54 protein-coding genes and 3 pseudogenes (2 of these 57 cut by a window edge) are annotated in these 57,297 nt (G+C 67.2%); 25 read left to right on the forward strand and 32 right to left on the reverse strand.

From position 1 onward, the window contains the following. Positions 1-1,088: 1,088 nt before the first annotated feature. Both HFP48_RS28035 and HFP48_RS28040 read right to left on the reverse strand, forming a co-directional pair. Entirely contained in the window at positions 1,089-1,670 is a 582-nt protein-coding gene (locus tag HFP48_RS28035) for an AAA family ATPase (protein WP_168580684.1), read from the reverse strand. Next, positions 1,670-2,029 (reverse strand): hypothetical protein, encoded by a 360-nt coding sequence (locus tag HFP48_RS28040; RefSeq protein WP_168580685.1) that lies wholly within the window; start codon positions 2,027-2,029, stop codon positions 1,670-1,672. The genes HFP48_RS28035 and HFP48_RS28040 overlap by 1 nt, the downstream gene beginning before the upstream one ends. A 323-nt stretch (positions 2,030-2,352) precedes the next feature. Between HFP48_RS28040 and HFP48_RS31775 the strand changes: the two are divergent. From HFP48_RS31775 to HFP48_RS28065, 5 genes and pseudogenes are all read left to right on the forward strand, one after another. Next, positions 2,353-2,478, forward strand: a pseudogene (locus HFP48_RS31775) (excalibur calcium-binding domain-containing protein); the annotation flags it as partial. 49 nt (positions 2,479-2,527) lie between these two features. Further along, positions 2,528-2,878 (forward strand): hypothetical protein, encoded by a 351-nt coding sequence (locus tag HFP48_RS31780; protein ID WP_246872590.1) that lies wholly within the window; start codon positions 2,528-2,530, stop codon positions 2,876-2,878. Between the two features lie 723 nt (positions 2,879-3,601). Then, positions 3,602-5,053 (forward strand): plasmid pRiA4b ORF-3 family protein, encoded by a 1,452-nt coding sequence (locus HFP48_RS28055; RefSeq protein ID WP_246872591.1) that lies wholly within the window; start codon positions 3,602-3,604, stop codon positions 5,051-5,053. A 178-nt stretch (positions 5,054-5,231) separates the two neighbouring features. Then, positions 5,232-6,227, forward strand: coding sequence for a hypothetical protein (locus HFP48_RS28060; protein ID WP_168580686.1), 996 nt, complete (start codon positions 5,232-5,234; stop codon positions 6,225-6,227). 50 nt (positions 6,228-6,277) lie between these two features. Further along, the gene (locus HFP48_RS28065; protein ID WP_168580687.1) at positions 6,278-7,033 is read left to right on the forward strand and encodes a hypothetical protein; all 756 of its coding nucleotides are present in this window, start codon (positions 6,278-6,280) and stop codon (positions 7,031-7,033) included. A gap of 433 nt (positions 7,034-7,466) precedes the next feature. Here HFP48_RS28065 and HFP48_RS31785 read toward each other — a convergent pair whose 3' ends face one another. The 4 genes from HFP48_RS31785 to HFP48_RS28080 all read right to left on the reverse strand — a co-directional run bounded on the left by HFP48_RS31785 (position 7,467) and on the right by HFP48_RS28080 (position 10,682). Next, the gene (locus tag HFP48_RS31785; RefSeq protein ID WP_246872592.1) at positions 7,467-8,009 is read right to left on the reverse strand and encodes a hypothetical protein; all 543 of its coding nucleotides are present in this window, start codon (positions 8,007-8,009) and stop codon (positions 7,467-7,469) included. A 4-nt stretch (positions 8,010-8,013) separates the two neighbouring features. Next, positions 8,014-8,382, reverse strand: a complete 369-nt coding sequence (locus tag HFP48_RS31790) for a hypothetical protein (RefSeq protein WP_246872593.1) — start codon at positions 8,380-8,382, stop codon at positions 8,014-8,016. Between the two features lie 154 nt (positions 8,383-8,536). Continuing rightward, positions 8,537-9,007, reverse strand: coding sequence for a DUF1772 domain-containing protein (locus tag HFP48_RS28075; protein ID WP_168580688.1), 471 nt, complete (start codon positions 9,005-9,007; stop codon positions 8,537-8,539). Positions 9,008-9,662: 655 nt separating this feature from the next. Further along, positions 9,663-10,682 carry an alpha/beta fold hydrolase gene (locus tag HFP48_RS28080; RefSeq protein ID WP_168580689.1) on the reverse strand — a complete coding sequence of 340 codons (1,020 nt, stop codon included), beginning with the start codon at positions 10,680-10,682 and terminating at the stop codon, positions 9,663-9,665. 347 nt (positions 10,683-11,029) lie between these two features. Between HFP48_RS28080 and HFP48_RS28085 the strand changes: the two are divergent. Beyond that, a pseudogene (locus HFP48_RS28085) lies at positions 11,030-11,983 on the forward strand (IS1595 family transposase). 651 nt (positions 11,984-12,634) lie between these two features. Here HFP48_RS28085 and HFP48_RS28090 read toward each other — a convergent pair. Together HFP48_RS28090 and HFP48_RS31795 are read right to left on the reverse strand one after the other, a co-directional pair. Next, a complete protein-coding gene (locus HFP48_RS28090; RefSeq protein ID WP_168580690.1) occupies positions 12,635-13,222 on the reverse strand; it encodes a TetR/AcrR family transcriptional regulator in 588 nt (195 codons plus the stop codon). Between the two features lie 135 nt (positions 13,223-13,357). Next, positions 13,358-13,705, reverse strand: a complete 348-nt coding sequence (locus HFP48_RS31795) for a limonene-1,2-epoxide hydrolase family protein (RefSeq protein WP_246872594.1) — start codon at positions 13,703-13,705, stop codon at positions 13,358-13,360. Between the two features lie 284 nt (positions 13,706-13,989). Between HFP48_RS31795 and HFP48_RS28100 the strand changes: the two genes are divergently transcribed. From HFP48_RS28100 to HFP48_RS28115, 4 genes are all read left to right on the forward strand, one after another. Continuing rightward, positions 13,990-14,328, forward strand: a complete 339-nt coding sequence (locus tag HFP48_RS28100) for a hypothetical protein (RefSeq protein WP_168580691.1) — start codon at positions 13,990-13,992, stop codon at positions 14,326-14,328. Then, positions 14,325-15,086 (forward strand): SDR family NAD(P)-dependent oxidoreductase, encoded by a 762-nt coding sequence (locus HFP48_RS28105; RefSeq protein WP_168580692.1) that lies wholly within the window; start codon positions 14,325-14,327, stop codon positions 15,084-15,086. Before HFP48_RS28100 ends, HFP48_RS28105 begins: the two co-directional genes overlap by 4 nt. Then, positions 15,083-15,829, forward strand: a complete 747-nt coding sequence (locus HFP48_RS28110; protein ID WP_168580693.1) for an SDR family oxidoreductase — start codon at positions 15,083-15,085, stop codon at positions 15,827-15,829. Before HFP48_RS28105 ends, HFP48_RS28110 begins: the two co-directional genes overlap by 4 nt. Positions 15,830-15,898: 69 nt before the next feature. Next, the gene (locus HFP48_RS28115; protein WP_168580694.1) at positions 15,899-17,083 is read left to right on the forward strand and encodes a thiolase family protein; all 1,185 of its coding nucleotides are present in this window, start codon (positions 15,899-15,901) and stop codon (positions 17,081-17,083) included. Positions 17,084-17,143: 60 nt separating this feature from the next. Here HFP48_RS28115 and HFP48_RS28120 read toward each other — a convergent pair whose 3' ends face one another. Genes HFP48_RS28120 through HFP48_RS28135 form a run of 4 tightly spaced genes read right to left on the reverse strand, consistent with a single transcriptional unit; the run spans position 17,144 to position 20,465 of the window. Then, the gene (locus HFP48_RS28120; RefSeq protein WP_168580695.1) at positions 17,144-17,626 is read right to left on the reverse strand and encodes a Zn-ribbon domain-containing OB-fold protein; all 483 of its coding nucleotides are present in this window, start codon (positions 17,624-17,626) and stop codon (positions 17,144-17,146) included. Next, positions 17,623-18,810: a thiolase family protein gene (locus HFP48_RS28125; protein WP_168580696.1), complete on the reverse strand. Its 1,188-nt coding sequence runs from the start codon at positions 18,808-18,810 to the stop codon at positions 17,623-17,625. The genes HFP48_RS28120 and HFP48_RS28125 overlap by 4 nt, the downstream gene beginning before the upstream one ends. 1 nt (position 18,811) lies before the next feature. Beyond that, the gene (locus HFP48_RS28130; RefSeq protein WP_168580697.1) at positions 18,812-19,951 is read right to left on the reverse strand and encodes a hypothetical protein; all 1,140 of its coding nucleotides are present in this window, start codon (positions 19,949-19,951) and stop codon (positions 18,812-18,814) included. Between the two features lie 49 nt (positions 19,952-20,000). Beyond that, positions 20,001-20,465 (reverse strand): MaoC family dehydratase, encoded by a 465-nt coding sequence (locus HFP48_RS28135; protein WP_168580698.1) that lies wholly within the window; start codon positions 20,463-20,465, stop codon positions 20,001-20,003. A gap of 167 nt (positions 20,466-20,632) precedes the next feature. On the opposite strand from HFP48_RS28135, the gene HFP48_RS28140 reads away from it, so the two are divergent. The 4 genes from HFP48_RS28140 to HFP48_RS28155 are packed head-to-tail and all read left to right on the forward strand — an operon-like array spanning position 20,633 to position 24,505. Beyond that, positions 20,633-21,856 carry an acyl-CoA dehydrogenase family protein gene (locus HFP48_RS28140; RefSeq protein ID WP_168580699.1) on the forward strand — a complete coding sequence of 408 codons (1,224 nt, stop codon included), beginning with the start codon at positions 20,633-20,635 and terminating at the stop codon, positions 21,854-21,856. Next, positions 21,853-22,989, forward strand: coding sequence for an acyl-CoA dehydrogenase family protein (locus HFP48_RS28145; protein WP_168580700.1), 1,137 nt, complete (start codon positions 21,853-21,855; stop codon positions 22,987-22,989). Before HFP48_RS28140 ends, HFP48_RS28145 begins: the two co-directional genes overlap by 4 nt. Continuing rightward, positions 22,986-23,741, forward strand: a complete 756-nt coding sequence (locus tag HFP48_RS28150; RefSeq protein WP_168580701.1) for an SDR family NAD(P)-dependent oxidoreductase — start codon at positions 22,986-22,988, stop codon at positions 23,739-23,741. The genes HFP48_RS28145 and HFP48_RS28150 overlap by 4 nt, the downstream gene beginning before the upstream one ends. A gap of 23 nt (positions 23,742-23,764) precedes the next feature. Then, positions 23,765-24,505: an SDR family oxidoreductase gene (locus tag HFP48_RS28155; RefSeq protein WP_168580702.1), complete on the forward strand. Its 741-nt coding sequence runs from the start codon at positions 23,765-23,767 to the stop codon at positions 24,503-24,505. A 91-nt stretch (positions 24,506-24,596) separates the two neighbouring features. Here the strand turns inward: HFP48_RS28155 and HFP48_RS28160 are convergent, their stop codons facing one another. Together HFP48_RS28160 and HFP48_RS28165 are read right to left on the reverse strand one after the other, a co-directional pair. Beyond that, complete coding sequence (locus tag HFP48_RS28160; protein ID WP_168581126.1) at positions 24,597-25,847, reverse strand: bifunctional 3,4-dihydroxy-2-butanone-4-phosphate synthase/GTP cyclohydrolase II; 1,251 nt, start codon at positions 25,845-25,847, stop codon at positions 24,597-24,599. 18 nt (positions 25,848-25,865) lie between these two features. Next, the gene (locus HFP48_RS28165) at positions 25,866-26,363 is read right to left on the reverse strand and encodes a flavin reductase family protein (RefSeq protein ID WP_168580703.1); all 498 of its coding nucleotides are present in this window, start codon (positions 26,361-26,363) and stop codon (positions 25,866-25,868) included. 279 nt (positions 26,364-26,642) lie between these two features. On the opposite strand from HFP48_RS28165, the gene HFP48_RS28170 reads away from it, so the two are divergent. The 4 genes from HFP48_RS28170 to HFP48_RS28185 all read left to right on the forward strand — a co-directional run bounded on the left by HFP48_RS28170 (position 26,643) and on the right by HFP48_RS28185 (position 30,588). Beyond that, complete coding sequence (locus tag HFP48_RS28170; RefSeq protein WP_168580704.1) at positions 26,643-28,412, forward strand: helix-turn-helix domain-containing protein; 1,770 nt, start codon at positions 26,643-26,645, stop codon at positions 28,410-28,412. Positions 28,413-28,489: 77 nt separating this feature from the next. After that, entirely contained in the window at positions 28,490-29,686 is a 1,197-nt protein-coding gene (locus HFP48_RS28175; protein WP_168580705.1) for an acyl-CoA dehydrogenase family protein, read from the forward strand. Positions 29,687-29,707: 21 nt separating this feature from the next. Further along, the gene (locus tag HFP48_RS28180; RefSeq protein ID WP_168580706.1) at positions 29,708-30,166 is read left to right on the forward strand and encodes a hypothetical protein; all 459 of its coding nucleotides are present in this window, start codon (positions 29,708-29,710) and stop codon (positions 30,164-30,166) included. Beyond that, positions 30,166-30,588, forward strand: coding sequence for a MaoC family dehydratase (locus HFP48_RS28185; protein ID WP_168580707.1), 423 nt, complete (start codon positions 30,166-30,168; stop codon positions 30,586-30,588). The genes HFP48_RS28180 and HFP48_RS28185 overlap by 1 nt, the downstream gene beginning before the upstream one ends. Before the next feature lie 90 nt (positions 30,589-30,678). Here HFP48_RS28185 and HFP48_RS28190 read toward each other — a convergent pair whose 3' ends face one another. Continuing rightward, a complete protein-coding gene (locus tag HFP48_RS28190) occupies positions 30,679-32,214 on the reverse strand; it encodes a class I adenylate-forming enzyme family protein (protein ID WP_168580708.1) in 1,536 nt (511 codons plus the stop codon). 211 nt (positions 32,215-32,425) lie between these two features. Here HFP48_RS28190 and HFP48_RS28195 point away from each other — a divergent pair, with 211 nt between their 5' ends. Together HFP48_RS28195 and HFP48_RS28200 are read left to right on the forward strand one after the other, a co-directional pair. Continuing rightward, a complete protein-coding gene (locus HFP48_RS28195; RefSeq protein WP_282597493.1) occupies positions 32,426-33,262 on the forward strand; it encodes a mycofactocin-coupled SDR family oxidoreductase in 837 nt (278 codons plus the stop codon). Further along, a pseudogene (locus HFP48_RS28200) lies at positions 33,247-34,331 on the forward strand (CaiB/BaiF CoA-transferase family protein). Before HFP48_RS28195 ends, HFP48_RS28200 begins: the two are co-directional and overlap by 16 nt. An 88-nt stretch (positions 34,332-34,419) precedes the next feature. Here HFP48_RS28200 and HFP48_RS28205 read toward each other — a convergent pair. The 9 genes from HFP48_RS28205 to HFP48_RS28245 all read right to left on the reverse strand — a co-directional run bounded on the left by HFP48_RS28205 (position 34,420) and on the right by HFP48_RS28245 (position 44,252). Beyond that, a complete protein-coding gene (locus tag HFP48_RS28205; RefSeq protein ID WP_246872595.1) occupies positions 34,420-35,736 on the reverse strand; it encodes an MFS transporter in 1,317 nt (438 codons plus the stop codon). Positions 35,737-35,768: 32 nt separating this feature from the next. Further along, complete coding sequence (locus tag HFP48_RS28210; protein WP_168580710.1) at positions 35,769-36,614, reverse strand: mycofactocin-coupled SDR family oxidoreductase; 846 nt, start codon at positions 36,612-36,614, stop codon at positions 35,769-35,771. Positions 36,615-36,779: 165 nt separating this feature from the next. Further along, positions 36,780-37,943 carry an LLM class flavin-dependent oxidoreductase gene (locus tag HFP48_RS28215; protein WP_168580711.1) on the reverse strand — a complete coding sequence of 388 codons (1,164 nt, stop codon included), beginning with the start codon at positions 37,941-37,943 and terminating at the stop codon, positions 36,780-36,782. Positions 37,944-38,565: 622 nt separating this feature from the next. After that, positions 38,566-38,748, reverse strand: coding sequence for a hypothetical protein (locus HFP48_RS28220; protein WP_168580712.1), 183 nt, complete (start codon positions 38,746-38,748; stop codon positions 38,566-38,568). A gap of 95 nt (positions 38,749-38,843) precedes the next feature. Next, on the reverse strand, positions 38,844-39,308 hold the full coding sequence (locus HFP48_RS28225) for a hypothetical protein (RefSeq protein ID WP_168580713.1): 465 nt from the start codon (positions 39,306-39,308) through the stop codon (positions 38,844-38,846). A gap of 457 nt (positions 39,309-39,765) precedes the next feature. Then, positions 39,766-40,518: a dienelactone hydrolase family protein gene (locus HFP48_RS28230; RefSeq protein WP_168580714.1), complete on the reverse strand. Its 753-nt coding sequence runs from the start codon at positions 40,516-40,518 to the stop codon at positions 39,766-39,768. Positions 40,519-41,445: 927 nt separating this feature from the next. Next, entirely contained in the window at positions 41,446-41,841 is a 396-nt protein-coding gene (locus HFP48_RS32205; RefSeq protein WP_348983377.1) for a DUF202 domain-containing protein, read from the reverse strand. A gap of 9 nt (positions 41,842-41,850) precedes the next feature. Continuing rightward, positions 41,851-43,182: an MFS transporter gene (locus HFP48_RS28240; RefSeq protein WP_168580715.1), complete on the reverse strand. Its 1,332-nt coding sequence runs from the start codon at positions 43,180-43,182 to the stop codon at positions 41,851-41,853. Further along, positions 43,179-44,252: an MBL fold metallo-hydrolase gene (locus tag HFP48_RS28245; protein ID WP_168580716.1), complete on the reverse strand. Its 1,074-nt coding sequence runs from the start codon at positions 44,250-44,252 to the stop codon at positions 43,179-43,181. The genes HFP48_RS28240 and HFP48_RS28245 overlap by 4 nt, the downstream gene beginning before the upstream one ends. Positions 44,253-44,348: 96 nt before the next feature. Here HFP48_RS28245 and HFP48_RS28250 point away from each other — a divergent pair, with 96 nt between their 5' ends. Further along, positions 44,349-45,263, forward strand: a complete 915-nt coding sequence (locus HFP48_RS28250; RefSeq protein WP_168580717.1) for a LysR family transcriptional regulator — start codon at positions 44,349-44,351, stop codon at positions 45,261-45,263. A gap of 279 nt (positions 45,264-45,542) precedes the next feature. Here HFP48_RS28250 and HFP48_RS28255 read toward each other — a convergent pair whose 3' ends face one another. Next, positions 45,543-45,857 carry a hypothetical protein gene (locus HFP48_RS28255; protein WP_246872596.1) on the reverse strand — a complete coding sequence of 105 codons (315 nt, stop codon included), beginning with the start codon at positions 45,855-45,857 and terminating at the stop codon, positions 45,543-45,545. A gap of 523 nt (positions 45,858-46,380) precedes the next feature. On the opposite strand from HFP48_RS28255, the gene HFP48_RS28260 reads away from it, so the two are divergent. Further along, complete coding sequence (locus HFP48_RS28260) at positions 46,381-46,947, forward strand: TetR/AcrR family transcriptional regulator (RefSeq protein ID WP_168580718.1); 567 nt, start codon at positions 46,381-46,383, stop codon at positions 46,945-46,947. Between the two features lie 47 nt (positions 46,948-46,994). On the opposite strand, the gene HFP48_RS28265 is transcribed toward HFP48_RS28260, so the two are convergent. The 4 genes from HFP48_RS28265 to HFP48_RS28280 all read right to left on the reverse strand — a co-directional run bounded on the left by HFP48_RS28265 (position 46,995) and on the right by HFP48_RS28280 (position 52,351). Then, entirely contained in the window at positions 46,995-48,320 is a 1,326-nt protein-coding gene (locus HFP48_RS28265) for an MFS transporter (RefSeq protein ID WP_168580719.1), read from the reverse strand. Positions 48,321-48,355: 35 nt separating this feature from the next. Continuing rightward, on the reverse strand, positions 48,356-50,287 hold the full coding sequence (locus tag HFP48_RS28270; RefSeq protein ID WP_246872597.1) for an NAD(P)/FAD-dependent oxidoreductase: 1,932 nt from the start codon (positions 50,285-50,287) through the stop codon (positions 48,356-48,358). Between the two features lie 54 nt (positions 50,288-50,341). Further along, positions 50,342-51,490, reverse strand: a complete 1,149-nt coding sequence (locus tag HFP48_RS28275; protein WP_168580721.1) for an alpha/beta hydrolase — start codon at positions 51,488-51,490, stop codon at positions 50,342-50,344. A gap of 84 nt (positions 51,491-51,574) precedes the next feature. Then, entirely contained in the window at positions 51,575-52,351 is a 777-nt protein-coding gene (locus tag HFP48_RS28280) for an SDR family oxidoreductase (protein WP_168580722.1), read from the reverse strand. A 262-nt stretch (positions 52,352-52,613) separates the two neighbouring features. On the opposite strand from HFP48_RS28280, the gene HFP48_RS28285 reads away from it, so the two are divergent. The 3 genes from HFP48_RS28285 to HFP48_RS28295 all read left to right on the forward strand — a co-directional run bounded on the left by HFP48_RS28285 (position 52,614) and on the right by HFP48_RS28295 (position 54,230). Beyond that, a complete protein-coding gene (locus HFP48_RS28285) occupies positions 52,614-52,943 on the forward strand; it encodes a DUF202 domain-containing protein (protein WP_246872598.1) in 330 nt (109 codons plus the stop codon). After that, on the forward strand, positions 52,940-53,257 hold the full coding sequence (locus HFP48_RS28290) for a DUF202 domain-containing protein (protein ID WP_168580724.1): 318 nt from the start codon (positions 52,940-52,942) through the stop codon (positions 53,255-53,257). The genes HFP48_RS28285 and HFP48_RS28290 overlap by 4 nt, the downstream gene beginning before the upstream one ends. Positions 53,258-53,495: 238 nt before the next feature. After that, a complete protein-coding gene (locus tag HFP48_RS28295) occupies positions 53,496-54,230 on the forward strand; it encodes a TSUP family transporter (protein WP_168580725.1) in 735 nt (244 codons plus the stop codon). A gap of 531 nt (positions 54,231-54,761) precedes the next feature. Here HFP48_RS28295 and HFP48_RS28300 read toward each other — a convergent pair. Then, a complete protein-coding gene (locus HFP48_RS28300) occupies positions 54,762-55,895 on the reverse strand; it encodes an IS630 family transposase (RefSeq protein ID WP_168580726.1) in 1,134 nt (377 codons plus the stop codon). Between the two features lie 282 nt (positions 55,896-56,177). Continuing rightward, a protein-coding gene (locus HFP48_RS28305; RefSeq protein WP_168580727.1) for an acyl-CoA dehydrogenase family protein crosses the window boundary here: on the reverse strand, positions 56,178-57,297 show its 3' portion. It continues 80 nt past the right edge of the window; the window shows 1,120 of its 1,200 coding nt (coding positions 81-1,200); its start codon lies off the right edge, out of view — the gene reads right to left on this strand; the stop codon is at positions 56,178-56,180. After that, a protein-coding gene (locus HFP48_RS28310; protein WP_168580728.1) for a class I adenylate-forming enzyme family protein crosses the window boundary here: on the reverse strand, positions 57,278-57,297 show its 3' end. It continues 1,498 nt past the right edge of the window; the window shows 20 of its 1,518 coding nt (coding positions 1,499-1,518); its start codon lies beyond the right edge, outside the window — the gene reads right to left on this strand; its stop codon occupies positions 57,278-57,280. The genes HFP48_RS28305 and HFP48_RS28310 overlap by 100 nt, the downstream gene beginning before the upstream one ends.

The raw sequence follows: 57,297 nt of genomic DNA on the forward strand, positions 1-57,297 counted from the left end.
CTGCGCTCCCCGCCAGGGAGCCGCTACGCGGCTCGACGGGGGTCCAGCTCACGTTGCCGTCGCCCGCGTCGCTGCGCTCCGCTCGACAACGAGTTTTCATGTTCACCAATATTTTTCGTCGTCAAATCGGGCAGCACATCAGCAAGCATCGGGAGTCCGGGACGCGCTGCGCGCGTCGTACCCGCCCACGTCCCGCTGCCCCGCGCCCGTGTCGATGTCATGCACCCATCATACCGCATCGCCACACCGAGCACCAGACGCAAATCGACCCTCCAACAACGAAATCTAATGTATTTCAACAACATACAAAACAACAACTACATACCGTGTGCGAACTTCCTCTAATAGAGCTATCGACAATAGAATTCGTAATAGTGTTACTGCACAACATAATTCACAAAACTGCACAAAACCGGCACCGAACCGCGAGATGCACCCCCACCGGACCGCAGCAGCACACACGCCGGCTTCAGACCGGGACGCCGCATGTCAGCAACACACCACGGTCAGCACACCAGGTCGAGCCAGCCGGTCTCGAACCGGTCGACAGACCGATGAACGTCGATGCCGGTGGGCAGTGGCGCCGCCACGCCGTCGAGTGCCCATTCGAGGCGACAGCACTCACCAGTAAAATCATTCGGTCAGTTCGGGAAGAGCGGTCCCTGCGTACTTCAACCACAATGTGCGCCGCTCGACGTCGACCAGGTACCAGATCCGACCGCCGGCAGTGACCTCGTACTGCCACTGCTCCACCTCGACCCCGGTAGCGCACCCCCACGATCAACTCGTACATCCGACGAAGGGCTTCCCGTCCCGATACCGGGAGCCTGCATCACCATCGACGCCATCCCCGTACTCACCCCCATCTCCCTGCGCACCCGACAGGCACAATCGAGTCCGGCCCCGAAACGGACATGTATGTCAGGTGCCCACGACGCCCTACACCCGCAAAAACAGCCCTCCCCAGCACACTCGCCCATCCCGGAAAGGGATGATTCTCGTCAGGAAGACCCGCCGACACCGAGTGCCAGCACGGCCCGACGTCCAGACCTTCCGCACGCGGCCTCGGTTGTCGGCACGGTGGGTCTTCATCGGCCGCTCCCGGTCTCCCGCAGCGCGGGTGGCGTCCAGGCCGGCCAGTTCGCGGAGCCGATGAGCGTGCCGTGCTCGAACGAGGCGCACGTGCGGAACGGGGCGCGTGCGCTGCTGTTGTCGAGCACCTCCGTCACGTCGGCGAGCCGGATCGCCGCGCCGATGTGATCCCACAGGCGTGCGTAGCGGTCGCGGATCTTCTGCTCCGGCACGGCATGGCCGCCGCGGCGGACGCGCTCGGTGACGCGCTGCACGGTGAGTTCGATGGGGACGATGATCACGTGCAGGTGCACGAGGTAGCCAGCGTCCACGGCGTCGGAGACGAGCTGGACCTTGCTGGGGTGCGAGAACACTGTCTCGGAGATAAAGGACTCGCCGGCGGCGATCCGGTCCCGGCGCTGGACCTCGGCGATCTGCGCGGCCTTGTAGGCGTGCTCGGCCTGGGCGTCCGGCCATCGTTCGGCAGCGATCTCGTCGGCGTTGATGAACGGCAGGCCGGTCGCCGGTGTGAGGACGTCACGGACGTACGTGGACTTTCCCGTACCGTTCGGGCCGGCGAGCAGATGCAGCAGCGGCATCAGCCGCGGGCCGGGTGAACGATCAGGTTGCCGTTCTCGTCGGCCTCGGAGTACGACTCGCCGGCGGCCGTGAACTGCGCGGCGTAGTCAAGCCGGTCCCGCAACGCCGTCATCCGATCGGCCCATTCCTCACGGACGATCGCCTGCTCCTGCTCGCCGAGCGAATCGTAGGATCCCGTGCCGGCGAGGACCTTCGCGATTTGACGATGATTCACGCGCGGCGACATCTCCAGTTCGCGCCCGATTCGCGCCCAGTGCGCTATCTGTTGAGGCACCGTGCGCGACGTCACTCGCGTCGCTGCGAGGGCGGACTCGTACACGTCTGCGGGAAGCCGCGTCGGCTGGCTGGTCCTGGTCATATCGGAATTGTAGCACGGTACTACGCCAGTTTCGGATCGCTGACCGTCCCGGGCCCGGAGGCCGGCCGTCGCAGGTCACCGCGGTGTCCAGGTCGAGGAGACCGTGCCGGATCGCGTGGACTCGGAAGGCGGTCCGCAGGGTCGCCGACTCGACATCGCCGGGCACGACGAACCATCCGGTGATCGCGCCGCTGCCGACCACGACGGTCGCCCCCGCGCCGGTGTACACCACACCCGCACCGGTCTACACGCCGCCGGCCTACACCCCGTCGGCCCCGGTGTACACCCCGCCGCCGGCCTACACATCCCCCGCGGTGCAGGCCTCGGCGAGCGTCTACTACAAGAACTGCGACGCCGCCCGGGCCGCCGGTGCGGCGCCGATCTACGCCGGTAAGCCCGGGTACGCCTCCAAGCTCGATCGCGACAACGACGGAGTCGCCTGCGAATAGATCCCCCGCCCGGACGGCGCTGTGACCAGGACGATCCTGGCCACAGCCCGTGCGCAACGCGCCATACGACGTTCCCCCGGCGGGCGCTGTCGTCCTGGCCGACCCCGCCGTCGCTCAGGCAACTACGAAAGAAGAAGTACGCGGATGCGGTGCCGTTCCGGTTCGACGTGCACGCGGTGTTCTTCGCCGACGACGCCGTCACCGTGGACACACGCTGCATCAGGCATTCCCCGAACACCGGGTCAACAAGGTCAACCCCCGGCGGGAATTCTTCTACGCCACCCCCGAGGAGGTGCTCGACGTGCTGCGCCAACACGTCGGGGAAGTACTCTCCTACACCGCCGAACCCGAGGCGGAGGAATACCGGATCAGCATCGGCAGAAAAGACGCCTCGTTCTGACGCCGGTGGCTGCCCCGTGGCCCGGCGACCCCTGCAGTCCGTGCCGGGGGTCGAGAATCTCCCTGGTCGGCGTTCGCTCTCCCCCTATTCACCCTATGGGCCACGGACACCATACGGAAGGACGACGACCGGGCAGGTAACACTCACGATCCTGTCGGTGGGTGAGGATGCTTGCTCGGCATGCGGCGCGACAAGACCACCTTCAGTCGATCGAGCCTTGTCGTTCCTCCTAGAAAACCTCGGAGACGGCACCGGAACCCCGGCCCACGCCTCCACCAGACACCGCTCTGTCAGACATATCTGACGCGTGGTGCGAGCGTCGCCGAGGGGAAACCGGGCTGTTCCCCCACCCAACGCGGAGGGTGCGATCCATCCTGTCATGAGGAGGCGGCGGCAGATGAGCCCGGCGAAGCTGTGACCGCGCTGCGGGAACTGCTCGGCGCCCGGCTCCTACCTGGCCCCTCGGAAGGCTGTCGGGGCATGCGCTCCTCGACCGGCAGGGACACTCGCGATACGAGCGGTCCCTGGCGATCGGTGACGCGCTGCGGGGCGGGCCCGAGAAGGAGGCACTGCCGCGCGCCACGACCGATCCGGCGAAGGGCACGGCACTTCCTTTCCCGGCGACGGGCACGGCACTTCCTTTCCCGGCGACGGGCACGGCACTTCCTTCCGGCGACCGGTCGCCTCGACAAGCCGCTCACGATCGGTGGTTCACTGGTGATCGTGGCGACCGCAGACGATGCACGACAGCGCGCCGAACAGCTGATGGCCGCGGTGACCCCGCAGCAGAAACAGGCGATGGTGGATGCGATCCGCGCCGACGGCGCGACCGCGTGGCTCGACGACATGCTGCGCACCCCGGAACCGGTGGTCGGTGCGGTACCGGACCGCCTTCGCGGCTTCCGGGTCCGGCTCGACCTGATCGGCGCCACACCGCCGGTGTGGCGGCGCCTCGAGCTGCCCGGCGACCTGACCCTCGACCGAGTGCACGTGGTCATCCAGGCCGCGATGGGATGGCTTAACGGCCACCTGCACCGCTTCCGCACCGGGAGCGATCCCCGCTCCCCGCACTTCGTCACCGCGTTCGACGTCGAGGAAGGCGACGACGGCGTGCTCGAATCCACGGTCCGGCTCGATCAGCTGCTGACCGGCACCGGGGATCGCCTCTGGTACGAATACGACTTCGGTGACGGCTGGGACCACATGCTCGCGGTGGAGGCGGTCCTCGACGAACCGCCCACCGCAATACGCTGCACCGCCGGTCGGATGGCCTGTCCGCCCGAGGATTGCGGGGGCATGTGGGGGTACGCGGAGCTGGCGGCGTGGGTGCGGGGCGGGTGCGACCCGTCGTCGGTCCCGCCGCCGTTCGACAACGTCGAGCACGCCCGCGGCTGGCTGCCACTCGACTGGCATCCCGACCGGTTCGATCCCACCGACGCCACCGCCGCCGTCGCGGCGGCGCTGGCCGCACCGGTCCCGGTGGCCGAGGAGCTGGCGGCGCTGCGCGCCCACCTCGAACGCCACGGCAACCGGGCGCTGACGCAGCTGCTGGCACTCTCGGCCGCGCACCCGGTGGCCGAGGTGGACGAGGCCGACGCCGCCGCCCTGCTCGAGCCGTATCTCGAGCTGCTCGACCTGATCGGCGACGGGGTGCGGCTGACCAGCGCCGGCTACCTGCCGCCGACACTGGTCGAGCACCTCGCCGACCGGACCGGTCTGACCCGATGGTGGATCGGCACGGCGAACCGCGAGGACCTGACCTGGCCGCTCGCCCAGCTGCGCACCAGCGCGCGAGCACTCGGTCTGCTCCGTGTGCGACACGGCCGGCTGACACCGACCACGCTCGCCCGCCGACACCGTGACCGGCCCCTGGCGCTGTGGCAGCACCTCGTGTCCCGGCTGCCGGTCGGCAGGACCGAGTTCGACCGGCACGCCGGCTGGTCGGCCCTGACCGTCGTCGCCAGCGGCCTCCCGGCCGAACACTGGCACACCGAGATCCGCACCCTACTGCTGGCACTGGGGTGGCGCGTCGACGCCCGCCCGTCACTCGCTCCCGCCGTCACCAGCCCCACCCTCGACGTCCTCGAACTTCTCGCCGGCACCACCCGCCACGGCCGACTCACCGGTCCCCGTCCCGCGGTCGCTGCCACCGCCCGCACCGTGCTCGGCCCCTGACCCCACGACACCACCCACGAAGGGGCCGATCGGTACGGCCGGGTCACGCGTGCCGCAGGAGCTCGCACCAGTGTCGTCCCCGTGGTGAGCAGTGGCCGCCACCCTTCCCTGCACAAGCTAAAACATTGATTGCCGTATATGCTTGTATGTGCTGGTAGACGACGAAAGGGCGTACGAGATGGACGCGGCATCCCATGCTCTCTCGGATGCCCTGCACCTGCTGCGGCGCACCGATGCCCGCATCGTGGCGGGCTCGTTGGACGGTCTGGACCTGGTCCTGCCCGACGGCCGTGAGGTGGCCGCGCACGTCACGGTGCAGCCGCGACCCCCCACCCCGCACCTCCTCGCGAAGCTCCGCAGCAAGCATCCCGAGTCCCGCCTGCTGGTGGTGACCCCCCGCACCACCGCGCACCTGCGGGCTCTCGCCCACGGCGGCGCGGTCGATGTGATCGCACCCGACGAAGAGCTGCTCGTCGTCCTCGGCACCCGCTACGACGTACCTGCCCCCGCACCGGCGCCGACCCCGCCCGTCCGCCCCGGCCGCGGCCGCAAACCGTGGATCCGGTGGGCGACCGAGCGGGCGCTGCTGCTGGCCGAGCATCCGATAACCCAGCCGAACCTGGCCGCCGCCCTCGAGGTCACCCAGCAGGCCGTCTCCCTGGCGGTGCGGCAGAGCCGGCACGTGCACCGCAGATCCGGCGGATGGATCGCCGAGCCCCGGAGCGAACTGCTCGACGAGCACCTGACCGAATATCCCGGCCCCGGCGGCGCCTCGACGTACTGGTACGGGCTCGATCCGGTGATCCGGCAGGCCACGGACGCGGCCCGATTCTGTTCGGAGAAAGGCGTTCCCGTGCTGCAGAGCGGCGACGTGGCCGCCGATGTGTATGCGCCGTGGCGGCTGCCGACCCGGGCCGTGCTCTACGTCCCGCAGTTCCTCGACTTCACCGCGGCCGGGTTCACTCCCACGACCGCCGGTGCACACACCCTCGAGGTGATCGTCCCCGCCGATCCGACGCTGTGGCGCACCGCCCGTATGGTGTCCGACGCACCGGTGATCCTGGTCGATCCGGTGATCGCGACGCACGATGTGCTGCGCAGCCCCGGACCCGACGCCCGCGAGGCCGCCGGGCACCTGCGCCGGACGATCGAGGAGGGCACCTTCCGTGGCTGAGGTGCACCTCCTCGCGGCGTCGAACGCCGCCGATCGGGGCCTATAGGGCCTTGGCGGATCTCGCCGCCGCCGCCCACGGCAGCAACTACCGGGTCATCGGCGGGCACAGGGTGCACCTTCTCGGCCGGGTCTACCCCACCGCCGAACAGAGTGCCCGCGTCACCGCCGACGCCGATGCCGGCATGGACCCCGTGGTCGCCGCCGGCTCCGACCTGCACGAAGCACTCGTGCAACGCGGATACCGCCGCGGGCGGGGCAACCACTACGAAGCATCCTCGGGCTCCGAGGGAACCCTGGCCGTCGACCTGCTGGTGCCCAGCACCAGCGGCCGACGATGGGAGAGGGTCGAGCACAACGGTCGCGGTTTCGATGCCATACCCGGGCTGCAGTTGGCCCTGTCGTCCGAGCCACTCGAGGTGCGGGTCCATGCGCGCTTGACCACCGACGACACGGTGGTCTTCGACGTGCCGGTCCCCGACCTCGAGGCGGCCGTCGTCCTCAAGGCGCTCGCCTGGCGCTCTCGCCTCGCCGCGAAGGACGTCGGGGACCGGTGTGCGCTGATGACGATCGTGTTCGAGCACCGCAACGACCTGGCCGGGTGGAAGCTCGACACCGTCCGGAAAGGCTCGCGAGGCGACGCCGCTCGGGCGCTCTACGATCTCGTCGCGATGATCGACCGGCACCAGCAGATCGAGGGACTGACGATGGTGCCGGCCCGGCTCGCCGCCCTGATCCGGCGCTACGTCGCCGACCCGGCCACACCACCGGCGCCCGGCCCCCTCGGCCCATACGGATCGAACACCTAAGCTGTCCATCAGGATTCGAGCACACCCGCAGGACTGCACGAGCTCCTCGGGAAGCACCTGACCGTCGAGTCACCGAACCCGGTTGCGAAGTCCGCCGGCATCGTCGCGGGCATGCTTGCCGGCGCCGACAGCATCGATGACCTCGATGTTCTCCGGCACGGGACGATGCCCAGGTTGTTCGCCGGGGTGCGGGCGCCGTCAACGCTCGGCACCTACCTGCGCTCGTTCACCCTCCCCCGCACGCGGGCGGTACCCCCAGGGCACGTTCAGCAGCTCGACGCGGTCGCGACGCGGCTGTTGGCCGGCCTGACCACCGCGGTGCCTGGCCTGCTCGACGGGGCGGATCAGCTGGTGTTCGTCGATGTCGACGCTCCCCCGAGCACTTCGTGCAGGGCGGTACCCCTACGATCCGTGAAGTGCACGGCTACGGCAATCAGGCCGCCGCGTTCGGATACTCCCGGGTCCGGGGCTTGAACGCGCAGCTGGCGGTCGTGTCGGCCCCGGTCGCAGCGCCGGTGATCGCTCGGGCCGGCTGCGGCGCGGGAACGTAGCCTCCCACACCGGCGCCGGTCGACTGCTCGCGCAGGCCGTCGCGACCGCCCGCGGCGCCGGAGTCGGCGGGCAGGTCCTCGCCCGAGCCGATTCGGCCTACTTCGGGCACGCGTTCGTCGCGTCTGCGCAACGCGCCGGAGCCTGGTTTTCGGTGACCACGAGAATGAACCCACAGATCAAGGCGGCGATCGCCTCGATCGACGAGACGGCGTGGACGGCGATCGAGTACCCGAACGCCGTCTACGACGAGGACGAGCGGCGGTGGGTCTCCGATGCCGAGCTCGCAGAAACCGAGGTCACGATCTTCACCTCCCGCCGCAAGAGCGAGCATGTGACCTGCCGCCTGGTCGTCCGGCGGGTGCGACGGTTGAACCCGACCGACGGCGACGGGCAGCGCGAACTGTTCGCAATGCATCGCCATCACGCGTTCACCCGCCAACTCGAACCTGCCCCTGGTCGAGGCCGACGCCCGGCACCGGGACCACGCGCTCGTCGAGCAGACCATCGCCGAACTCGAGGACGGACCGCTCGCCCACCTGCCGTCGGGGAAGTACGCGGCGAACGCCGCGCGGCTGGCGCACGCGGTGATCGCCTTCAACCTCGCCCGCGCCGCCGGTCGCCGCCTCACCCCGGCATGCCCGCGCCCGCTGGGCGACGCTGCGCACCCACCTGATCAACATCCCGGCCCGGATCGCGTCGTCCGCCCGGAGATTGACGCTGCACCTACCGACCCGTTGGCCCTGGGAACAGGCGTGGCGCAACTTGTCCGACACCGCGACCGGCCCGCCGACAGCCACGACCAGCTGACGACCCGCCCCACCAGGGCACGACCGGAGACCGAAGTGGAAAGCCGGACAGACCGGCGGACGACCCCTGCCCGAACACCGTCACCCGCCACGATCCGGCGAAAAATCAGATCCGAATCAGCGACGGTGGATCAGGGTTCAGCCGTCACCGTACGAGTTGCGGCCACACTGCCCCCATCGCAAGGCACGCGAACGAACCGACGGCCAGCGGTGTCCGCACGGTGTGGCCGAAATGCCACTGGTCGCGCAGCGCCTCCCAATCCTCCGGCGGCGAGGCCGGATCCCAGTCTGCGGCCAACTTGTTGACTGGGACGTTGTAGCGGAGGGTCACCCCGATCACCGCAATCCACAGCAGCAGGGCAAGCGCGGACAGGACGAGCACTGGGCCGCGGCGGTTCGTCGCCACCAGAACGACCACCAAGGCGATCGACACCCCCGATCCGATGACGAGCACCGGCATGACGCCGCCAATCGCAACCTCGAAACCGTGCTTGACCAAGGTGAAGTCCCTTGCGTCGAGAGCGTTCTGCACCCTGACCTGACCCAGTTGTGTGCCCACGAACGAACCGGCCACCACGCCGACCAGGATCAAGCTGAGAAACTGAGCCCCCGCCATGAATCGCTCCACTAGGCCATCCCATCACTCGGCTCACATCGAGCCTGACAGCCTGGAGTGCTAATCCACAGTGGAATTTTTCGATAGATCGCCGCTTGCCGGCGATCGCACTCAACGCGCCACGAATCCGGCTCGAAGGGCGCACACTGCACCCATCAATCTTCGGCGGACTAATTGCTCGTCGCCGATAGATATATGTCGTGGTAGCTATTCCGCCGTCATCGAGGATGACCATCTCAGGGGCGATCGCACGCATGCCTACTGGCTGTGCTGGGCCGCGCCGCTTCTCGCCGTGTTCGGGGTGGGCATGGTCGTGCTCATAGTGGGTCGGCGTGCCCGGTTGGCCCTCGCAAGCTTTCTCGTTGCCTTCCTGCTGACGGGCCTGGGTAGGGGCCTGTTCGGCTATTCGGTCGACCTGGTCACCGACCTGCGGCGCATCGGTGGCAGTGCACAAACAAACAATAAGGTGCAGGTTCCACCGCTCAGGGCCACGCCTCGGAGCTTCCGGCGGGCAGATTCTCCACGGTGTGCCGATGCCTGATCCTTGCGAACTCGTCGGCACCTTCAGCGCGGCAGCTCTCGCGTAAGCCGACCGCGAAACCGTGCGGAACTGACCCCCGGGGTGCCGTTCTGCTGGAGTCGGGGAGACACCCGCCTACGTCGGAGGTCCGGGAAGCTCGAGACTGTCGGCGAGCCACTGACCGACTACCTGCGTGTAGAGGTCGGGTGCCTCGACGGAAAGCAGGTGGCCGACGTCGTCGACGGGTCGGGGTGTCCAGCCCGGCCGTCGGGCGTGCTGGACGAGCGAGGTGGGGTCGACAAGGTGATCGTTGTTTCCCCACAGCACGAGTACGGGCGCCCGCACGGAGTCGAGGGCCTCGTTCGTCCGCCTCTGCGTGATGAACATGGCTTCGACGATCGACGCGAACGCCGTAGCCGTGCCCGCGGGCCGTTCCGGGTGCTCGCGGGCCGCCGCGAGGCCCTCGAGCCACAGGTCGACTTGCGCTCGTGAGACACGGCTCGGGTCTCCACCGAGGAGGTCGGTCTGGGCACCCGCGACCGAGACCGCGTCTTCGATCGCGGTTCGTTTGGCGGCCAGTATGCGCCGGCCTGCCAGCCGCAGCACCAGGCGTGTCGTGGGCGGGCCGGCCGCGACGAGGAGACGTCCCTGCGTCTGCCACCCGAGCGCCTCTACTGGTGAGGTCCGGCGCCAGGGCAGCGCCGGGGCCGCCAAGACGACTCCCCGAGTCTTCTCGGGCATCATCGTGGCGGCCAGCGCCGCCACCAGGCCACCTGTCGACCAGCCGTGCAGCACCGCCGGGCTCTCGAGGCGGAGCTGCCGGGCGAAGGCCGCCACGAAGCGAGCGTCGAGGTCCGCGCGTGGCCCGTGCCGATACGGATTGCCGGTGTGGCCGACAATCGTCCCCGGGAGATCGACAGAGATCACCGGCCCGAGCCGGCGCAGCGATGGCACGAGATCGAGCCACATGCTCGCGCTACCGGTCATCGAGGGCACCAGCAGGTGCGCGGGTGCGTCGGGCGGCGCGGTCGCCGCGGGCCCTGCTCGGACATAGTGCACGGGCACGCCGCACACGCTCGTCGACACACTGTGCAACCCCGACCACTGCTGCGACCGGACGCCCCAGTCGTCGTACCGCACGGAGAGCCCTCCCACCTGCCCCAGGGTATTCGGAGGACGGACGGGGGCGACGATGGTCGAAGCGATCCGTCACCGCACCTACACAGGGACCCCGCTCGGGCGCCACGCCCTCCGGATCGCGGAAACCGGTGGAGAGGAGGATCCCACCGGTAGCAATGTTGTGTTCGGAGCAGTTGCCCACGATCGCCCGTGCCTCACGACCCCGGAACGGCGACAGCGCTACCGATCCGGTCTTCCAGGTCCAGGCCGACGAGTAGCACGGAGCAGGAATACGTGGCGAAATGTCTCACCTACGAACTCCGGTCGCCCGTGATGGATAAGCACGATCATGCTTATCCGGTTAGATCAGGTAGCCTGGGCAAATGCCGCGTCCTGACTTCCCGCGCACGATCGTGGAGTTCCAGCGGCGCTTCCCTGATGACGACGCCTGTATGGAGTACCTGTTCGCGTCGCGTTGGCCCGAGGGGTTCGCCTGTCCGCGCTGTGGCCACGGGCAGGCATGGCCGGTGGCCAAGCGTCGGCCGGTGTAGGAGTGCGCGGCCTGTCGCCGGCAGACGTCGGTCACCGCGGGCACTGTGCTGCACAAGACGCACACCCCGCTGCATCTGTGGTTCTGGGCGGCCTACCTGATGAGCACGCCGACACCCGGGGTCTCCGCGGTGCAGCTGCAGCGCCAGCTGGGCCTGGGGCGCTACGAGACGGCGTGGACGATGCTGCACAAGCTGCGCCGGGCGATGGTCAACCCGGAACGGCAGCATCTGCTCGACGAGGTCGAGGTCGATGAGTGCTTCGTCGGCGGGCACGAAGCCGGCTTGCGCGGCGGGCGGGCTCGTGGCACGAAAGTCCTTGTGGCAGTGGGGGTAGAGGTCCGCGGCGCGGGCAGCGGACGGGCCCGCATGACGGTCATCGACGACGCGTCCGCCGCCGCACTCACCGGCTTTGTCCGCGACAACGTCGCCGCCGGCGCCACCGTGCACACCGACGCCTGGCGCGGCTACCGGACACTGACCGGGCTCGGCTACGATCACCGGCCCCGCAGCCGGCGGGCAGCCCGCGCCGGCGGCGAAGACCTCGACGAGATACTGCCCCGCGTGCACCGGGTGATCTCCAACCTCAAGAGCTGGCTGCAAGGCACCCACCGCGGAGTGTCCGGCGAGCACCTGCAGGTCTATCTCGACGAGTACACCTTCCGATTCAACCGCCGCCACACCCCGATGGCCGCCTTCCAGACCCTGCTCGGCCTGCAGTCCCAGCAGCAGCCCACGACCTACCGGCAGATCATCGCGACCGGACCGGGCGCAGCCAAACTCACCTGACCTAACCGGATAAGCACGAGCACGATTATCCATCACTCATGTTGTGCGAAAACGAGTTCCAGTTTGGAAGCCCGCCGTGACCCATCACCCGACCGCGTAGTCCCTGCCGGAAGCGCCCTACGAACGCCTACCGCTCGGCCGACAGACATCGCGACGGACCCTGAGCCCGGCAGGGCCGCGTCTAGGCCGGCGGCGCAGGTACCGGGGCCGGTGTGGCCGAGGACAGTGGCCGGAGGCGGCAAAAGCGGGAGCCGTATCCACGCAGGTCGTGCACTGCTCGCACTGCATGCGTGCTTCGTGCCCAACGGGTCGAAGTTGAGGCCTTGCCGGGAGTTCTCGCATCTGCTTCAACTCCCGACAGAAAGCGCCGACAAAATTGAATTCTATGTCAAGTGAATCCCTGCATATTGCATCCCATACATCGATCGGCGTTCCCTGTGGCGCCGCTTCAGCACCTCAATTGCCGTGTGTAGACCGGGGCAGGAGGCGCACGCGGCCGCCCACCGGAAACGGTGGTTGAGCCGGCCCGGACAGGGATCTTCCGGCGTTTCAGCGCTCCGATTACGAACAGCATCGGTTCGTGTACTGTCTGATTCGGCGACGGTCGCCTCGATGTCGATTCCGGCCCTGGTGCGTTGCCGATCCAGTGGATCAATCGGCGAGCGCGACGAGGCCGCGAACGAGGAGTTCGAGAACTTCGTCCTTGGACAGTGTGCCGTGTTCGAGCCATTCCGATGTCGCGTTGCTGATCATTCCCTGAAATGCGCGGATGCGGGCACGGGAGGCTTCAGAGGGGGGCATCTTCGTGACGGCAAGGATGCGGTCCTCCCAAGAGGTGAGGCTGCCTCTGAGCAAGGCTGCGATCTCCTCATCGGCGGAGCGTTGCGCTCGCATCAATGCGATGAACGTCGCACGGTTCTCCTCGACGAGGTTTAGCCAGCGAGTGAACAGTGTCCGAGCGGCGTCCGCGGGACAGACATCAGGGCGTGTCGTCCCGTGTGGAAGGCGTGACGGCAGGGCGGCGAATCGGCGTAGAACCTCGAGGTAGAGGTTGCGCTTGTTGCCGAAGTGGTAGTTGAGATTTGTGCGCGTGGTGCCTGCGGCGCGGGCCAACTCTTCGGTCGAGACCGAATCGTACGGGCGAGCGGCGAAGATGACCTGTGCAGACTCGATCATCCGCTCTCGACGGTCGTCGGCCTCAAGCCGAACCCGTCGATCGGGAGCTTGATTGATCGTCATAGAAACACCGTAGCTGTCTGGTTCTCCGGACACGGTGCTCGGCTCGGATCGGTGGGGATCCAGTCGAGCGCGTCGACGGGATCGCCGCCGGTAGCCCGCCCCGGAATCAGGGCGACGGATCCGTGAGGGCCGGGCCTATCCACCGATAGCGTGAAGTCGACGGCATACTCGAAGCTGCGCAGGTCGAAGTAGTCCCGCCGTCCAGTGATCTTGCCGTCCGAGATGTGGAAGATGCGTGACGGGCAGCTCGAACGATTTGCCGGTCGGAAGTGCCGTCAGCAGGTCGACCCGCTCGGTGAACACGACCCCATCCCGCGACGCGAGGTGGAAGGTATCGATCTTTTCGATACCTTCCACCTCGAAATGACCGGTGAGGGTTGCGTGGACGGCGGCACGTCCGTACGCGGCAGGCAACGGCATGTTCTGATACATCGTCTCGTCGGCGAGGTAGTCGATCAGAAGATCGGCGTCCGTGCTGCTCAAGGCATCCCTGAACGCGAGTATCAACGCTTCGTCCGCGCGACGGCACGCGCCGCTTCGGACGACCGGTCTGCCCACCGCGGGCGTTGAATCCACTGTGTCACTTCACCCTCGTGTTCGTGGGAGATCTTCGAACCGACCCATACCCATGTGTCGGCAGTCACATGGAGATGTCGCAGATCGACACACTCGGTCCTGCTCAGCGGTGACTGCGTATCGAAATGCGACGACCGCAGGCCTGCGTCCGGTGTGAGGCTCGAAGCACCAGCTCACAACCGGGAGACAAGATGTACATAGAGGTGACGCCCACCGGAGCCCCCACGGTCCAGGAACCCGGGGATTTCAGCCGCCTGTCGATCGTGGCGAACGCCGGCTCGGCACCGGCCGCGGTCGTCGACGTCCTGCTGGCCTCTGGCCTCGCTGTCATCGGGTCCACGCCCGATGCGATCAAGCTCGACGTCGCCGCGTTCCGTGACACCGCCCGGGCCGCTCTTGCCGCCGATCCCACGCCGGAATGGGAACGCGGTTTCGATGCCATGCTCGACTACGCACAGCGTAAGGGCTGGTATCACCCGGACACCGGAGCCGTTGCCGCGCACCTCGAATGGACGGAAACAACCCGATGATCCTCACCCCTGACACTGTTGCGCTCGTCACCGGCGGCGCCTCCGGCCTTGGCTTGGCCACCACCGGGGAACTCGTCGCCGCCGGCGCCCGCGTGGTGGCCCTCGACCTACCCTCGGCTGATCTACGCGGTCTGCATGAATTCGACGGCGCGGTCAGATTCGTCGGTGCGGACGTGCGCGAAACCGACCAGGTGGGAGCCGCCGTCGACGTCGCCGCGGGCTGGGGCGATCTGCGGATCGTCGTCAACTGCGCCGGGATCGGGGACCCCGCCAAAACGGTGAGTTCGATGGGCCCGCTCGACCTGGAACGGTTTCGCCGTGTCGTCGAAGTCAACCTGATCGGAAGCTTCAACGTCCTTCGCCTCGCCGCGGCCGCCATCGCGGCCACCGAGCCGGTCGACGGGGAACGAGGTGTAATCGTCAACACCGCCTCGGTCGCCGCCTACGACGGTCAGATCGGTCAGGCGTCCTACTCCGCATCCAAGGGTGGCATCGTCGGTATGACGCTCCCGATCGCCCGCGACTTGGCGGACCGGCTGGTCCGGGTCATGACGATCGCGCCCGGAATGTTCGAAACCCCGATCCTCGAGGGACTTACGGGCAGCGCCCGCGCATCGCTCGAAGCCCAGGTTCCACACCCCTCCCGCCTCGGCCGGCCGGCCGAGTACGCCGGCCTGGTCCGCCACATCGTGGAGAACCCCATGCTCAACGGTGAGACGATCCGCCTCGACGGTGCGATCCGGATGGCACCGCGATGACCGTCGAGAACACCCGGGTCGCGCTCGTCACCGGGGCGAGCCGCGGCATCGGTGCCCTGATCGCTCGCACCCTCGCCGAGCGGGGCTGGGATCTGACCGTCAGCGCTCGTCAGCCGGAGGCATTGCAGGGCTTCGCCGAAGCTCTCGCCGGCGACACGGGGCGCCGGATCGTCGCGGTGCCGGCCGACATGTCGGATGAGGCGGCGGTCCATCGGCTCGCTCGCGAGCACGTCGACGCGTTCGGCCGCCTCGATGCGCTCGTCCTCAACGCTGGGATGGGGGCGATCGGGCCGTTCGCGGACTTCCCGCTGCGGCGACTCGACAAGCTCTTCGCCGTCAACGTGCGGTCCGCGTACCAGCTGGTCCAGCAACTGCTGCCGACATTGCGCGCCACCGGGCAGGTGTCGCCGAGGGGGGCTCGTGTGATCGCGATGGCCTCGATGACCGGGATCAGCGCCGAACCCCTCAACTCCGCGTACGGCGCGACCAAGGCCGCCCTGATCTCGCTGTGCGAGACCTTGACCGTCGAGGAGTACACGCACGGCGTCTCCGGCGTTGCCGTGTGCCCGGGCTACGTGGCGACCGACATGACCTCGGCGCTGGCAGACAAGATCGCCCCGGCCGAGATGATCACCGCCGGCGACGTGGCCGACCAGACCGTCGCGATGACCGATCTGGCGCGCACCGTGGTCATTCCGCGGCTGCTGCTGACCAGGCCGGGCCCGAACCTCTGGCACGCATGACAACCAGCGCCGAAGCCTCGGCCTGATCCGGCAAGTCAGAACGACAACCCACCAACAAGGAGATCTCTCGTGACCATCGATGCTGTCATCGTCGACGCCGTCCGGACCGGTGCCGGACGCGGAAAGCAGGGCGGGGCGCTGTCGAGCGTGCATCCCGCCGACCTGCTCTCGCAGACCCTCACCGCCTTGCTCGCCCGCAACGACTTCGATCCGGCCCTGATCGACGATGTGATCGCCGGCTGCGTGTCGCAGACCGGTGAGCAGGCCCTCAACATCGCTCGCACCGCGTCGCTGCGCGCCGGGCTCCCCGAGTCCGTTCCGGGCACCTCTGTCGACCGGCAGTGCGGGAGCAGCCAGCAGGCCGCGCACTTCGCCGCGCAGGGCGTCATCGCCGGTGCGTACGACATCGTCGTCGCGTGCGGCGTCGAGTCGATGAGCCGCATCCCGATGGGGGCGAGCTCCCAGGGGCAGGATCCCACCGTGGGCCCGCTGTCCGACCGATACCCGGACGGGCTGGTCAACCAGGGCGTCTCCGCGGAGCTGATCGCGGCCAAGTGGGGACTCGACCGCGCCACCCTCGACGAGTACTCCGCGCGTTCGCACCGCCTCGCTCATGAAGCGCACCTCGCCGGCCGGTTCGAACGCGAGCTGATCCCGATCACGCTTCCCGACGGCTCGATCCACCACACCGACGAGACCCTGCGCGCAAGCACCACCGCAGAAGGTCTCGCCGGCCTCGAGCCGTCCTTCGCGCGACCGGAGTTCGAGGAACGGTTCCCCCAGATCAACTGGTCGATCACGCCGGGCAACTCGTCACCGCTCACCGACGCCGCGTCCGCGGTCCTGATCATGTCGGAGACGAAGGCGGCCGAGCTCGGACTGACCCCCCGTGCCCGTTTCCATTCCTTCGCGGTCACGGGCAGCGATCCCCTCTACATGCTCACCGGGGTCATTCCGGCCACGCGTAAGGTCCTCGAACGTAGCGGCCTGGGCATCGACGACATCGACACCTACGAGGTCAACGAAGCGTTCGCGCCGGTTCCGTTGTGCTGGGAAAAGGATCTCGGCAGCGATCCGAAGAAGCTCAATCCGAGCGGCGGAGCGATCGCGCTCGGCCACGCCCTCGGCGCCTCGGGCGCCCGGTTGTTGACCACGATGGTCGGAAACCTCGAACACACCGGTGGACGTTACGGCCTGCAGACGATGTGCGAGGGTGGCGGCATGGCCAACGCCACGATCATCGAACGTCTCTGACCCCCTGGACATGACTGTGGGCCCCTCCCGTCGGAGGGGCCCACAGTCATGTGCAGGGGGTCAGACCGCCGGCTCGAAATGCGAGATGTCGAGGATCTGTCCGGTGCGCTCCTCAGCCCATACTGCCCGCACGCGTGAGCCGGACGGCAGCTGCGCCCGGATGCCCGCGGGATCGGAGAAGTCCAGTCCGACGATGTAGTGCATCAGCAGGGTGTCGGCGCCGTCGAGGCGGATGCCTCCGATGGCGTACGGAGCCTTCGGGCCCCCGCGAAAACCCTGCCACACCACGGTGTACACCTCGAGGTCGCCCTCGCCGCTGAGTTCGACCCACTGGTCGTTGCGTTCGAACGAGTCCTCGCAGTATGCCTGGGGCGGGACGTACACCTTGGTCGACTTCGCTCCGGTGTTGGCGAGGATCTTCTTCTCGCGCAGCCCCTGCATGAACCGGCCCCAGGTGGCGCCGAGGTGGATGTCGTAGTCGAGGTCCCAGTGCACGGGAGTCGTGGTCACGGCCTGGTCGATGGTGCTGGTGGTCTCGCTCATGATGCGCGCTCCTCGGTGGATCGTTCGAATACTGCCAAGTTCTCGAATTGGAAGAAGGTTCCTCCGGTGCCGTGGGCCAGTCCGGTGCGGGCGCCGTCGACGCGGATCTCCTCCGGTGCGTCACCCATCACCTGCCAGGCCACGTAGACGTACGGTGCGAGCTCGCCCGCCACGCCGGCGTTGGTGCACTTCGGCCCACCGGAAAGATTGATCGGCAGGCTGCCACCGCGACGGCTCTCCGGCGACTTGATGAGATCGATGCCCGTTCCGGGAGCGCACAACTGAAGAGCCTCGAGCTGCATCGGCTGCATGTGCGCGTAGGGAGCGAAGACCTCGACCACGTCGAACTCGCGATACGGATCGCGGATGCCGGCCTTCGCGTACACCCGTCGAGCGAGCATCGCGAGGTTTTCCATCGCACCGAAGTCGCCCTTGCCGCCGCCGAGGTACGGATCCCCCGAGGTACCCATCGCCCGGATCACCGCGGGTGTGGTCTTGAGCGAGCGCGCGGATTCGTCGGAGGTCACCAGCATCGCGCACGCCGAGGTCGACACCGGGCACACCATCGGCTGGGTGAGCGGCGACGACAGCGGTGTACCGCCGACGACGTCATCGATCGTCAGGGTGTAGCGCAGGTGAGCGTAGGGATTGCGGGAGGCCTTTTGGTGGTCGGCGACCGCGACGGCCGCGAGATCGGCGGTGGTGATGCCGTGCCGCGCCTGGTATGCGCTGGCGGCGAACGCACCCATGTGGAACCCGCCCATCCCGAGGGGCTGCTCGACGACCATCGGGGAGTTGGTGTTGATCGCGGACTGCAGGTCCTGCACGCCGTAGAACGTCGGGCCTCCGAGCACCAGTACCCGCGCGTGGGTACCGGCACCGACCATGCGCGCTGCGACCTGCATCAGGTTTCCGCCGGTGGTGCCGCCGGTGTTGACCACGGTCAGCGGGATGTTCGCGCCGAGACCGAGGAACTTCGAGCGGTGCTTGCCGCCGAGTACGGTGCCCTCGAACCCGTCGATGTTGCCGACCACGATGGCGTCGATGCTGTCCGGTGTTGCGCCGGCGTGTTCGAGGGTCCGCCACGCAGCCTGCTGGCACAACTCGATGTACGAGAATTGTTGTTTGCGTGGTGATGTGGCCTCGGTGATACCTACACCGGCCACTACTGCATGTCGAGCCATCTCATACTCCCTGTACGACGAGGACGGTGCTGTCGAGGGCGACAGCACCGGTGACGGTGTCGACCGAATGCACCACCGCGGTCGTGTCGGCGGGCGCGTCGTCGAGTCGGTCGAGCGCGTCCGCGAGTCGCGCGGCGCCGTTGGCCAGGCCGGGATACACACCGGCCGCAGCACCCCAGGCGTTGATTCGGTCGGCAGCCAGCCCGCCGAGGCTCAGGGCTTCGAGCAGAGGTTGGTACATGCTGGCGGTGGGGGCCGTGAATTCGACGAGATCGACCTGCTCGGCGGCGTTGGTGATGCCCGCGTTGCGGTACGCCGTCGCGGCTGCGTGGCGAGTCGAGGCGCCGACGTCGGTCAGCCACTGCGTGCCGCTCAGGTAGCTGCCGGTGCCACGCCCGAAACCGGTGAGGAGGGCGTTGCGGCCGGGCAGACGCGCCGCGCGCGCGGGCGAAGCGAGGACGATGGCGACCGCGCCGGTGCTGTGCGCGGGCAGCATGAGTTCGGTGAGGGCGCCGTTCGCGCGCGGTGCGGCAAGGACATCGGTGCCGGTGACGTGCTCGTGGCGGGCCGACCGGATGTGACCGACCGACTTGTTGATCTCGGCTGCGGCGAGGTCGGCCAGCTCGGCGAGGGTGGCGTTGTTCTTGAGCGCCCATGCGGTGTGCAGCGCGTACGTCGCTTCTGTGGTCAGACCCACCGGGCGGGCGAAGTGCGGGTCGAACGCCAGGTTCGAGATCTGTTCGATGAACGCACGCCGCTCGACCCCGCGGCTGGCGGTCTCCGGATTGTAGACGCCGACGGCGACAGCCACCTCCACCTCACCCGAGGCGATCGCCTCCGCTGCTGCGATGATCGCTGTTCCCGAGTCGGATTCGAGACGGTACGCGTCGGACAGGTAGCCGCCGGAGGCGGAATTGGTCATGCCGGCGGAGATGCTGCGGCCGTCGAAGATGTCCATGGATGCGGTCACCGAGAGGCCGATGTCCTGCTTGCGCAGGGCCGCCTCGCCGAGAGCTCGCGAGACCACGTCGTAGACGAGTTCGTCGAGGACGGCATCGTGTTCAGGGAGGAACGGCGTCGCGGCCAGGCCCACCACGGCTACTGGTGTCGCGCGCCCACCCTCTGATCCGGTCACTGTCATGGGTAGTCGATCCTTCCGAGAGTCAATGAGTGAGAGGTTGCGAACCGGATCAGTCGAGGAACCGATAGACCACGATCGCCACGCACGCCGGCTTCGGTGCTCCCTCGCGTTCGACCACTGCCTCGATCGTGACCTGGACGCCACCGGCAACCTTGTTCGCCGAGGTGATGGTGGAGGACAACCTGATCCGCGAATCCACCGGCACGGGTGCCGGGAATCGAACCTTCTCGAGCCCGTAGTTGACCACCGAGGACGCCCCGGGCACCGACAATGCGTCGGCAACCAGCGGGCCGATCACCGACAGGGTCAGGTAGCCGTGCGCGATGGTGCTGCCGTACGGTCCGGTCTCCGCTCGTTCGGCATCGACGTGAATCCACTGGTGATCGCCCGTGGCGTGGGCGAAGGTGTCGATGCACTGCTGGTCGACGACCATCCACTCCGTGACGGGCAGCGAGGCCCCCACCGCACTCACCAGGTCGTTCGGCGTGGCGAAGACCACCGGGGATGTAGTCATTTCTTCGTCTCCGATCCGTTGTCTCGTCCGCCGACGGTAGTGAGAACGAACCGGGTCCGGTTGTCGCAGTCTGCGCCACAGTGCACGTGTGTCAGAGCGCGACATCCGACCACGCTGGATCCGTGTGAGAGTCGGGACGACATCGCTTACAGAAGGATTCGAGCCGAATGACTGACACGCCCACCGCCGCCGCGGCCTCCGCCGGCCATCCCGTCACCGAGGGCAGTCTGGCTGCATGTGTAGCCGACTTCCTGTCCGCCCACGATCCGGCTACCACGCCCCGGATCGGGTTTCTCCGCGCGAGATTCGATGCAGGCCTGGCGTGGGTACAGTATCCGGTCGGCTGTGGCGGCCTCGGTCTCGACGTCGCCGCTCAGTCGATTGTCGATGCCGCGCTCGAGGCTGCGGGCGCCCCGGACAACGCGCCGCACCGCAACGTGATCGGACTGGGCATGGCAGCGCCGACGATTCTCGCCCACGGCACCCTGGAGCAGCAGCGACAGTGGCTGCGGCCGCTGTGGACGGGTGAAGAAATCTGGTGCCAGCTCTTCAGTGAACCGTCCGCCGGCTCCGATCTCGCATCACTGGCAACCAGGGCTGTTGCCGACGGTACCGACTGGGTCGTCAACGGGCAGAAGGTCTGGACATCGCTGGCCCACGAAGCGCGGTGGGCCCTGCTCATCGCCCGCACCGATCCCACCGTGCCCAAGCACCGCGGTCTGACCTACTTCGTGTGCGACATGCGCTCACCGGGCGTCGATGTTCGGGCGTTGCGTCAGCTCACCGGCGAAGCGGAATTCAACGAGGTGTTCCTCGACAACGTCCGGGTGCCGGACCGAAACCGACTCGGTGAGGTGGGCGCCGGGTGGAAGGTCACCCAGTCGACGCTGATGAACGAACGCGTCGCCATCGGAGCCGGGACCGCGCCGCGAGAAGGCGGGCCGATCGGGTTCCTCGCCGACCTCTGGCGCCAGGACACGACCCATCGCACGATCGGATCGTTCGACCGATTGCTGCAGCTGTGGGTCGAAGCCGAGACCATGCGACTGACCACCGAACGCCTCCGTCAACAGGCGGTGACGGGGACCCCGGGACCCGAAGGGTCCGGGTCCAAGCTCGCGTACTCGCAGCTCGCGCAGCGAGTGTCGAGTCTCGAACTCGACGTCCTCGCCGACCGGGGACTCCGGTTCGACGACTGGACGTTCCGCCGTCCCAACCTCGACGAGGAACACAGTCGCCCCGCGGGATACCGATTCCTGCGCACCAAGGGCAATTCGATCGAAGGGGGCACCTCGGAGATCATGCGCAACATCATCGCCGAACGAATCCTGGGACTGCCCGCAGAAAGCCGCACCGACACCACCACCGCATGGAACGAGCTGCCCCGATGACCACCACCAGTACTGAGCGACCGGCAACCGATCTCCTCTACTCCGAGCAGGAGGAGTTTCTTCGCGAGACCGTCCGAGACGTTCTGAACAAGGGCTGTGACTGGACCGCCGTCCTTGCCCTCACCGAGTCCGAAAGTTCCCTCGACCGCACCCTGTGGCGCACCCTCGCCGCCGACGTCGGCGGCGCCGCACTGGCGCTACCCGAGGACGTCGGCGGCGCTGGCGCGAGCTGGCGTGAGACCGCCGTATTGCTCGAGGAGCTGGGTCGTTCCATCGCCCCGGTGCCCTACCTGGGCAGCGCAGGTGTCGCGACCGTCTACGCCCAACAGATCGGTGCCGCCGACCTGCTGACGAAGCTGGCCGCCGGAGACATGATCGCCGCGGTGGCGGTACCGGCCGGCGCGCCGTGGTTCCGCCCGCTGGAACCGACCGTCACGGTCACCGACTCCACCCTCACCGGTGCCGTGGCGACCGTCGCAGACGCCTCCGCGGCGGACACACTGCTCGTGCCCGTCGGTGAGGACACCTATCTGGTGGAGGTGGCCGCGGCCGGCGTCCGGTGCACCCCGGTGGTGTCCCTCGACGAGACCCGGCCCCTGGTCGACATCGAGTTCAACGCAGCACCAGGCCGGCGTCTGGAGAGTTCTCGGCCGGCCGGCGCCGCAACCGCGGCAGCGCTGCGGGCGGGCGCCGCGCTCCTGGCATCCGAACAGCTCGGCCTCGCCGAGCACTGCCTCGCAGCCACCGTCGAGTACCTCGGCGTGCGCCGTCAGTTCGGTCGGGTTCTCGGTTCGTACCAGGCTCTCAAGCACCGTCTCGCCGATTTGTGGGTCCAGATCAACCAGGCCCGGGCCGCCGCGCGGTACGCCGCGCACTGCCTCGCCACCGGCAGTGACGACCTCGATGTCGCTGCTGCCGTCGCACACTCGTGGTGCTCGGAGGTCGCTGTGCACGCGGCGGAAGAGTACGTGCAGCTGCACGGCGGTATCGGATTCACCTGGGAGCATCCCGCCCACCTGTACCTCAAGCGCGCCAAGAGCTCGATGCTGATGTTCGGTGGCCCGGACGTGCACCGAACCCATCTGGCGGGCCTGATCGACCTTCCCTTTCCGACGGTGGAGAACATCCGATGACCGACCTGACCGGACGCGTCGCCGTGGTGACGGGCGGAAACGGCGGCATCGGGCTGGGCCTGGCCGAAGGCCTGGCCGCGGCCGGGGCCGACGTCGCGATCTGGGCGCGCAACGTCGAACGCAGCGCCGCCGCCGTCGAGGCCCTGCGCGGCCGCGGTGTCCGCGCCGAAGCCATCGCGTGTGATGTCGGCAGCGAAGACGATGTGCGTCGTGCCGTTGCCGACACCGTCGAACGGATGGGCCGGATCGACATCCTGATGGCCAACGCCGGGATCGCCGACGAGAAGCCGTATCTGGAGACCTCGTTGGACGACTGGCAGCGGGTGATTCGCACCAACCTCGACGGGACGTTCCTCACGACCCGGGAAGTGGGCCGCTACCTCGTCGAGCGCGGCGAAGGCGGCGCGATGGTCATCGTCTCATCCACTATTACCCGCTACGGCAGTGCGGGCCAGGCCGCCTACGCCGCCAGCAAATCCGGAACCAGCTCCATCGGCCGCACCCTCGCCGTGGAGTTCGCCCGGCACCGGATCCGTTGCAACATCCTTATCCCCGGCTGGGTGGCCACGCCGATGAACGAACACCTGCGAGAGAACGAGCGGTTCGTCGAGGCGACCACCAGACGAACACCTGTTCGACGCTGGGCCAATCCTGAGGAATTCCATTCCGTAGCAGCGTTTCTCGCCGACCCTACGGTGACGTTCCACACCGGCAACGAAGTCGTCGTCGACGGCGGCTACACCATCTTCTGATCAACTGTGCAAGGAGCCATCGAATGAACCTGACCTGTGACTTCTCAGCCAGGACCGTGCTCGTCACCGGAGCGGCCCAGGGCATCGGCAAAGCGATCGCCGAATACTTCCGCACTGCCGGAGCGCGCGTCGCGGTCGCCGACCGCGACGCCACTGAACTGGAGAAGGCGTGGGGCTCGCCGTCGGCAACCGTGCTCCCGGTGGCCATGGACGTAGCCGACCCGGCATCGGTGGCGTCCGGGGTCGGCATCGTCGTCGACACCTGGGGATCGGTGGACGTGGCCGTCAACAACGCCGGGATCGCCCGCGACGCGGTGGTGTGGAAGCTGACCGACGACCAGTGGAAGGCCGTGCTCGACGTCCACCTCGGCGGGACCTTCAACGTCACCCGTGCCGTGGTGCCGCACATGCGCAACGCCGGCTTCGGCCGGATCGTCAACGTGACGTCCTACACCGGCATGCACGGCAACGTCGGGCAGGCCAACTACGCGGCAGCCAAGGGCGGCATCATCGCCTTCACCAAGACCGTCGCCAAGGAGACCGCACGATTCGGCATCACGGCGAATGCCATCTCGCCGAACGCCGCGACCGCGATGGTGGCAGCGATCCCGGCCGACCGCCTCGCCGAGATGACCGAGTCGGTGCCATTGGGGCGGTTCGCCGACCCCTGCGAGATGGCCGCCGCGGTCGCATTCCTGGCCTCGGAGGAAGCGAGCTACATCACCGGTATGGTCCTGCCCGTCGACGGTGGCGTGTCGATGTAGCCGGTCTCGGCGACACACGCATCGGGGCGGCGGGCTGGAACTGTACAGTTCCAGCCCGCCGCCCCGATGCGTGTTGCTGCGACGGTGTCCGTCAGTTTCCGACTGCGGGCGGTATGTCGAGCAGGTGCCCCATCCGGTCCCGTTTGGTGCGCAGGTAGGCAACGTTCTCCGGTGTGGTGTGCACCGGCAGCTGGACCCGTTCGGCGATCTCGAGACCGTAACCGTCGAGCCCGGTGTACTTGTCGGGGTTGTTGGTGATCAGCCGCATCCGGCGCACGCCGAGGTCGACGAGAATTTCCGCGCCGACGCGATAGTCCCGGCTGTCGACGGGCAACCCCAGGGCCTCGTTGGCCTCGACCGTGTCCGCGCCCCGCTCTTGCAGGGTGTAGGCGCGGAGTTTGTGGCCGAGCCCGATCCCGCGGCCCTCGTGGCCGCGCAGATACACCAGTACCCCAACCCCTTCCGCCGCGATCCGGCGCATCGATTCGCGGAACTGGACACCGCAGTCACAGCGCAGTGATCCGGCGAGATCGCCGGTGAGACATTCGCTGTGCACGCGCACGAGGACTCCCGCGGGATTGTTCGTGTACGCGTTCAGGTTCCCGACCGTCAGCGCGAGGTGCTCGGTTCCGTCGTTGGTGGCCCGGTAGGCGTGCGCCCGGAACAGGCCGAACTCGGTCGGCAGCTCCGCGCTCCCGGTGGCAACGACCGAGTTCGCGTGTTCTCGCCGGTATCGGATGAGGTCGGCGATGGTGATCTTGACCAGCTGGTGCGCGTGGACGAAGTCGTCGAGCGATCGGCCGGCGCGCATCGCACCGGAGTCCTCGACGATCTCACCGATCACTCCGACTGTCGGTAGCCCCGCGAGCGTCAGCAGGTCGACCGCCGCCTCGGTGTGCCCGGCGCGTTCGAGAACGCCCCCGGCCCGAGCGACGAGGGGGAACACGTGTCCCGGTCGACGCAGGTCTGTGGCGTGGCAGTCGGGATCGGCGAGGGCTCGAAGAGTTCGGGCTCGGTCGGCCGCCGACACCCCGCTCGTGGTGTCGATGTGGTCGACCGTGACGGTGAATGCCGTGTGATGGGAGTCGGTGTTCTCGCCGACCATCTGGGGCAGCTGCAGCCTCTCGGCGCGCGCAGCGGACATCGGGGCACAGAGTATGCCGGTGCTGTGCCGGACCATGAACGCGACCTGGTCCGTGGTGATGGTGGCCGCGCAGCCGATGAGATCACCTTCGTTCTCGCGGCCGGGGTCGTCCACCACCACCACCATCCGGCCGGCGCGAAGTTCGTCCAGTGCCGTCTCGATCGTCGATATCGTCACGGTGATCTCCTTTTCGGACAGGGGAATGCTGAGATTTGGTCAGTTCCGACCGGCGACTCGGGCAGGGGTGAAGGTCCGGTCGTAGTAGACGACCGGCGCGCGATCACCGAGCCCGACCGACACGACCTCGCCGACGAGGATGGTGTGGTCGCCCCCGGGGTAGCGAGCGTGCGCCCGGCACTCGAGAACGACGGGTGCATCCGCGAGGTGTGGCAGTCCCGACGCGTGTGGAGTGAAGTCGTTTCCGGCGAACTTGTCGGCACCGCGTATGGCGAACCGTCGCACGATTGCCTCGTGTTCCATCCCGGCGATGTGGATCAGCCAGGTGTCCGCGCGTTCGAAGCCGTCGTGGCACTCGGCGCCGGTGGCAAGGCAGACCAGGACCAACTGTGGATCCATCGACACCGAGCAGAACGAGCTGGCGGTGAAACCGCGCTGACGGCCCTCCTCGTCCACCGTGGTGACGATGGTGACGCCACTGGGGAATCGTGCCATCGCCTCGCGGAAGGCGGGGGAGGCTGTGAGATCGGCGGTCATGAGGGGCCTCGATTCGTAGTGCTGCGGTGACTGAGGTCACTGTATGGAGCGCACGCGAAGGGAGGTTGTCGCAGATCGGGACAGCGCGCCGAGGCGGCGGAGCAAATCGCGACATCCGGTGCAGAGACAGTCTGCCTACTCACTGTTGACGCCATGTCAGTAGCTTGGCATCATGGACGTGTCCCCCACCACAGCCCGTCCAGGGCTGTGGTGGCCGACGTCTCGAACGGCATGCGCCCACGGACTCTCGAGCCCAGGCCGAAAGAAAGGACTTCCGCCTTGTCCCTCGACGACCGCACCCGTACCTTGCTGCGCGAACGAGAGCTCTTCCTCGAAGGCGCGGACCCGGCCGAACGCGGCATCGTGCGCAAGGAGATCGCACAGTCCTGGAAGCGTTCGCTGATGTATGGGCTCGAGCCGGAGCGCTCCCGGCCCACTTTTCGTTCGGAGCTGCAGTCCTCGGAGCAGCTGCTGTCGGTGGCCGTCCCGGTGATCGAGTCCAAGCGCGGTGCACTCGTCGACTCGTCGAGCAGCCTGGCACTGACCGATGCCAGCGGTTGGGTTCTCGCGAGGTGGGTCGAGGACAGCCGTTTCTCCAGGCGCCTGGACCGGCACGACGTGTTGCCCGGCTACTCCTTCGCCGAAACCACCGTCGGCACCAACAGCGGCGGAATGGTCCTCGAAACCGGACGTCCGGCGCTCGTTGCCGGCCCGGAGCACTTCTTCGAGGAATCCCTCCAGCTGACCTGCGCCGGCGCGCCGATCCACCATCCCCTCACCAAGCGGCTGATCGGCACGTTGAATCTGACCTGCCGATACAGCGACACCAACCCCATCATGTTGTCGTGGGTGTGCGAGGTTGCCACCCAGATCGAAAAGGTGCTGGCCACCACTGCACACCGTCGGGAACAGCTTCTGTTCGAGGCCTTTCTGGCGGACAACCGCGACAGCAGACACGCGGTGATCTGTCTCGACGAGCAGACCATCATCAGCAACGCCGCCGCTGCCCGGATCCTCGGACCGTCCGATCAGGCGATCCTGTGGGAGCACGCGGCCCGGACCCTGCGATCCGGGACTGATGCGGCCGCCGAGAAGACGGTCTCGCTCGCGGACGGAGCCGCGGTGGGCGTCGATGTGGTGCCGGTGACCGACGGCCCCGCCACGGTCGGTGCCCTGCTTCGCCTCAAGATCAGCAGCCACCCCTCCCGCAGCGCGCGCTCGCAGGAACCGGTCCCGGCGCTGGGAGATCTCGTCGGACACTCCCCGGCGTGGCGCGCGATGTGCCACGCGGTGACCGACACAGGCACCCCCGCACTGCTCCTGACCGGTGAACCCGGAGTCGGAAAGTTCGCGGTGGCCCGGGCGTTGGCGGACGAGTCCGACACCGCCGTCGTCGACGCCCTGGCGCCCTCGACGACGAGCCCGGACTGGAACACCCGCGTCGGCGATGCCATCGACCGGGCACCGTCGCTGCTGATCCTGCGGCACCTCGAGACCCTCGACTCCGATGCGCTCCGCACGACGGCGAGCGCCGTCGCCGCCGCTCGCGCCCGGCAGATCCGAGTCGTCGCAACGACGAGCGCACCGACCCCCGCGCTCTCACAACTGGTGGAATGGTTCGACCGAGTGGTCGAGGTCCCCTCGCTCGCCGACCGCGCCGGTGACCTTCCGTTGCTGCTCGAGACCATCAGCCGGCGCTACAGCCAGCCCGGTGAAAGAGTCCACTGGATGCCCGACGCGGTCCAGGCACTCGGCCGCATCGACTGGGATCGCAACGTGGCCGGGCTCGACACGCTCGTGCGCGAACTCGTCGCCGGCCGCAATCGTCGGTACATCGGCGCGCAGGACCTACCGATCGAACACCGCGTGCAGGCGTCCCGCCGGCAGCTTCAGGGCCTCGAACAACTCGAGGCCAAGGCGATCATGAATGCGCTTCGCGACGCCGGCGGCAACAAGCGCCTGGCCGCCGATCGGCTCGGGATCGCGCGCTCCACCCTGTACCGGAAGGTCCGGGCGCTGGGCATCGACATCGACTCCGCCAACTTCTGATATCGGCTGCTCGGGTGACCGGGCGGTGGCGCAGGTTGCGACATCCACCACCCAGTCACGAGGCACACACTCGAACCATGGTGTCTCATTCGACAGAAACTCAGCTGGACGCGTCGCTGCCGCTCATCGCCGACGAGGAGGAAACCCTCCTGCGGGCCACAGTTGCCCGTATCGTCGCCAAGTACGGACACGACTACTACCAGAAATGCTCGGCAACCGGCGAACCGATGCAGGCCCTGTGGGACGAACTCGGCCGCAACGGCTACCTCGGCCTCAACATCGCCGAAGAATACGGCGGCAGCGGTGCCGGCCTGACCCAGCAGGCGATCGTCAGCGAGGAGCTCGCGGCCGGCGGCTGCCCGGAGCTGGCCATGGTGCTCTCTCAGGGCATCGCAGGCAGCGTCTTCGGACGACACGGAACCGAGGAACAGAAGCGGCAGTACCTTCCCGGAATTGCTAGCGGCGAAAAGAAATTCGTCTTCGCGCTGACCGAGCCGGACGCCGGCTCGAACTCACACAACGTCTCCACCACCGCCACCCGCGACGGCGACGACTACATCGTCAAGGGCACCAAGTACTACATCTCCGGTGTCGATCACTGTGACCACTTCCTCCTCGTGGCCCGGACCGGAACCGACGAGAAGACCGGCCGAGGCCTGCTGACACTGTTCGTCGTGGACCCGGACGTCGAGGGACTGACCCGGGAACTCATCCCCACAGCACTGTCCGCCCCCGAGCGCCAATTCACGCTTTTCTTCGACAACGTACGCATCCCCGCCGATCGGGTCGTCGGCGAGGTCGACAAGGGCCTGATGCCCTTGTTCGACGGCCTCAACCCCGAACGGGTACTCAGTGCCGTGATCTGCACCGGCATTGCCCGCTACGCCATCGACAAGGCCTGCCGCTACGTCAAGGAACGCACCGTGTGGGGAACGGCGCCGATCGGCGCCTACCAGGCAGTGCAGCATCCCCTGGCCGCCGCCAAGATCGAGCTGGAGGCGGCCCGCGGCATGACGTGGAAGGCGGCTGCCCTTTTCGACGCCGGGCTGCCCGCCGGTGAGGCCGCGAACATGGCCAAGTACCTCGCCTCCAAGGCCGGGCACCACGCCCTCGATACCGCCATCCAGGTGCACGGCGGCAACGGCCTGGCCCACGAGTACGGGCTCGCCGACCTGTGGTCGATCGTGCGCCTGCAGCAGATCGCACCGGTGTCCTCGGAGATGGTCCTCAATCACATCGCCCAGCACACCCTCGGCCTGCCGCGCTCCTACTGACCCCGAAAGGCTTCACGCCCGATGACCACTGCAGTCAAGGAGCTGGACCCCGGCCTGGCCGGCCGCCAGCTGCCCGGTGACACCACCACCATCTCCCGTCACCAGTCCGCGATCACCGATCACGCACTGCACGCCGCCGCGGATCCCGACGCGGGTGAGTACGCCCACTCGATCTGGTTTCTCATCATCGCCTTGCGCGGCATGGGCATCAGCGTCGACGAGTTGTGCGCCCTGGCGGACAAACGAGAAGGCGACACCCTCCTGTTCGGCACCTGCGGTATCGACCAGCATCAGCCGCTGTCGGTGGGCCATACCTATCGGACAACTGCGTCCATCGACAGTGTTTCCCGCCGGACCACCCGAGACGGATCGATTCTCGACAGTCTCACCGTGACGGTGACCTTGTTCGACACCACCGTACCGACCGACGCTGTCGGCACGGTTACCAGTGTCTACCTGTTCAAGAGAGGGCAGAACTGATGTCCACCAACGAGATCGCGCCCGGCTACATCATCCCGTCCTTCGTGGTGGACCCGGTCAACGGTGAACACATCCGGCAGATCGCACTGGTCCTCGACGATCCCAACCCCATCCACTTCGATCTCGACGCCGTCGCTGCAGCTGGCATGGGGGACCGGGAGATCAATCAGGGCGGTTCGACGATGGCCTACATCATCGACATGATCACGTCATGGGCCGGCGCCAGATCAGCCCTCCAGCGCATCAAGTGCCGATTCCGCGACAATGTCCGCGCGGGTGACGCAGTTACTGCGGGAGGCACCGTGCTCGAGGTGATGGGTGCCGGCGACTCGCGCCGCGTGCTCTGCGACGTGTGGGTCGACCGCGGCGACGGCACCCGCGTCATCGACGGCACGGTTGTCGTCGCCGTCCCCGAGGATTGAGTCCACTCGGGGTATCGATCCGGAACGAGGGGATGAGGGTGGTGCACATCGTGCACCACCCTCATTCGCTGGTTCCGGGGACCTTCGGGCTCAGCGAAACATCCGCTTGAGTTCAGGCTTGTTGATCTTGTTGTTCCCGGTGCGCGGCAGCGCGGAGACCATCTCGATCCGGCGGGGGCGGGAAAGACCTTTCAGGTCGGGGTGCTGCTGACAGAATTCCGCGATATCGGCCATCGTTACTCCCTCGTGGGATGCGACGACGATAGCTGTCACCTGCTCGACCCAGCGCTCGTGTGGTGTCCCGATGACCGCGACCTCGGCGACATCAGGGGAGGACGCCAGGTAGTTCTCGACCATCTGCGGGTAGACGTTCTCCCCGCCGCTGATGATCATGTCGTCGATCCGCTCGACGTACTCGAGCTGGCCGTCGGGTCGAATCCGCATCAGGTCGCCGGTGCGGAACCAACCGTCCACGAACCGCTCGGCATCGGCGTCGGGGCGTTTCCAGTAGCCCGGTGTGACCGCGTCACCCCGCACCTGCAGTTCACCGATCTCGTCGCTGCCCTGGGCGATACGTTGCTGGGTGGTCGGGTCGACGAGCTGCCACTGCACCACCTGTTCGAGCGGCCGCCCCAGGCACACCGGCAGCGGGTTCTCCCCGATCCGTTCGCATGCGGCCAGCCCGTTCTGCTCCGTCTGGCCGTAGATGTTGATCACCGAGCCGATGCCGGTTGCCTCACGGAACCGTCGCAGCGGACCCTCCGGCAGGCCCGACCCACCGACCGCGCAGATCCGTACACTGCTCAACTGCGTCGGCTGCGCACCGCTCATCCGGTTGGCCACATCGATGGCCATGGTCGGCACCAGCGCCACATAACTCGGTGACCAGCGCCGGGCCAGATCCACCCACCCGAGCGGATCCCACTTCGCCATCAACGTGACCGACCCGCCCGCGAGCAGGATCGGAAGGGAGATCAGCTGCAAGCCTCCGACATGGAAAAGAGGCGTGCACACCAATGCGCTGTCGTCCGCGGTGAGGCCGAAGACGTCGATGGTGGCGTCGACGGCGACTCCTGTCGTCCGGTGAGTTTGACGAACACCCTTCGGGGTGCCGGTCGATCCGCTGGTGTACATCAGCAGCGCCTCGTCCCCGTCGAGACGAGGAACGATCTCGTGGCGCTCGGACAACGTCATCACGTCGTGCCACGTCCAGCTCGCACCGGCGGTGACGGCGTTCGGCCCCACGGCCAGGATCCGCTCCGCGCCGCGAAGGCCGTCGCACACGTCCTGAATCAGCTCGACCTCACTGTCGGCAACCACGATCAACGACGGGTCCGAGTCTTCGACAGCGTGCCGGAGGGGTCCTCTCGGTACCGACAGGTTGTACGGCACCGCAATCGCGCCCGCCATCCAGATCCCCAGGAGAAGCGGAAAGGACTCGAGGCGGTTGGAGGCGTAAATCCCGACCCGATCGCCAGGTGCGACACCGACAGAGTCGAGAAAGGCCGAGAACCGCCTCGAGACGGCGACGAACTGATCGAACGTCAGCTCGTCACCGCCGAATCGGACTGCGACCGCGTCGGGCCGTCGCGCTGCGACGCGGACGAGGACGTTGGAAAGGTTCACGTGCATCCTTCGTCAGAAGTAATGGTCCGGACGCCGACCGGCACGGAAGTTGCCGAATCAGCCTATGGCGTAGAAGTACACCCCCGATTCCGGCTGGATGATGTCGCAATCGAGAACACCTCGGTGACTGTCCCGAAACGCGACAACCTCGACCGCGCATCCGCGCAGAGAATGTGTCGTACGACACACCACCTGTACTAGTAGAGGAGACATTGTGGGTCGAGTAGAAGACAAGGTCGCCCTGATCACCGGGGCGGCGCGCGGCCAAGGGCGTGCACACGCGATCCGTCTGGCCGAGGAGGGAGCCGACATCATCGCGGTCGACGTCCCCAACGACATCATCGACATCGGGTACTCGACCGGGACCGCCGAGGAACTCGCCGAGACCGCCCGGTTCGTCGAGAAGCTGGGTCGTCGCGTCCTCACCGTCGAGGTCGACGTCCGTGACGCCGAGGCCTTGACGAACGGTGTCGACGGGGCCGTCGCCCAACTCGGCCGACTCGACATCGTCTCTGCCAACGCCGGCATCGCGAGCAACCCCCACCTGGCGCACGAGATCCCCGAAGCGACCTGGCAGCAGATGCTCGACATCAACCTCACCGGTGTCTGGCATACGGCCAAGGCCGCCATTTCCCACCTCATCGACGGTGGGCGCGGGGGAGCGATCGTACTGACGAGTTCGGCTGCGGGATTGAAGGGCTACGCCCACATCGCCCACTACGTCTCGGCCAAGCACGGCGTCGTCGGTCTCATGCGCAGCCTCGCAAACGAACTCGCCCCGCACAGCATCCGGGTGAACTCGATCCACCCGACCCAGGTGGACACCCCGATGATCCAGAACGAAGGCACCTACCGGATCTTCCGCCCCGATCTCGAGGCGCCGACCCGCGAGGATTTCGAACCGGCGTCGGCGTCGACAAATGCCCTTCCGGTCCCGTGGGTCGAATCGCGGGACGTCAGCAACGCCCTGTTGTTCCTCGTCTCCGACGAAGCCCGGTACATCACCGGTGTCGCCCTGCCCGTCGATGCGGGATGCCTGATCAAGTGACACAGACCTGCCACGGGCCCCTCGCCGGAATCCGAGTCCTCGAACTCGCCGGCCTGGGGCCCGCCCCACATGCGGCACTCATGCTCGCCGACCTCGGCGCCGACGTTGTCCGGGTCCAGCGTCCGGGCCCCGCGGCAGACCTGGCGCAGGACCCGACGCTGCGCGGACGCCGGATCGTGACCGCCAACCTGAAGGACCCGAAGGATCTCGACCAGGTCCGCGCGCTCGCACTGAAGGCCGACATCCTGATCGAGGGATTCAGGCCTGGAGTCGCCGAACGCCTGGGTCTGGGCCCGGACCGCCTCTCGAGCGACAACCCGGGTCTGATCTACGGTCGGATGACCGGTTGGGGACAAGATGGTCCCTGGGCCGCCAAGCCCGGTCACGACATCAACTTCATCGCCGCCGCCGGTGTACTGAACGCCATCGGACCGGCCGGCGGGCCGCCACTGCCACCGTTGAACCTCGTCGGCGACTTCGGTGGCGGCTCGATGTTCCTGATCGCCGGCTTGCTCGCCGCGCTCGTCGAGCGCACACGTTCCGGCCAGGGACAGGTGATGGACGCGGCGATGCTCGACGGACCTTGACCCTCGCGCACTCGGTGTGGGCGATGCGGGCCAGCGGGGACTGGACCGACGAACGGGGATCGAACGTCCTCGACGGCGGAGCACCGTATTACGACTGCTACCGCACCGCCGACGGCGGGTACATGGCCGTCGGCGCGATCGAGCCGCAGTTCTACCAGGCGTTGCTCGACGGACTGGGCATCGAAGGGACACCGGACCAAAACGATCGGTCCCGGTGGCCGGAACTACGTGATGCGATCGCAGCCGCGTTTGCGACCAAGACCCGCGACGAGTGGGAAACGGTCTTCGACGCGCTCGATGCGTGTGTGACCCCGGTGCTGGCGTTCGATGAGGTGGCCCGACATCCGCAGGTCGCACACCGCGAAGCGCTGGGCGAACTCGACGGTGTACTGCAACCAGGTGCTGCGCCACGTTTGTCGCGGACGCCGAATCGACCGGCACCCGCTGCGGCCGTGGCCACGGACCTCGACTCCATCTGGTAGACGAAGAGCTTCGGGGCCACAATCTCCCAGTGACCCCGAAGCTCTTCTCATCGGCGACGTGCCTGGCCGCAATCGAATTGCGTTCGATTCACGATCCGATCGACGACACGTCCACCGTTTTCTCCTCCAGTCGGCTGGTCGCCGCCGGCTGGTAGGTCTCGCGGGCCGATGCGATCGCCCAGATGCTCAGGACACCCGCGACAGTCACATACGCCCCGACCGAGAGCACGGTGCCCGTCCACGCGAACAGACTCGTTGCGATCAGCGGGGCGAACCCGCCACCGAGGACCGCACCGAGCTGGTATCCCAGTGAGGCCCCCGAGTACCGCACCTCCGCGGGGAACATCTCGTAGTAGAAGGCAGCCATCGGCCCGTAGAGCGCCCCCAACGTGACACCGGGGAGAAGACCCGCGAGCAACATCAGCCAGACGCTGCCGGTACCGAGGAGCAGGACGAACGGGAAGGCCGACACAGTTGTCACAACGGCGGCGATCACCAGAACCCGTTTGCGCCCCACCCTGTCCGACAGCAACGCGAAGATCGGAATCGACACCACTGTCACCGCGCTCGAGACGAGAACAATCCACAGAGCCGTCGACTTGGGCACACCTTCTTCGGTGGCGAAGGAGACGAGGAACACCGTCACGATGTAGTAGTACACCTGAATGACCAGGATCATCCCGCCGGCCTGCAACACCTCGCGCGGGTGTTCGCGCAGCGCGGTGACGATCGGAGACCGCGCCCGGACCGGGACATCCTCGGATTTCTGCTCGACCGCACGGGCCTGCAACTGCTTGAACTCGTCCGAGTCCTCGATGGTGATCTGAATGTAGAGACCCAGCGCCACCACAATCGCACTGAGCAGGAAGGGAATACGCCAACCCCACGATTGCAGGGCCTCCGTGCTCATCGATGCCACGACGACCAGAAACACGATGTTGGACAAGATCACAGCGAGCGACGGACCGACCTGCGCGAAGCTGCCGAAGAACCCACGTCGATTCGGCGGGGCATTTTCGGTCACGATCAGCATGGCTCCGCCGTACTGACCGCCGACCGCGATACCTTGCACCGCGCGCAGCACCAGCAGAATCAACGGAGCAGCAATGCCGATCTGGGCATAACTGGGAATCAGTCCGATCAGAAACGTCGCCACACCCATCACCAGCATGGCGACCACCAGCATGGCCTTGCGGCCGAGACGGTCACCGAAGTGCCCGAAGATGATTCCGCCGAGGGGACGGAACAGGAAGCCGACGCCGAAGGTGGCGAACGCCGCGATCGTGCCGACGATCGGGCTGACCCCAGGGAAGAACACCTTGTTGAACACCAGCGCTGCGGCGGTCCCGTAGATGAAGAAGTCGTACCACTCGAGTGTGCTCGCGCTGAGCGCCGAGACCAGCACTCGCCGAAGGTCCTTTTCTGTGGACATGGTGATCAGCTCGGGTTCGGGTTGAAGGTGGACAGGACCAGGTGGCCACCGTCGACCGGGAGTTCGACTCCGGTGATCCGGCGCGCCGCGTCCGAGGCGAGGAACACGACAGCTCCACTGATCTCGTCCGGTTTGATCAGCCCCCCCATCGCGTGCCAATGACGCGCCGCGACCTCGTGGTCGGCGCGGGTCGACCCCGGCTTACCGCCCGTCATGTCGTAGCAGCCCTGCCAGTTCGTCATCGCGGTGTCGACGAACCCGGGAAGGATGGCGTTGACGCGGACGTCGTAGGGGGCAAACTCCAGGGCCGCGGACTTCATCAGCCCCAGCGCGCCGTGCTTGGCGGCGGTGTAGTGAGCGGCGCCGGCCTGTGCCTCCACACCATTGACGGATGCGGTGATGATCACCGATCCGGACCGCTGCTTGGTCAGCTGCGGTGCTACTGCTTTCAGTGCCCGCCACACCGCGTTGAGATTGACGTCGATGGTGTCGAGCCAGTCCTCGTCGGTCAGATCCCACAGCGCTCCCCGCGTCCAGATACCGTGGTTGATCACTACGATGTCGATGCTCCCGAACGTGGCAACGGTCTCCGCCACCACAGCGTCGAGTGCGGACGACGAGCGGACATCCACCTTGTGCGCGGCAACCCGTACCCCGAGCGCGCCAACGGACTTCGCCGCCAAGGTGAGGTCCTCCTCGGTCGCCAGGCCGTACTGGACCGAGGCGATCTGCTCACAGATGTCGACCAGAACGACGTCTGCACCCTCCTTCGCCAGCGCATGTGCATGTGCCAGGCCCTGTCCGCGTGCGCCGCCGGTGACAAGCGCGACCTTACCGTCGAGAGTTCCCATTTCCACAGTCCTTTCGATGCCCGACCAAGTGGTCCCGTCGAACGGTAGGTGTGCCGCGAGTCACACGATGTGTCACTTCGCTACACCTTCGACTGAACGCGTTGAACACACGAGGGGCGGAGTGCGGCTTCGAATGCCGACACTCCGCCCCATCGTTGGATTCGATCAGCCCACCGTCACGCTGCGCTCGGCTTCGAACTGCTTGCGGGCAGCCTCCTGGCCGGCAGCCGTGGCGTCCGCGGCGGCCTTGTCGCTGGCCACGACCTGGTCGTAGCCGCGCTGACGCGGTGCCCGTGCGCCGCTGAACTCGGGAGCGACCCGTTCGGCGATCAGTTCAAAGCTGCGCAACGCAGCAGGCTGCGGAGCCCACTCACCGTGCAGGACAAGAAACTTGCCGAAACCTCCTGACTTCTCCTGCAGTCGTTCGATCTGCGCGATCGCCATCTCGGGGGTGCCGATGACAGCAAGCCCGCTTTCGTTGATCCCGTCGATCAGGGTGTCGACGTCCGGTGCCTTTTCGAATCCGGGAGTGACGTGGGAGAGGTAGTTCATCAGGTCCAGCAGGCCGTGACGGCAATCTGCTCGTGCCTGCTCCTCGGTCTCCGCCACGTGCATCAGTCCCGTGAGGCGCCACTGGTCGCGAGAGACGGTACGCCCGTTCTCTGCCGCGATCTGCTCGGCAATGTCCCAGTGACCTGCGAGCAGCTCCACACCCATCGGGTTCGTGGCCGCGAGTGAGAGGATTCCTGCCCCGTACTTGCCGGCAAGCTTCGGACCGGTGGGCGAGACGGTGGCGGTGACAGCCTTCTCGATGGTCGAGTACGGGGCAACATGCAGGTACGCGTCCCGGATCGTGTACCAGTCGGTCTCCTCGGTGACCGTCTCACCGTCGAGCAGACGGTGAATGACGTCGAAGGCCTGTTCCATCTTGCGGCGACTCTCCACCGGATCGATGCCGATCATGTGCGCGTCATCTGCCAGCTGGCCGGGGCCGGCACCGAAGATGACTCGGCCGCGACTGAGGTGGTCGAGCAGAACCAGCCGATCGGCGACCATGAAAGGGTGGTGATAGGGCAGGGAGACGACACCCAGACCCAGCTTGATCCGCGAGGTCCGCTGCGCAGCGGCAGCGAGGAACATCTCCGGCGACGACACGATCTCCACACCACCCGAGTGGTGTTCACCAATCCAGAATTCCGCGAAGCCGAGCCTGTCCATGTGCTCCACCAGCTGCAGATCCTGGTGAATCGCGATGTTCGCATCCGTCTCCACCTTGTGCCACGGCGCAAGGAACGCGCCGAACTCGACGGTTGCGCGAGAGGTACCCATGATTTCTCCTGATCGACGTATCCCAAATGACGGAGCCTTGTTCTCTTGCCACCAGCATTCAGCGATCGTCAGCGCTGTGATGTAGCGCATTCGGACACATCCCGCGACGCCTCGCGAGACCGCGTCCGTACTCGGCTCATCGCCCGCCCTTCTTCGGATCCGTGAGGTGCCGTCGAGGCCGGTTCGTCGGGCACGGGCAAACTACCCTCGGTGCCGGTCGTGCCCGACAACGAGCTGAGCTCCTCACCGCCAGGAGGCCGAGCGTTGCTGGTGACCAGCGGCTCGATCCGTCACCTGACCTCCATGAATCAGGGACGTGCCGCATTCTTGACAGGTCGTCAGTAGCGGGGCGTTCATCGGCGCTGTGATGCACAGCGCCACACACCATCGAGCCAGGAAACGGTACCGCCCGTAGGCTCCGATCGACCATGATGGATAATTTCGTTTGTCCATCAATTACGTTGCGGTGCAGCAGATTTCAATTGGAGGACCGGACGAGAGATGCCGTGGCACCGGTTCCGCATGTCGTGCCGGCACACGGATTCAGTCTCGTTCCGAACCGCGACCGTCCCAGTCGATCAATCCGGCCGTGTCGGCGGCAGCGAACAGGGCCAGGGCAGCGTTATTGCTGGTGGCGCTGAATCCCGGGGTGGTGCTTCTGCGCCGCGTCGCGCACTGTCGGGTACACGATCCACGTTCCCGCCGGCAACGAGGCCGGGTTGATGTCGCCGACGCTGCGCCGCGGGGTGATGTTGTGGTCACGGTCGACCAGGAGCAACGGTACGGGCCCATCCTTCCGGGTCACCGGTTCGGGTCGTCGCACTCCGGCGCGTTCGGTTTACCGTACCGACCGGCGGGGTGCGCGGACCGGGTCGACCGGTGGAGGCAGATCGTCGCCGCTCAGGTGGTGGGTTCGCGCCGCGGCGGAAGGGTGTCCGGGAACTCGTAGGAGCAGCCGATCTCCACGAGCGATGGTGCGCCGGGAACGTCCCGGAACCACGACACGCACACGTCCGCTGCGAGTGCGATGTCGCGGGTGAACAGGTACCCGTCGGTGCAGTCGTCGAAATGGTCGTCGAAGAACCATCGGTCCAGGTCCAGGGCGTCGACCGCGTGGCTGTCGAAACGCAGTCGGTCGAGCACCGTTCGGGAGCGACGTACCATCAGCACCCCGTCGGCGAGTACGTGCATCTGGGAGCACACCACCGGCTCGTCCACATTGTCGTGGTCGTCGTCGACGTGCACGTAGTCGCTCGGTCCGAGGTCGATGATCAGCCCCGTCGGCTGGTCGGTGAACGACTCGACGAGCCAGTCGATCATCCGGTCCCACGTGGTGATCTCCGGTACGTCGGTACTGTCGGCCACGGACGGTCTCCTTCGGTACGTACGGCGGGCATCTCGGCCACGTTATCGTCGCCCACCGACAACGCCACCGCCGCGCCGGCACCACCGACCGGACCGTGATGTGCGCTCGCCCGGCACCACGTTCCCGCGAGAGACTGTGTCGATATATTGCGAAACCTACTGTGGCGCAACTAGACACGAAAGGCCGATAACCGATAATATGTCAAGTAGCGCGCCGGAAGCCTCCGGCGGCGTGGCGTCCGATCGTCTGCGTCGCCTCGTCCATCGATCGGATCGTCGCACCGAGCGGGTATGCGCGGTATCTGGTTTCACCCGGGGCGCACGGCGGGTGGCGGCGTTCCGGCCGCGGCTTGATGTAGCGTTGTTCCATCCGGCGGCCGTGCTGGTTCTCGTCGAACCGCTCCGACTCCTCCGCATCCGTCCACGCTGAGCACTCGGCGGCCGCTGTTCCGACCGGTCAGCGCGGGCGGACGGGGTCCCCGCCTTCGCCGGGGCCACCGAGGTGGGTGGCGAAGAACGCCGCGATGCGTCGCCGCGCGTCGCGGGTGGCCTCGGGGTCGAAGCGCGTTCCCGAGACGGTGGACAGGACCATCAGCAACGGGGTGACGTCGGCGCGATCGTGGTCGTTCATGAACCCGTGCCCGGCGCCCGGATAGATCTTCACGTCGTGGGCCACTCCGAGCCGGGTCAGCGTGTCCTCGAGCCGGATCCCGGCGCTGCGGCCCATCGGTGACCGGTCCCTGCCGCCGAAGCTGCCGACGATCGGGCACGACCCCTCGAGATAGGTCTCGGCGTCCTTCGGGCACCCGCCGTAGTTGACGCTCGCGGCGGAGTAGCCGTGCCCCGGGGCCAGGGCGAGGGCGTACCCGCCGCCCATGCAGAACCCGATCACACCGATCGTGCCGGTGCAGTCCGGGCGCGCGGCGAGCCAGTCGCGGGCGGCCGCGATGTCGTCGAACGACCGGCCCCGCCTGGCGCCGAGATCACGCATCATGGTGCGCAGGCAGGACAGCCGGCCCGCCCAGAACAGGTCCGGGGCGATGGCGAGGTATCCGTCCCCGGCGAGCCAGTCGGCCTGGTTGCGCAGGTCGTGGCTCATGCCGGTGAAGTCGTGGATCACCACGACCCCGGGCCACGGCCCCGGACCGGGCGGCGTCGCCACGTACGCGGGCATGCGGCGACGGGGGGTGACGATCTCGACGTCCGGCATGGTGCTCCCTCCCCGGGCACGGAACGGGCCCGGCTCGATTGTCGCCGGGCACCGCCCGCGGCGGGAGCGTATCCGGGCGGGAAGTCGCCCGCATCCCTCCCGGTCGACGCGGTGCCGGTGTCCGGCCGGTGCGCCCCGGACCGGAGCGTCAGAGCAGCGTGGACAGCAACGCCCGCGTCCGCTCGTGCCGGGGAGGGCGCAGCAGTTTCGCCAGGCGTCCGGCTTCGACGACGCCGCCCGTCCAGGAACACCCATGGAGCGGTGACCTCGCGGGCCGAGCCCCCTCTCGTGGGTCACCACCACGGCCCTGCCCCGGCGGCCAGGTCCTTGCCTCGTGGGGGCACCTCGCTCACCGGCTCGGGATCCAGGGCGTGGAGGGCAGGCCGTCTCTGGTGGCCGATAACGCAGTCCTTACGTCAAGTAGACTCATGCGCTTTGCAGGCTGAAGATGTGGGCTCGCCCGAGCAGGGGTGCGTCCAGTGACTCCCCTGTCGCACCAAAGATTCGAGCGACTGCCCGGTCCCCGTAGAGGCCGGCGACACGGTCCCGGCACGAGCTGCGCTTCGGCCTTCCGTCAGTTTCAGAGCGGGAGAAGCGCGAGCGCGGCCCCTGCGAGAGCGATTACGCCCCCCGGACAGCAGGGCGACGGGCAGCAGCGGCGCTGGAGTCGAACCGACGGTGAGTGCCTCGACTCGAAGGCGGTGCGTACTGTGCGCCGTGGCCAGGATTGTCAGCGTGGGCGCGGCGCAGACTGCGACGACGACCGTGGTGAGAAGGAGCGGCTGAGTGCTCGCGCGGAGCAACAGCAGGCACACGGCGGCAAGAAGGGCACCGGTGCGCACCACGCCATGGTGGTCCGTTCGGGCTGTAGTCCAGCGTCACCGTGCACGCCGTCCGGCTTCGTGAGTGTGGTGGACACGCGGTCGGTCATGTCCCCGCAGCGACGGCGACGCAGACCGCGGTGCCGAGGACGAAGGTCATCATGACGACAGCGATCCCGGGAAGCGGGAGCGGTTTTCCGGTTCTGATGGCCACTTCGACGCGGAACCAGCGGTGGAGGGCGCCCACCGAAAGAAGGAGGGAGAAGGCCAGGAGGGTGAGCACGGTGATTCGGCGCAGTGCGTCGTCGAGGAGGGGGTTCCCGAGCATTTCGAGGGCGAGAGCCGATGCGATGAGTCCCAGGACGGTGCGGATCCAGGCGAGGAAGGTGCGCTCGTTGGCGAGGGTGAAGCGCGGATCCGGGTCGGTGCTGGGCGCGCAGCGGACCCGGGCGCCACGACCGCGAGGTCGTGGGCGGGGTCCGCCGCTGCCGGGGAGCAGCAGAAGTGGCGGTCATGATTCGTCGGCGAGGTTCCGGTTGCGGCCTTCTCGGCTCAGGAGGATCGCGCCGGCCGCGGCGACGAAGGCCAGGACCCAGACCCCACCGACGAGTGCGATGTTTCCGCCGGCGAGGACCATCAGGCCGGCGGCGATGGCCGGGGTGAAGCCGGCGCCGAATGTGGTGGCGCTTTGGAAGGCCAGGGATGCGCCGGTGTATCGCATGCGGGTGGGGAACAGTTCGGCGACGAAGGCTCCGAACGGTCCGAAGATGATGCCCTGGATCGCTTGCGCGGTGATGGCGGCGAGGGCGAAGCCCCACACGGTGCCGCTGTCGATCAGCAGCAGGATCGGGTAGGCGAATACGGCGGCGGCCGCGGTGCCGGCGAGCATCACCGGGCGACGGCCGATCCGGTCGGACAGGCGGGCGCCGATCACGGTGGTCACGAGGATGGCGACGGCACCGATCGCCTTGGCGTTGAGGACGCCTGTCTTGTCGGCCCCCATCTCGACGACGTGGGACACGCCCCACACGGTGACCAGGCCCTGGATGGTGTACACGCTGGTCCCGGCGATCAGAGCGAGGATCAGGCTGCGCGGATAGCCGGTGAGCACTTCCAGCAGAGGGGTCTTCTTCGAGTCGGCCTTCTGCTCGAGGCCCTGGAACAATGGTGTCTCCGCCACTTTCAGGCGGACCATCATGCCCACCATCACGAGCACGATGCTGAGCAGGAAGGGGATGCGCCAGCCCCACGCCAGAAATTGATCGTCCGGCAGGAGGGTGACCGCGGCCACGGCGAGGGTGGCCAGAAGGGCACCGGCCGGGCCGCCGAGGTTGGCGAAGCTGGCCGCGAATCCGCGTTTGCGAGCCGGGGCGTGTTCGAGGGCCATGAGCACCGCACCGCCCCATTCGCCACCCACGGCGATGCCCTGCACGATCCGCAGCACGATGAGCAGGATCGGGGCCGCGATGCCGATCTGTGCGGTGGTCGGCAACAATCCGATGAGAGTGGTGGCCACGCCCATGGTCAGCATGGAGACGACCAGGACGGTCTTGCGGCCCATCTGGTCCCCGAAGTGGCCGAAGAGCGCGCCGCCGAGCGGTCGGGCGACGTAGCCGGCGGCCAGGGTGCCGAAGGAGGCGAAGGCGGCCAGGCCGGGTCCGAGATCGGCGAAGAAGACCGTCCCGAACACGAGTGCGGCGGCCGTGGCGTACAGCAGGAAGTCGTAGAACTCGATGGCACTGCCGAGGAAGCTCGAGGCGAGGATCCGTCGCATCTGCTTGGTGTTGAGGCTGTCGTCGCGCAGGGTGGTCGGCCCCTGTTCGGTGGGCGTGGTGGTGGTCATCGGGTCGCCTGTTCTGCGAGCGCCGCCACGGAGTACGCGGAGCGGCTGAACGGAATGATATCGAGGTCGTTCGGCACATGGAGGGGGCCGCCGAAGGTGTTCTCCGCGGCACGCCAGACCTCGGGGTCGGCGGTGCCGGGCACGAGGTGATGCAGCGCCAGGGCGTGGGCCCCGGCGCGGGCGGCGATCTCGCCGGCCTGCTCAGGGCTGGTATGCGACTTGTGGTGATGATCGATCGAGGCTCGGGCGACCTCGGACGCCTGGTGGGCGTAGGAGCGATGCACCCAGTCGAAGTCGATGGCCTCGTGCAGCAGCAGGTCCGTGTCGCGGGCGAGGCGGACCAGGTTGTCGCACGGCGCGGTGTCGCCGGAGATCGTCACCGAGCCGTGCGCGGTGTCGAACCGGAACGCGAACGCAGGCGCGATCGGCGGGTGCTGGACGAGTGTGGCGGTGACCGTGACGAGTTCGTCGCGATACACCTCGAACGGCTCCATGGCCGGGGTGGGGTTCTCGTTGGGGTGAAAGCCCGACCCCGTCGGGACGGCGATGTCCTCGGCGCGGAAGTGGTCGAGTGGGGACGGGCGCAGTGCGTCGAGCACGCGGTCGTTGAGGTCCGTCGAGTAGGCGTGCAGCAGGGTGCGGACCATTTCCGTCGTGCCGAGGGTGGGGTTGTCGGGGAACAGTGGGTCCGGCGGTGTCTGCGCACGCGGGGACACCAGGGGCAGGACGCCGCGGTTGCCGGGTCCGAGGATCCGGATGGGGCGCTGCGCCGGGTCGGTGATCTGCATGAACCCGAACACGGTGATGTCGGCGAGGTCGATGGTGTGGTCCGAATGCAGGTGCGTGAGGAAGATCGAGCGGATCCGGGGGAACTCGAGGCCGGCGAGCATGAGGTTGCGCCCGACCCCGTGTCCGAGATCGACCAGGTAGACGGCCTCGCCGACGACAACCGCGGTGGCGATGCCAGCGCGTTGCCCCTGGCCGGGTCCCTTCCACCAGCGGGGTCCTCCGGCGGTGCCGAGGGTGACGACATACGGGGTCGAATCCGGTGCGGGCGTTGTGGCGCTCATGCTTCCTCCAGTGCGGTGTGGCTCGCAACACACTGTTCCCACCGCCGCTATTTTTGTAAATGACATAGAACTGGAGAAGATATTGAGGAATCCTGAATGACTGCTGTCACGCTGCGTCAACTGCAGTTCTTCCTCGCCGTCGCGGAGTCCGGATCGGTCAGCGCCGCCGCCCGACGCTGTCACGTCTCCCCGGGCGGCATCTCGCTGGCGGTGACCCAGCTCGAGACCGCACTCGGCGTCCCGCTGACCGTCCGCCGCAAGTCCAAAGGGGCGGTGCTGACCCCGACCGGCCGATGGGTCGCCCAGCGCGCCCGCACCCTCCTCGCCGACGTCGACGAACTCGAGTCCGGAGCACGACGATTACAGGAGGAACTGTTCGGTCCCCTCCGCATCGGATGCTTCTCCACCCTCTCCCCGGCCTTGATGCCGCCGATCATCGAGCATTTCGCAACACACCATCCCGCCGTGGACATCGACATCGTCGAAGAATCGTCGGTGGAGTTGTCCCGGATGTTGCACGCCGGGGAGATCGATGCCTGTCTCGCATATGCGCTGCATCTCCAGGGCGACATCGACCGGCACCGCATCGCATCGGTTCGGCTGCAGGTGTTGCTCGCACCGACCCATCCGCTGGCCCGGAAGGAAGAGATTTCCCTGGTCGACCTCGCCGACGAGCCCGCCGCCCTGCTCTCGCTGCAACCGGCACAGGACCTCGTCGAAACGGTCCTGCGCGGGGCCGGGTTCGAACCCACCATCACATGGCGCAGCCGAAACGCCGAAACCGTCCGGTCGCTGGTCGGGCGGGGCCTGGCCTATTCGATCATGATGACCCGCCCGCCGGACGATCGCACCTACGAGGGCCTGCCGCTGGCCTATCGCAGAATCGCCGACGACCTACCCGACAACGCCCTCGTCCTCGGCTGCCCACGGGGCGTCCCCCCGTCGGGAAAGATCAAGGCGTTGATCGACTACTGCCGCAACGAATTCGGCAGCAGCGAATCGCTGAGCTGAAAGAAGGCGCCAGCGGGAAGAAGGCGCCGGCATCGACGTAGTGGGCAATTCGGATGCCAGGTCACCACGTCGACACCGACCCCACTCCCCCTTCTGCTTCCCGAAAGGGCAACGATGTTCACTGCTGCGCGAGCCCCGGCGAGGGCGGCGCTGGGCACGGCCGACCGTCACCTCGCCATCCTCCGATAGTCGACTCGGTGTCGAGGCACGCAGTAATCCAAAGTGGATCGTCGCGTGTCCAAATACTTTGTGCACCAAGACATCTCGGAATGAGAGTCGCTATGGCTCATCCAGCACGGTGAACAGCTCCTCGAGCAGGGCGTCGACGCGGGCTTCGATCTCGTCGAAGACGCCGGCGAGACCGTCCAGCTTGTCGTGGGCGTGGCGGCGCGCGGGCGACACCGCGTTCGTAGTAGTACGGATCGAGCTCAACCCGGGTCTCCAGCGGGACAACCGGGTCGTCGTCCCGGTCCCCCGATTTACGTAGGGGCAGTGGGTGCGGGCCGGGGCCCGGCCGGACAGGTGGTCGCGGACGATCGCGGCGAGGGACTGCGCGGTCAAGGCTGCGCCGGCACTGCCGATTGGACCGCGCATGCGCACTCGCCGCGCACCTCGTTCCGGCGAGCTACGGCGAGCTACGGCGAGCTACGGCGCGGGTATTATCCGAAAACCGCTGTGGCGCAATGTGTAACGAAACTCCGATAAGCGAGATCATGTCGTTCTGACTACAGAATATGCACTCTCCCAACGTGTTTCAATACTGTCCTCGGCGCGATCAGCGTCGTTCGCCACATGATAGGAATGGTCCAGCAGCCCCATCAAACGCTATGTGTTCGGACGATGCTTACCCGTTACTGCTCACCGGCCCCTCTCTCGACATATACGGCGCGGGGGATAGAGGTGACACAGGGGAGGTGATTACCGTGCTCGTCGACGGCGACCGTGCCTGCGAAACCCCCAGCGCCCTGTCCGACGACCTCGTTCCACCTGCTCACCGAAGAGGCCTCCCACCGTCCCCACCTGCCCTCGTGGGCCACCATCGCCGAACTCGACGGGATGACAACGCCGCAGATGCCCGCCACCAGGGCGTTCTGTCTGCGCAGAATAGGATCGGGATGTGACTGGAGCGAAGAAGACCGAGGACTCGGCGAGACGCAAGGGCGAGCGGGACTCGCGGACCGAGCTGGTCAAAGCTGCCCAGCGGTTGCTCTCGCAGCGACCGCCGAGCGGCATCACGGGCAAGCAGATCGCGAAGGAGTCGGGCGTCCATTACGGCTTGATCTATCACTACTTCGAGTCCAAGGAGGCATTGTTCCTCGAGGCGATGCAGCAGCTGACCGCCGGCTACATCGCCGATCGCGAGGCGACGGTGGATCGCAGCGTGCCCCTCCCGCCGCTGACCGTGGACGGTCACGAGTTGTGGTGGCGGGCCGCGGCGAACTACTCGGCGGATGGGGGTGCCTCGTACGCGTCGCTGGGCTGGACGTATCCGGTGCTCAACCATGAGTTGGAGCAGATCCGCAAGCATCATCCGGAGGTGACGGAATTCGAGGCGAAGGCGCACATCGTGCGGGAGGTCTGCCTGAACTTCGGATGGATGTTCTTCAAGGACACCCTGCGCAAGGGAATGAACTTGACCGACGAGCAGATGACGGAGCTGGGTCACCTCATCTCGACGATGTGAGGTGACCCAGCTCCGCCCGGGATGCCGGCTTGGGAACGGAGTTTTCTCTACGGTGTGGCCGGCTCGAGGAGCCCGGCGATGCGGGTGGCTTCGCGCGGGGGGTTGACGAGGACGAGTCCGACGATGCCGCCGGCCAGGACCAGCGCGCCGGAGACCAGGAACGCCACCATGTAGCCGTGGGCGTCGGCGCCGACGCTCGAGACGATCCACCCGAACACGGACGGGCAGATCACACCGCTGAGCGTGACGGTCGCGACGTAGATACCCAGTACGGCACCGCGTTGGAGGACGGGGACGAATTCCGAGATCAGCACGGCGCTGGTGGTGAAGGTGACCAGGCCCAGCCCGAATCCGAGGCACAGCACGACGGTCTGGGCGGGACCGGCCGGCATCGCCACGCTGGTGATGATGAACAGTCCGGCGATCGCCACGCTGCCCGAGGCCATCGCACCCCGGGCGATCCGGGTGCTCACCCCGCGCTTCATCATCGCCTGGGTGGCCAGGGCCTGGGTGAGGAGGAAGAAGATGGCGGTCAGGGACACGGCCATGACGATGGTGGAGGCGCTCTGGGCCGAGTAGCCCTGGGCGTTGCGCAGGTAGGCCGGTAGCCACGCCGAGACGATCGCCAGCGCCCAGTATGCGGCGAGTCCGACGCAGGCGGCGCCGATGAAGGTCCGGCTCAGCAGCAGGTGTCGGTAGGAGACTCGCACCGCGCCGTCGAACACCGATCCCGAGGAGGCGCTGGCCTTGGAGCCGCCGGCGTAGGGGCCGTCTTTGCCGACGAAGAACCAGATCACCATCCAGACCAGGCCGACGACGCCGACGGCGAAGAAGGCCCAGTGCCAGTCGTAGCGGCCGATCACCCAGGTCAATGCCGGTGCGGCGACCGCGATGCCACCGAACGAGCCGACGTTCTGCAGGGCGATCGGGACGTTGCGTTCGTGGTCGCGGAACCATTTGCCCGCGGCGTGGAAGGACAGTCCCGCGGACGGCCCCTCCCCCAGGCCCAGCAGGATCCGGGACAGCAGGATGATGGCGAAGGTCGGTGCCAGCCAGATGGAGAACTGGCAGATGGACCACAGGGCCACCATCGCGAACAGCAGCCATTTCACGCTGCGCCGGTTGGCCAGGAAGCCGGCCCCGACCGCGGAGAGCGAGAACAGGAAGTAGATGGAGCTGGCGAGCATTCCGTATTGGCCGGGGCCGATGTCGAGGTCCTCCATGAGAGGTACGGCGACCAGGCCCAGGACGGCCTTGTCCGCCCAGTTCACCAGCGCGAGGAAGACGAGCATGACCGTCACCAGCCAGGCCCGGAGTTTGGAGCGTTCGACGGCCGGTGCGGCCGAGACCGCTGCGCCAACATCGATAGACATGACAATCACCTTTGCTCAGTGTCGCCTGTTGCCCGTCATCGGGCCAGTGCCGGGTGGGAGGGGGTGTTCGTGTCGGTCAGAACGAAGGCGTCGAGATCGATGTTCTGGGTCATCGCCCAGTACTCGAACGTCGTCCAGGGCATGTTGGTGGTCACTCGCCCGGCCTGGTTGCGGTACCAGGTGCCGGCCGGGGAGACCGACCACACCATCTGGGCGAGGCGCTCGTCGAGTCGGGTGTTGTAGGCCGCGCAGGCGTCCTCGGTGACCTCGGCGACGGCGATGTCGCGTTCGATCATGGTCTTGACCAGGTCGGCGATGTATCGGGACCAGGTCTCGGCCTGGAAGATGATGCTGCCGCCGGTGCCGATGTTGGTGTTGGGGCCGTACATGACGAAAAAGTTCGGGAACTGCGGCACGGCGATGCCGAGGTAGGCCCGGGGGTCGTCGTCGCCCCACACGTCGCGGATGGAGATGCCGTCGCGCCCGTAGATCGAGTACGAGGCCAGCATCTTCGACGCTTCGAAGCCGGTGGCGAACACGGCGACATCGATCGGATGGCGCACGCCGTCGTCGTCGATGACGGCGTCGGCCTCGAAACGCAGACCGCGCGAGCACACCAGGTCGACGTTTTCCCGCCGCAGCATGCGGTACCAGCCGTTGTCGCGGAGCATCCGCTTGGAGAACGGCGGATAGTCCGGCAGCACCTTGGGCAGCAGATCCTGCCGGTCGCCGAGTTCGTCGACGATGTACTGGGTCAGCACCTCACGCATCCGGGCGTTCTCCGCGCTGATCGAACCGTCCTCGGCGGCCCAGTGGGGGTCGACGGTTTGGGCGGGGCGCATGACATCGTTCTGTGAGAGCAGGGTGCGGGCCCGGAACCAGCGCTCGTAGGCCGGCACGTGCGCGAGCAGCCACTTCTCCCCCTCGGTGACGTCGAGGCTGTAGTTGTCCACGCCGACGTTCCAATGGGCGGTCCGCTGGAAGACCGTGAGGTGCTCGACGACGGGGGCGACGGTCGGGCCGATCTGGTTGCCGCTGGCCCCGGTCCCGACCAGCGCCACCTTCTTGCCGGCGAGGGAGACCGAGTGATCCCATTCCGCGGCATGGAACGTCGCGCCGTGGAAGTCGGTCAGGCCGGGGAAATCCGGGATGCTCGGTCGGTGCAGGAGCCCGGCGGCGCTGACGACGACGTCGGCGCGGATGTGGCGGATCTCGCCGTCCGCGGTGCGGGCGGTGACCAGCCATACCCGGTCCCGGTCCTGCCAGGTCGTGGCCAGCACCTCGGTGTTGTAGCTGATGCGATCGTCCAGGTTTTCCGCCGCGACGCAGTCGCGCAGGTAGGCCAGGATCTCCGGCTGCTTGGCGTAGTAGCGGTTCCAGTGCGCGTTGCGGGCAAAGGAGTACGAGAAGTAGTGGCTGGCGATGTCCACCCCGCATCCGGGGTAGGTGTTGTGGTACCAGGTGCCGCCGCTGGCATCGCTTTTTTCGAGCACTTCGAAGTCGATCCCGAGGCGCTTGAAGCGTCGGGCGGCGGCGATGCCGGACAGCCCCGCCCCGATGATCAGCACGGTGAACGACTCGGCCCGGGCCGGTTTCCCGGCGGTCCAGTCCACCTCGTCGATGTCGGTCAGGCCCATCTCCTTGTGCAGCATCGGGTGTTCGGCGGCCGGAAGCGGGGAGCCGGTCGCGTGGTCGAGCAGTGTGTCGATCAGGGTCAACGACGGCTGCGATCGGGGGTTGGTGGCGAGGATCGCGGTGGCGAGTCGGTCGCGGATCTCCTCGATCACCTCGGCAGGAAAGTTGTGTTCCCAGGGGGATGCGCCGGTGATGTAGGACGACCAGCGCTGCGCGGGGGACGGATCGTCGGTCAGTTCGCACAAGGTGAGCAGCTGGGAGGCGATCTCACCTTGGGACAAGATGGCGAGCAGCTCGTCACGGTCGATGTCGGTGGGGTTCTCGAAGGTCACAGCGGTACTCCGGATTCGGGGAGGTCGGGTCAGAGTCATTTGCGCAGGAATGGGTTACTGCGGGGTGCCGATGGCACGGTCGATGCGGTCCCGCAGCCAGGTGCGGATGAGGTGATGCTTGTCGCCGGGATAGCGGTTGAGGACGTGCTCGCCGCCTTCGAACAGAGCCATGCGTTTGTCGGCAGCCGGAACCCGGTCGAGGAGACGCAGACCGTCCTCGACCGGCACCATGGGGTCCTGATCGCCTTGGAGCAGCAGGAACGGGCAGGTCGCACCGATACGGTCCTCGGTGAGTTCCATCGAGTCGAAGACGGCACGGACCTGTTCCGCGGTCGGGGCGTCGCCGCAGAAGGAGGCCAGTTTGCGGGCGTAGGTCCGGCGGGCCAGTTGGGCGGCCATGGAGGTCACGGGCCCGTTGCTGCACACGGCGGTGAAGACCGGGTAGCGGGCCGCGATGAGCAGGACCAGTCCGGCCGCCATGCTGTTGCCGACCGCGGCCACCGGCATGCCCGCGGCCCGCTCGGCCAGGAAGTCGCAGACCTGTTCGTAGGCGTCGAGCCAGTGCGGAGTCAGGTAGTGCCGGTGGATGAGGCGGGTCTCCCCCTGGCCCGGACCGTCGAGGAGCACGACGGTCATGTCCTCCTCGACCAGGGGTAGCGCCAGACCTTCCCAGTCCATGGACCAGCCGTCGACACCGCCGTGGACGAGCACCACCGGGTGCGGTCCTTCGCTGCCGGGCGTGATGACCCAGGCGGCGACCGGGCCGCCGACGGTGTCGATGACGAGATGTTCGTATCGCCGATCGTCGGCCCGCGCCCGCGCGAAGTGGGCGGCCGCGGCCGCGTAGATCTCCCGTCGGTGCGGGGAGTTGTCGAGCTCCATCACCTGGCTGATCCGCTGCAACGCCGAGGCGCGGGCAAACAAGTGCGTCTGAGACCGCGTCGTGCGGGGCAGGTCGGGATTCGCGACCCGGGCCAGATGCTGGTCGGCCAGGGCCAGCGCCGACCTGCGCCAGGACTGTCCTCGCGCAGCGAGTTCCAGCAGCCGCAATGCGTCGCCGGCTTCGACGCCGTAGGCGAGCAGCCGATGGAGCGTGAATTGCCGCAGTGCTGCCGCGGTGACGGCGGTGTCGTCGGCTGCGGTGATGTCCTCGTCGCAGGGGTAGCCGATGCGGTCGATCACGAGGGCGGGGGTCGATGACAAGAATCCTCCAGGGATAGCGGGCGTGGTCGACCGGCGCAACGCCGCGGGCGTCGCGCGTTCGATCAGTGATTCGGGGGTGAGTGGTCAGGCGCCGTTGGTGGCCGCGGTCATCGCCTCGGAAATGATGCGCAGGCCGGCGTGTCCGAGCGCCCCGCCGTCGACGGGGAGGTCGACGCCGGTGATCCAGGCCGCCGCGTCCGACATCAGGAAGGTCACCACCGGTGCTACGTCGGCGGGTGAGCCGACTCGGCCCAGCGGAATCAGGCTCAGGTGCGCATCGATGAAATGTTGCGGTGTCTGGTTCTGCATCGGGGTGTGGATATACCCGGGCAGGATGCTGTTCACCCGGATGCCCCGAGGCCCGAGTTCCATGCTGGCGATACGGGAGAGGCCACGCAGAGCCCACTTGCTCACCCCGTAGCCGGCCGCCAGATGGGCGCCGGCTCCGGCGATGGAGCTGATGTTGACGATCGAACCCCCGTCGGTCATCAGCCGGGACATGCTCTGGATCCCGAGCAGCGGGCCGGTGGTGTTGACCTCGAGCAATGTGTTCCAGTCGTCGAGGGAGATGTCCTCGAGGCGGCCGGCGCGTCCACGGGAGCCGACGATCCCAGCATTGTTGACCAGGCCGAAGACCGATCCGTACCGGTTTCTCAATTCCTCGGCCAGATCGGCCCAGTTGCTCGGGGAGGTGACGTCGAGACGCCGATAGATGCTGTCGGCAGGCAGGTCCCCTTCGGGTTCGAGGACGTCCGCGACGATGACCGTAGCTCCGGCCGCGGCGAGCTGCTCGGTCTCCTCGCGGCCTTGGCCGCGAGCGCCTCCGGTGACGACAACGACCCGATTGTCCAGTCCGTTCATGGTTTTCGACCGCCTCGATGAGTGAGAAGAGAGTGCCTTCACAGGCACCGTCGGTGTGGGTGGGAACAGCTCCATAACCAGCAAATGTGAGCTGCACCACTCGAAAGATAGACGTTGACTGACATGTCAGTCAACCCCCACGCTCGGCAGAGACCTCCGAGGAAAGGACGCAATGCACGTGAGTGAACTTCGGCGGCATCGCCGCGGGTACGCATCGTCGACGCCGCCAGCCGACACCCGGCCGCTCCCCGAGACGACACCTGTGACCGACACCGAACCCGACTACCGATTCACGCTGGCCAACGAACGCACTTTCCTGGCCTGGATCCGCACCGCCTTGGCCCTGCTCGCTGCCGGAGTCGCCGCCGGAGAGCTGTTCGGCTCCGGTGCCGACGAGTCACTGCATGCTCTTCTCGGGTCCGTCTGCGTCGCCTTGGCCACCACCCTCGCGGTCGGCGCCTTCCACCGATGGCGTCAAGTGCAGGCCGCGATGCGTCGCGGCGCCCCGCTGCCCGGGTCTGCCATGGTGCGGGTGACCGTGGCGGGGGTGTGCTTGGCCGCCGTCGTCTGCGCCGCCGTCGTCGCCTCATGAGCATCTCCGCCCTGCGCGATGCCGGGCTCCAGCCGGAACGAACGGTGCTCGCGTGGCGCCGCACCATGCTCACCGCACTCTGCGTCCTCGGGATCTGCGTGCGCGCCTGGACCGAGCAACCGTCACCGATGCGACTTGCCGCCGTGGTGTGCCTCGGCGTCGTGGTCGGTGTCCTCGCGGGGGGACTGGCTCAGCGGCGCCGGCGCTACCGGGCCAACCCCGAGGATCCACGGCCCACCGGGACGGTGCTGTTGGCCGCCGTCGGCGCCCTCGCGGCCGCAGCGGCCCTCATGTATCTGATATCGCTTCGATGACCGGCCCGAGCGCAGGGGTATCCGCCGCGACACCGAGCGCACCCTCTCGAACCGAGAATCGGAGCACCTGTCGGGGCACGGCGTATATCGGCCGGCCGCAGCCGACTTCGGCGCAGAACACCCCTGCGGGTAGGCGCCCTCCGTCCCTGGGCGACCACCGATGCGAAGGGCAATCGACCTCGCCGCCGAGGCGGCAGGCCCCGGCCCCTGAAGTCCCGACGACACCCGAAGGAGTGGCGTGGTTATCGAACAGCTCGTCTTGGGAGGCGCGGCCGTCGCGTTCGCCGCCGGGATCGGGGGCATCACCGGCTTCGGTTTCGCGCTGATCTCCACCCCGCTGCTCCTCCTCCTCGGTCTGCCGCTGCCGACGGTGGTAGTGCTCAACCTGGCGTGCGGCGCCGCGACTCGGCTGATGGTGGTGATCCAGCTTCGGCAGCAGCTTGATCACCTCCGGATTCGCACCCTGGTCCTGGGCGCGGTGCCCGGAATGGCAGTGGGATGGTTTCTCATCGACCGCGTCGATTCGGCGCTTCTCGAACGAGCAGTGGGGACGGCGGTGCTTGTCGCGGCGCTCGCTCTCGCCCTGTCGAGGCCGACCGGTCGGCGATTCGGTCACTCCGCGTCGTTCGGTGTCGGCTCGCTGGCGGGGCTGTTGGGAGTGGTGGGTTCCCTCAACGGCGTCCCACCCGCTGTCATGTATGCCCGCGAAGGAGGAACCAGCGTCTCGGCCCTCGCGGACATGGCTGCCTTCCTGGTCGTGTCCAGCGCTCTGTCGGCAGCGCTCGTCGTCCTCGCCCACCCCGGAAACCTCACACCGGTGCTCGTCGGAGCCGTGTGCTGGCTGCCCGCAGCGCTCGTCGTGACGGCTCTGAGCACCACCATCGCCTTACGCCTGCCCACCCAGACCTTCCGCACAGCGGTCATCGTGCTGGTCGCAGCCGGCGGCCTGACGGTGCTGCTGGCGGCAGTATGAAAGAAGTTCTCCCCCTGACGTTTATTGCGCTTGTCGGCGTGGTGAACTCACGGATATCGGCCGCATGCCAACAGAGTGTCTCGGCTCCCTGTCGGATCCTCCGGCGTTGCCGGGCCGCGGTCGCCGCCGCATGCTTCCGGCTCCTCATATTTCGTCCGACCCGGATCGGGCCTTCCCATGCTGATCCGAAGAGGAAGGTGCCAGATGGCGCGAACGGACCTCCCCACCGATGAGCGCCGCGAAGCGGCAAAGATCACGCACGTGAGCAGGATCAGGATCCTGGTCCAGCTGCATCGGCGCTTCTTCCACCAGTTGTAGACGACGATGTGATGGCAGCGCTCAAAACCAGCCAAGTCCACCAGCGGACGATTCGAACAGGTACGTGACGATCCAGGAGGCAGCGATGACCATGCGATGCGTACATGTGGGCCTTGCTGCGCTCCCGGGGGGCGATTCCACCCCACCGTTTCCCGCACACACGCCGGCGTCTCTACGAGAACGCCGACCGGTGGACCCTCGACTAGTGCCGCATCAGGCTACGTTTGCCCTGTTGACGATCTCGCGTAGCCGTTTGTCCCCGGCATGTTTGTTCCGCCAGATTATGTAGCGGCGGATCATGCTCGCCTGCTCCCGATGACTGCCGTGGTCGGTGCCGTCGAGCGCGAAGTACCGCAACGCGGTGAACTGCGCCTCGATACGGTTCAACCACGAACTGTTCGTCGGGGTGTACGCGATCTCGACATTGTTCGCCTCCGCCCACCGAGCGACCCGTTGGCACTTCTTCGTGGTCAGGTGGGGTGAGAAGTTGTCGCACACGATCGCCAATCGCACCTTCGCAGGGTAGAGAGTGCGTAGGTACCGGCAGAACTCGAGAAACTTCGTCCTCGTCTTGGTCGTCTTGACGTGCCCGTAGAGCCGGTCGGTGGTCAGATCGTACGCGGCGAACAGGTGTCGCACTCCGTGCGGACGGGTGTAGGTCGCCCGCCGGCGGCGCCGCGGCTCACGGTCCGGGTCCTTGTGCTTGCCGCCACGCTCGGTCCACTGCCGGCCGGGATGCGGCTGTAGGTTCAAGGGCCCGAACTCGTCGAGGCAGAAGATCGCCTGTGGCTCATCGGGATCGGGCACGACCTCCCCGTCAGCAATGGCGTACAGGTGCTCGACACGGGCCTTCTTCGTCTCGTACTCCGGGTCCTTGGACCGTTTCCAGGTTTTCACTTTTTGAAACGAGACACCCTCCTCGCGGAGCAGCACGCGCAGACCCTCGTGGCTGATGTCGACGGGCCACCCCTCGGCGACCAGGAACTCGGCGAGTGTGGTCAGGCTCCAGGTCGAGAACGGCAGATCGTGCTCGACGGGGGTGGACTTGGCGATCTTCTTGATCTCCCGCCGTTCCGGGAGGGTGAACTTCTTCGGCCGGCCACCGGCGTACTTCGGATACAGCGAGTCGAACCCGTCGGCGTTGAAGTTGTGGATGACATCGCGGACCCGATCGGCGCTGGTGAAGCTCACCTCGGCGATCCTCGGCACCGGCATGCCTTGGGCGGAGAGCAGGACCATCTGGGCGCGTCGCCAGGTCACCACCGACCCGCTGCCGCGCCGGATGATCCTCACCAGCCGTTTACCTTCGTCGTCGTCGAGTTCTCGCACTCGTACTCGTTCTGCCACTCGACCAGGCTGACCGATGCCGTGGCCGACGCACCGCAACCGGTCGGCGTGTCGGCCACAACAGGGCGAAGGTTCACGGGTGCGGCACTAGCACAGACTTGACACCTGCCGACCGTTGGGAGATGGCGGTGTCAACGTAGCCAGGGGCCACGAGGTTGGCTCGAATACCGTCCGCCGACTTTCGTGTGGAGGGCAGAGCGCGTGCCGGATACTGCGGCGACCACGTCCATCGGAGCGGTCGCGGCGGCCGGTCAGCGGTGAGGCTTGTCGGTGCTGCCGTCGTCAGATACCTGCCGCCGCCAGCACGTTCTCCCGATGACGTCGGATGTCTCCGAACAGTGCTGCGTCACTCGTAGCGCGGCGGAAGTACAGGTGCGCCGGGTGTTCCCAGGTGAATCCGATGCCCCCGTGCAGCTGGATGTTCTCGCGAGCGCAGTCCTGGAAGGCACGGGTACACACGACCGCGGCCATCGGCGCCGCCACCGCCACCTGATCGGGCCCTTCGTGCAGCGCCCACACGGCATGAACGACGGCCGAGCGAGCATCATCGACTGCGATGGCCAGATCTGAGCACCGATGCTTGATCGCCTGGAACGAGCCGATCTCGCGGCCGAACTGCACGCGGACCTTCACGTAGTCGACCGCCATGCGCAGGGTTTCCTCCGCGCCGCCCAGTTGTTCGCACGCCACTGCGACCGTCAGAAGGTGGCGCAGATCGGTCAGGACCGTGTCCGCGATGCCAGGCTCCCCGACGGGGCGGGCAGTTACCCCATCGAAATCCAAACGGGCGAACGACCGGGTGAGATCCACGGAGTCCTGGACCGTGCGCCGGAGGCGGGGATCGTCGGTGTCGACGACGAACAGCCGCGTGCCGTCGGTGGTGCGGGATCGAACGAACACCCATCCGGCGGTGGCGCCGTCCAGGACGAACGAGGTGTGTCCCGTGATCGTCCAGGCGCCGTCGGCGTTTTTCACAGCTTCGAGGTCTTCGGACACGGTACCGTCGTTACGGAAGGCACCGAGTGCAATTGTGGCCGTCTGTGATCCGTCGAGCAACGCCGGGAGCATCTCCACTCGCGTCGTTTCGTCACCGGCCCGCGCGAGCAGCCCCTGCGCGAGGACGACCGAACTGAGGATCGGCAGGGGCGAGAGCACCCTTCCCGCTTCCTCGAGCACGATTGCCAGGCCCGCGATGCCGATGCCCGCGCCGCCCAGCTCTTCGGGTTCCGCGACGCCGGCGAGCCCCAACTCCTTGCATGCGCGTGCCCAGCGTGCCGGATCCCACCTGGGCTGACCCTCGGGCGCAGCGGTGACTTCGCCTTCGTCGAGGTAATCCCGGACCACCCCGCGGAGCGCAGCGAGATCCTCGTCTTCTCGAACAATCATCGCAGTGCTCCTCTCA

Origin of the sequence: Rhodococcus sp. DMU1 (assembly GCF_012272955.1) — a bacterium.
Classification (GTDB): Bacteria; Actinomycetota; Actinomycetes; order Mycobacteriales; family Mycobacteriaceae; genus Rhodococcus; species Rhodococcus aetherivorans.

Excerpts from the sequence above, each read along its gene's own strand:
- HFP48_RS28155 (WP_168580702.1), top strand. The coding sequence starts at position 23,765 with ATGAACCTGACCTGTGACTTCTCAGCCAGGACCGTGCTCGTCACCGGA.
- HFP48_RS28105 (WP_168580692.1), top strand. The coding sequence starts at position 14,325 with ATGATCCTCACCCCTGACACTGTTGCGCTCGTCACCGGCGGCGCCTCC.
- HFP48_RS28290 (WP_168580724.1), top strand. The coding sequence starts at position 52,940 with ATGAGCATCTCCGCCCTGCGCGATGCCGGGCTCCAGCCGGAACGAACG.
- HFP48_RS28245 (WP_168580716.1), bottom strand. The coding sequence starts at position 44,252 with ATGAGCGCCACAACGCCCGCACCGGATTCGACCCCGTATGTCGTCACC.
- HFP48_RS28130 (WP_168580697.1), bottom strand. The coding sequence starts at position 19,951 with ATGACAGTGACCGGATCAGAGGGTGGGCGCGCGACACCAGTAGCCGTG.
- HFP48_RS28140 (WP_168580699.1), top strand. The coding sequence starts at position 20,633 with ATGACTGACACGCCCACCGCCGCCGCGGCCTCCGCCGGCCATCCCGTC.
- HFP48_RS28145 (WP_168580700.1), top strand. The coding sequence starts at position 21,853 with ATGACCACCACCAGTACTGAGCGACCGGCAACCGATCTCCTCTACTCC.
- HFP48_RS28250 (WP_168580717.1), top strand. The coding sequence starts at position 44,349 with ATGACTGCTGTCACGCTGCGTCAACTGCAGTTCTTCCTCGCCGTCGCG.
- HFP48_RS28230 (WP_168580714.1), bottom strand. The coding sequence starts at position 40,518 with ATGCCGGACGTCGAGATCGTCACCCCCCGTCGCCGCATGCCCGCGTAC.
- HFP48_RS28150 (WP_168580701.1), top strand. The coding sequence starts at position 22,986 with ATGACCGACCTGACCGGACGCGTCGCCGTGGTGACGGGCGGAAACGGC.
- HFP48_RS28210 (WP_168580710.1), bottom strand. The coding sequence starts at position 36,614 with ATGGGAACTCTCGACGGTAAGGTCGCGCTTGTCACCGGCGGCGCACGC.
- HFP48_RS28180 (WP_168580706.1), top strand. The coding sequence starts at position 29,708 with ATGACCACTGCAGTCAAGGAGCTGGACCCCGGCCTGGCCGGCCGCCAG.
- HFP48_RS28100 (WP_168580691.1), top strand. The coding sequence starts at position 13,990 with ATGTACATAGAGGTGACGCCCACCGGAGCCCCCACGGTCCAGGAACCC.
- HFP48_RS28075 (WP_168580688.1), bottom strand. The coding sequence starts at position 9,007 with ATGGCGGGGGCTCAGTTTCTCAGCTTGATCCTGGTCGGCGTGGTGGCC.
- HFP48_RS28165 (WP_168580703.1), bottom strand. The coding sequence starts at position 26,363 with ATGACCGCCGATCTCACAGCCTCCCCCGCCTTCCGCGAGGCGATGGCA.
- HFP48_RS28255 (WP_246872596.1), bottom strand. The coding sequence starts at position 45,857 with ATGCGCGGTCCAATCGGCAGTGCCGGCGCAGCCTTGACCGCGCAGTCC.
- HFP48_RS28185 (WP_168580707.1), top strand. The coding sequence starts at position 30,166 with ATGTCCACCAACGAGATCGCGCCCGGCTACATCATCCCGTCCTTCGTG.
- HFP48_RS28135 (WP_168580698.1), bottom strand. The coding sequence starts at position 20,465 with ATGACTACATCCCCGGTGGTCTTCGCCACGCCGAACGACCTGGTGAGT.
- HFP48_RS28240 (WP_168580715.1), bottom strand. The coding sequence starts at position 43,182 with ATGACCACCACCACGCCCACCGAACAGGGGCCGACCACCCTGCGCGAC.
- HFP48_RS28040 (WP_168580685.1), bottom strand. The coding sequence starts at position 2,029 with ATGACCAGGACCAGCCAGCCGACGCGGCTTCCCGCAGACGTGTACGAG.
- HFP48_RS28175 (WP_168580705.1), top strand. The coding sequence starts at position 28,490 with ATGGTGTCTCATTCGACAGAAACTCAGCTGGACGCGTCGCTGCCGCTC.
- HFP48_RS28035 (WP_168580684.1), bottom strand. The coding sequence starts at position 1,670 with ATGCCGCTGCTGCATCTGCTCGCCGGCCCGAACGGTACGGGAAAGTCC.
- HFP48_RS28060 (WP_168580686.1), top strand. The coding sequence starts at position 5,232 with ATGGACGCGGCATCCCATGCTCTCTCGGATGCCCTGCACCTGCTGCGG.
- HFP48_RS28280 (WP_168580722.1), bottom strand. The coding sequence starts at position 52,351 with ATGAACGGACTGGACAATCGGGTCGTTGTCGTCACCGGAGGCGCTCGC.
- HFP48_RS28265 (WP_168580719.1), bottom strand. The coding sequence starts at position 48,320 with ATGTCTATCGATGTTGGCGCAGCGGTCTCGGCCGCACCGGCCGTCGAA.
- HFP48_RS28215 (WP_168580711.1), bottom strand. The coding sequence starts at position 37,943 with ATGGGTACCTCTCGCGCAACCGTCGAGTTCGGCGCGTTCCTTGCGCCG.
- HFP48_RS28090 (WP_168580690.1), bottom strand. The coding sequence starts at position 13,222 with ATGACGATCAATCAAGCTCCCGATCGACGGGTTCGGCTTGAGGCCGAC.
- HFP48_RS28120 (WP_168580695.1), bottom strand. The coding sequence starts at position 17,626 with ATGAGCGAGACCACCAGCACCATCGACCAGGCCGTGACCACGACTCCC.
- HFP48_RS28110 (WP_168580693.1), top strand. The coding sequence starts at position 15,083 with ATGACCGTCGAGAACACCCGGGTCGCGCTCGTCACCGGGGCGAGCCGC.
- HFP48_RS28125 (WP_168580696.1), bottom strand. The coding sequence starts at position 18,810 with ATGGCTCGACATGCAGTAGTGGCCGGTGTAGGTATCACCGAGGCCACA.